Here is a 57,671-nt window from a genome sequence, read left to right on the forward strand (position 1 = left end):
CGGGACGACGAACTGTGCAGGTCCGTGGGAGCGGGCACACGGCTGCCCGGCTGGGAGCAGGACCCGTCCGTGGGCCCGGGAACGATCAGCGAGCTCCGGCGGATGTCCGGTCTTCCGGTGCTGGTCAAGGGCGTCATGCGGGCGGACGACGCCGAGGCCTGCGTGGCCGCGGGTGCCGCCGGCGTGATCGTCTCCAACCACGGCGGCCGCCAGCTCGACCGGGCGGCCGCGACGGCCGACGTACTGCCTTCGGTGGTGCGGGCCGTCGGCGACCGGGTGCCCGTCCTCGTCGACGGCGGCATCCGCACCGGTACGGACGTCCTGGTCGCCCTGGCCCTCGGGGCACGCGCTGTCCTGACGGGCCGTCCGGTGCTCTGGGCCCTCGCGGTGGACGGCGCTGAGGGAGTGAGCGGGCTGCTGGACTCCTACCGCCGCCAGCTCTCCACCGCCATGGCCCTGGCAGGCGCCGCCCGCCTCAGCGAGGTCGGACCGGATCTGCTGCACTCATGAGACGCCAGGACGCAGGGCCGCGCCCGCCTCGCGTCCCGGCCGCCTCGCGGGGGGCGTCGTGTACCGCGGCCGGTGTACGAAGGCGGCGGCGCGTACTACTTCAGGAGGCGCACCGGTTCCACCCGGCGGCAGCCGACGGCGCGCCGCCGTGCGCTTAGGGTTTCCACCATGGAGATCCGACTTCCCCGGCTGCGGGGCCGATGGTTCGCGGGCGTCGCCGCCTTCGCCGTCCTCGCCGGCGCCGGTACGTGGACCGCCGTCGCCGACGACGCCGCGCCCGCCGTGCACCGCGAGGACCGGGTGCACAGCATGCCCGGGGCGAAGATCGACACCTCGTACTTCACCGGCGGCGGCGACGAGCGGCGGCCCGCCGTCCTGCTCGGGCACGGCTTCGGCGGCAGCAAGGAGGACGTCCGCGCGCAGGCCGAGCAACTGGCCCGCGACGGATATGCCGTACTGACCTGGTCGGCCCGCGGCTTCGGCCGCTCCACCGGGCAGATCGGGCTCAACGACCCCGACCGCGAGGTCAAGGACGTCTCCCGGCTGATCGACTGGCTGGCGAAGCGGCCGGAGGTGACGCTGGACGCCGACGGCGACCCGCGCGTCGGCATGAGCGGCTCCTCGTACGGCGGCGCGATCTCCCTGCTCGGCGCGGCCTACGACCGCCGGGTCGACGCGATCGCCCCCCAGATCACGTACTGGAACCTCGCGGACGCCCTGTTCCCCGACGGCGTCTTCAAGAAGCTGTGGGCAGGGATCTTCTTCTCGACCGGCTCCGCCGCCTCACTCGACACGGCCCCGGGAAACGGGCAGGTCCGGCCCGGGACCCCCGAGGACCCGCCCGCGGGCGATGCCCCCGCCGGACGGGACCAGGCGGCCGCCGCATCCGGAGGGACCGCCGCACCCGCCCCCCGGAACCCCGCCGGATGCGGGCCGTTCGAGCCAGCCCTGTGCGCGATGTACGAGCGGGTCGCCGTGGCGGGCAAGCCCGACGCCGAGGCCCGCGAGCTCCTCGAGAGCCGCAGCCCCTCGGCGGTCGGGGACCGTATCAGGACACCCGCGCTGATCGTGCAGGGCCGGTCCGACTCGCTGTTCCCGCTCTCGCACGCCGACGCCATGGCGAGGACGATCCGCGCCAACGGCGCGCCCGTGTCCGTCGACTGGATCGCCGGCGGTCACGACGGCGGCGACCGGGAGAGCGGCCGTGTCGAGGGCCGCATCGGCGACTGGTTCGACCGGTACCTGAAGCAGGACAAGAGCGTGGACACCGGTCCCGCCTTCCGCGTCAGCCGCACCGGCGGCGTCGACTCCACCGACGGCCAGGCGCTGCTGCGCGGAGCGACCGGCCCCGCCTACCCCGGCCTGACCGACGGCACCCGGCAGTTCGCGCTCGCCGGACGCGAGCAGCGGTTCTCCAACCCGGCGGGCGGCACCCCGCCCGCCATCTCCGCCGTTCCCGGCCTCAGCGGCGGCGCCGGCGCGCTGTCCTCCCTGGGCGTCGGCCTGTCCCTGGACTTCCCCGGCCAGTTCGCGAGCTTCGCGTCGAAGCCGCTGGACACCTCCGTCCGGATCACCGGCTCGCCCACCGTCACGGTGAAGGTGGCCTCGGACAGCGGCGACGCCGTCCTGTTCGGCAAGGTCTACGACGTCGGACCGGACGGCAGACAGCAGGTACTGCCCTCCCAGCTCGTCGCCCCCGTACGGGTCGAGGACGCGAAGGCCGGCAAGGAGGTCCGGCTGACCCTGCCGGCCGTCGACCACGAGGTCGACGCCGGGCACCGGCTGCGTCTCGTGCTGTCGGCGACCGACCTCGGCTACGCGTCCCCGGCCGCCCCCGCCACGTACACCGTCTCCCTCGCCGGGCAGCTCGCGGTGCCCACCGCTCCCGCCGTGAAGAGCCAGGCGGCCGGCCTGCCGTGGTGGGTGTGGGCGATGCCCGCCGCTGGCGCGGTCGTGGCGGCGGCCCTGCTGCTCACCGCTCGTCGCCGCACCCTCGCACCGCCCCCCGACGCGGAACGCGCCGACGTGCCGCTGGAGATCACCGGCCTTTCCAAGAAGTACTCCCGCTCCTCCGACCGGTACGCGGTGCGGGACCTTTCCTTCCGTGTCGAGAAGGGCCAGGTGCTCGGCCTCCTCGGCCCCAACGGCGCCGGCAAGACCACCACACTGCGGATGCTCATGGGCCTGATCCGGCCCGACGCGGGCGAGATCAGGGTCTTCGGCCACGCGATCAGGCCCGGCGCGCCCGTCCTCTCACGGGTCGGCGCGTTCGTCGAGGGCGCCGGATTCCTGCCGCACCTGTCGGGGCGCGACAACCTGGAGCTGTACTGGCAGGCCACCGGCCGTCCCGCGGCCGACGCGCACATCGAGGAGGCCCTGGAGATCGCCGGCCTCGGCGACGCGCTGGCCCGCGCGGTGCGCACCTACTCCCACGGCATGCGCCAGCGGCTCGCCATCGCCCAGGCCATGCTCGGCATGCCTGACCTGCTCATCCTCGACGAGCCGACCAACGGACTCGACCCGCCGCAGATCCGTGAGATGCGGGACGTGATGATCCGCTACGCCGAGGGCGGCCGGACCGTCATCGTCTCCAGCCACCTCCTCTCCGAGGTCGAGCAGTCCTGCACCCACCTGGTGGTCATGGACCGCGGCCGGCTCGTACAGGCCGGGCCGGTCGCGGAGATCACCGGCGAGAGCGACACCCTGCTCGTCACCACCGACGGCGAGGTGCCGGAGCAGCTCGTCGAGAAGATCGCCGCTCTGCCCGGGATCGGTTCCGCGGTCCGCGCCGGCGACGGACTGCTCGTACGGCTCGACGGAGCGACCGCCACCGAGATGATCACCGAACTGGTGCGCCTGGACGTGCCCTTGACGGGCGTGGGCCCGCACCGCCGCCTGGAGGACGCGTTCCTCACCCTGATCGGAGGTTCCGCATGAGCGCGCCCGTGGAGACCGGCACGACGAGGCCCGTGCTCGTCGGATCCGCGCCCGGCTATCGTGCCCGCCGCACGCTGCCGCTGCGGGTGGAGGCGATGCGGCAGCTGAAGCGCCGCCGGACGCTGGTGATGGCCGGGGTGCTGGGCGCGCTGCCGCTCGTCCTGATCGCGGCCTTCGCGATCGGCGGCACCCCGGACGGCCGGGACAACGGCCGGATCACGCTGATGGACACCGCCACGGCGTCCGGCGCGAACTTCGCGGCCACCTGCCTGTTCGTGTCGGCCGGCTTCCTTCTCGTCGTGCCGGTGGCGCTGTTCCACGGCGACACGGTCGCGTCGGAGGCCAACTGGTCCTCCCTGCGCTATCTGCTGGCCGCACCGGTACCGCGCACCAGACTGCTGTGGTCCAAGCTGGCGGTGGCACTGGGCTTCAGCGCGGCGGCGATGCTGCTGCTGCCGCTCGTGGGCCTGGTCTCCGGAACGATCGCCTACGGCTGGGGGCCGCTGGAGCTGCCCACCGGCGGCTCGCTGGCGGCCGCCGACACCCTGGCGCGGATCGGCCTGGTCGTGGCGTTCGTGTTCGTCTCCCAACTGGTGACCGCCGGGCTGGCGTTCTGGCTCTCCACGAAGACCGACGCGCCGCTGGGCGCGGTGGGCGGAGCCGTGGGCCTGACGATCGTCGGCAATGTGCTCGACGCCGTCACCGCGCTGGGTGGCTGGCGCGAGGTCCTGCCCGCCCACTGGCAGTTCGCCTGGATCGACGCCCTCCAGCCGCAGTTGGAGTGGGGCGGCATGCTCAAGGGCTCCGCGGTCTCCGTCACGTACGCGCTGGTCCTGTTCGCGCTCGCGTTCCGCAACTTCGCCCGCAAGGACATCGTCTCGTAGGGAGATGCGGGGCGTAACGGGCAAAACGCCGAGCCTGTTGCCGCATTGAGACTCTTCCGCAACTCTGCCGACTGCTCCCGATCGGCCCTCTCGAACGTCACAGTCACAAGTGCCGACGACACGAGGGGGAGTCCGGATGACATTCCGAACAGCGACGCGTACGAGGTTGGGCAAGGCGGTGGTGGCGGCCGCCCTGGCCGGCGGTGTGCTCATCACCGCGGGCTGCGGCGGCTCGGAGAACTCGGCGACCGACTCCTCCGAGGGGTACCGGCCGGCACCGGACGTCGCACCGGCGCCCGTCGTACCGGACGGGGGCAAGGGCGGGCCGGACCGGGACGCGTCGGGTGAGGAGAAGCGGGACTTCGCGCCGCCCGCCGACTACCTCTCGACGTTCGCGCTCGACGTGGACACCGCCTCGTACGACTACACGCGCCGCCTGCTCAAGGAGGGCGGGGCGCCGGGCCGGCACCAGGTGCGGCCTGAGGAGTTCATCAACAGCTTCCGGCAGGACTATCCCCGGCCCCAGGGCGACGGGTTCACCGTGACGGTCGACGGAGCCCGGCCGGGCGACGGCGCCGGCGGCGGTGCGGGCGAGATCAAGCCGCAGACCCAGGACGCCGAGGGATACGAGGACGGCAACTGGTCCCTGGTCCGTGTGGGACTCGCCACCCGGCCCGCCGGCCGCGAGGCCGACCGGCCCCCCGCCGCGCTCACCTTCGTGATCGACATCTCCGGCTCCATGGCGGAGACGGGCCGGCTCGACCTCGTGAAGAAGTCGCTCGGCACCCTCACCGACCAGCTGCGTGACGACGACTCCATCGCCGTCGTCACCTTCAGCGGCGAGGCGGAGACCCGGCTGCCCATGACCCGCCTCGACGGCAACCGCGACCGCATCCGCTCCATCGTGGACGAGCTGGAGCCGACCGATTCCACCAACGTCGAGGCGGGCGTCACGACCGGCTACGACGAGGCCGTGGAGGGCCGCCGCAAGGGCGCCACCAACCGTGTGGTGCTGCTCTCCGACGCCCTCGCCAACACCGGCGAGACGGAGGCGGAGGCGATCCTCGAGCGCATCGACGACGCCCGCCGCGAGCACGGCATCACCCTGTTCGGCGTGGGCGTCGGCAGCGACTACGGCGACGACCTGATGGAACGCCTCGCCGACAAGGGCGACGGCCACACCACCTACGTCTCCACCGACGAGGAGGCACGCAAGGTCTTCGTCGAACAGCTGCCCCGCCACGTCGAACTGCGGGCGCGGGACGCCAAGGCGCAGGTCGCGTTCGACCCGCAGACCGTCCAGCAGTTCCGGCTCATCGGCTACGAGAACCGGGAGGTCGCGGACGACGACTTCCGCGACGACCGCGTGGACGGCGGAGAAGTGGGCCCCGGCCACACCGTGACGGCGCTCTACGCGGTACGCCTGCGGGACGGCGCGCGCGGCCACGTTGCCACCGCGACCGTACGCTGGCTCGACCCCAGGACGCGGGCGCCGCACGAGGAGAGCGGCACTGTGGAGACCGACGCGATCGACGGGGCCCTGTGGGACGCACCGTCGAAGCGGCTCCAGATCACGGCGGTCGCGGCGTACTTCGCCGAGTCGTTGCGCGGAGGCTCCGTGCCGGGCGCGCCGGGCCTCGGCGCACTGGAGGACCGGGCACGGGCGCTCGCGAGGTCCACGGAGGACAGCGCCGTGGAGGAACTGGCCGACGCGATCGAGCGGGCGCAGCGGTCGGGGCGGTACTGACCCCCGGCGAGGGCGAGGGCGAGGGCGAGGGCTAGGGCACGGACGGGACAGGGGCGTTGGGGCGGCCCCGCGGCCGGCAGGGCGTGGCGCGGGGCGTCTGACCGGCCGTCGGCGGGTTCCGCTCGCGGACGGTTCGCAAGCGGATCGCGATCGGTTCGAGGATGGTTCGAGGCCGGTGGGAAACCGGCCTCGAACCGCCCCACGCCGACCGAAAACACGGCGCGCCGCCCACCGTGTCAGGCCATCATGAACGGCATGGCCACCCTTCTCCTCGCCCTTGCCGTCGTGTCCACCGGTCTGTACGCCGGCTTCTTCGTGATCTTCCAGACGGGCATCATGCCCGCGCTCGCGACCCTGTCCGACGAACAGTTCGTGCCCGCCATGCGCCGCATCAACGAGAAGGTGCCACGCGGCTCGTTCATGCTGGCCTTCCTCGGCAGCCTGGGGTTCCCCGTCGCGGTGCTCTTCGTCCCCGTCGACGGCCGTACCGCCACCGACCGCTGGCTGGTCATCGCCGCCCTCGTCTGCGCGTTCGTCGGCCACGTCATCACCAGCGCCGGGAACGTCCCGCTGAACAACGCCCTCGCGGCGGCCGAGAACTCGCCACGGCCCGCCCGTGAGGTCCGGGCCGCGTTCGAGGGCAAGTGGAACGCCCTGCACCTGGTCCGCACCCTGTTCGCCCTCGCCGCGTTCGTGCTCATGGTGTGTGCCGCGACGGCTTGAGACGCGGTGACGCGGTGACGCGGTGGCCCGTGGATGCGGGACCTGGTGATGCGGGACCCGGTGATGCGGTGGGTCCGTGGTGCGAGTCGCCGCGCCCGTCAGAAGCTGCCGGGCGCCGCCTCGAGCCGCAGGAACGGGATCGACTCGCCCACCCGGCGGTAGCCGGCCTCGCTGCCGTCGACCTCGTACCCCATGAACCGGCAGAGCCACCGGGCGGCGAGCGGATGGCGGGGCGCGTAGCGGGCCATGAGCCGGCCGCCCTCCTCCGGACTGACCGGCTGCGCCGTCACCGGGTAGTAGCGGCGGCCGACCTGGATGGTGGCCTGCGGGGTGTGGAGGAGGTTGCGGTACCACTGGGCCCGCGGTCCGAAGCCCGATGCCACCGTCCAGGATCCGCCGGTCCGGTCGGACTCCACCACCTCGATGACCGTCTTGCGGGTGAGCCCCGACGTACGGCCGGTGTGGATCAGCAGCAGCAGACGCCGCCCGAACAGGGGTCCCAGGCCGATCCGGTAGAGGTGGACCGGCAGCCTGGCCACGAAGCGCTCGACACCGACGGGGAGCTGGGGACGCTGCGGCTCGGGGTGCGGAGAAGTCACGTACCTGCCTCTCGTGAGCAGTGCGGAGGGGGTGGGGGCCTTGGCGGCGACCGGGGGCTGAGAGTTCTCTGAGAGCGGCTTCGATTCGGTAACGGGGGCGGACCAGGACGATTCGACTGTGCAACCTTTGCATAGTCTAAAAGTGCTGCGAGGCCGATGGGGGCGACGCGCCGCTCTTCCGCGCGCACGGCTGCCGCGTGGCCGTGTCGCCGACGGAGACCGATTCCCGCCAGCCGATCAACCGCGGAGTCCGACTTGGCCGAGCAGATCCCGTCGCACTCCCGACTGCTGTCCGCCCTCCCGTTCGTGGTGATGGGCATAGTCGCCCTGGTCGACGTGACAGCCGGGTCCAGCGTGGGATTTCTCGCCCTCGTCTCGCTCGGTCCCGCCTTCGCCGGACTCGTGGGCGGATGGCGGCGTACGGCACTGATCGGCGTCCTGTCGCTGGGCTTCTGCTTCGGTCTGGGGATCTACGACGGGGTGCTCGGCGAACGCCGCTGGTACTCGGCCATGGCCTCGGTGGCCGGGGTGACCGGAGCGGGTGTGGCGGCCGCGGTGATGCGGCAGCGGCGGGAGGCCGAGCTCGCCAGCATGCGTTCCATCGCGGAGGTCGCGCAGCGCGTCCTGCTGCGGCCCGTGCCGCGCACGGCGGGCCATCTGCGGGTGGCCGTCTCCTACACCTCGGCGGTCGCGGAAGCCCGTATCGGCGGCGACCTGTACGAGGTGGTCACCTCACCGGGAGGCGTGCGGGTCATCGTCGGCGACGTCCAGGGCAAGGGGCTCGAGGCGGTCGAGACGGCAGCCGTCGTCCTCGGCGCCTTCCGGGAGGCGGCGCACGAGGAAGGGGACCTGGCAGGCGTCGGAGAGCGGCTCGAGCGGGCCCTCGAACGGGAGCTTCAGGGCGGGGAGAAGTTCGTCACGGCGGTGCTCGCGGAACTGCAGCCGGGCAAGGGCGTGACCCTGCTCAACTACGGGCATCCCGCGCCGATGGTGGTGCGCAGCGAGGGAACGGTCTCCTTCGTGGAGCCGCCCAAGCGTGCGCTGCCGCTCGGGCTCGGACTCCATGGGACCTCCGGCCCCGAGCCGTTCACCGCCGACTTCGCGCCGGGCGACCAGATGTTCCTCTACACGGACGGGGTCACCGAGACCCGCGACCGGGGCGGACGGTTCTACCCCCTCGGTGAGCGGGGCCATCTGCTGAGGACCCAGGATCCGGAGGCGGCGCTGGCGGAACTCCGCGCGGACCTGGAGCAGTACGCACAGGCGCCGCCGCACGACGACGCCGCGATGCTGCTGATCCGCCACCGCCGGGAGTGACGGGGGCGCGGCGCGCGGCGGGTCGTCGGCATGTCGGTCCCGGTTCCTCGCCGTCCGCCGCTGCGGACCGAAAGACGGGTGGGCGGGGGGCGGGGCGGCGCCCGGCCGGGGAACCTGGCGCGAGGCCGCCGCACGGCAGCGGGGCGGCGCGCGGTACAAAGAAGAAATGACCGAACCAGCGCACTCCTCGTACTCCTCGCGGGGGATGGACGACGTCGACGCCGTGACCCGTGCGGTGCTGACCGCGTCCCGGCTGCTCGTCGCCCTCTCGGCCCGCTCGCTCGCCGCGGTCGAGGACCGGGTGACGTTGCCGCAGTTCCGGCTGCTGGTCGTGCTGTCGCTGGAGGGGCCGGCCAAGCTGGTCGTACTCGCCGACCGGCTCGGTGTGAACCCGTCGACGGCCATGCGCATGATGGACCGGCTGATCGCGGCGGGCCTGGCCGACCGGCAGGTCAACCCTGACAACCGGCGTGAGACGGTGCTGCGGCTGACGACGGCGGGCCGGCGCATCGTCGAGGACGTCACGGCCCAGCGCCGTAAGGAGATCGCGGCCATCGTCGAACGGCTCGACCCGTCGCAGCGGGCCGCGCTCATCGGCGCCCTGGCCGCCTTCACGGAGGCCGGTGGCGAACCGGCGGTGCCCGAAGAGGACGGCGAGCTGTACCCGCTGGGCTGGTCGGACACGGGGCCGCGGCCCGGCCGCTGACACCCGCGGCCGCGGCCCCGCCGCTGACGCCGCTGAACGGCTGGCGGGGAGGACCCGGTCGACATCGCCGGCGTGCGGTGGTCGAGCTGCGTCACCGTGCCAGTGCCGCTCCCGGGCAGAGGCCGGCGAGCAGCCGGGTCCTCCACCACGAGAAGCATTGCACAGTGCAAGGGATTTTACTTCCCCTTGGCAGGCCCGGGTCCGCCGGACTCCACCGAGGCGGTGCGCCGGGTCACTTCGGCGCGACCGCCGCCTCGACCTCCGCGAAGGTCGCGGCGTCGACGAGCCCGGTGTCCTCGAGGACCTCCATGTGGTCCAGCACCGTCTGGTTCGCCTGACGGGCGTGACGGCGGATCAGGTCGTTCTGCGTGGCGGCCCTGACCTCGGCGATCGTGGCGAAGATCTTGCCGTGCGAGGAACGCAGCAGGTTCGCGAAGATCCGGTCGAACTCGGCGCCCTGGGCGTTCTCCAACTGTGTCACGAAGCCCTGCTGCTCCTCGGTGGCCTCGTTGGGCAGCTGCACCCCGAGGATCTTGGCGTCCTCGCGCACGAGCTGGTCGAGCTTGCTGTGACCGTCGAGAAGATGCAGCCCGGCGCGCTTCACGGCCTCACTGGAGGCGTGCGTCTGGGCCAGCCGCCCCGCGGGGATCTCCCAGAGCCCCGCCTGCCGCACCTTCACCAGGAACGTCCGGTCGACCTCGGTCACCTTCTGCGGCCCCTGCGCCTCCGCGGCCGTCGCCCCCGAGAATCCCGCGCCCGCGTGACCGGCGCCGTGCTGGGCGGCCCCGCCCGTCGCGGTGGTCCCCGCGGTCGCCTCCCCGCTCCCCGTCTGCAGCGACACGACCACCAGCGCGGCCGCGGCGACTGCGGCGGTGACCATCGCGACGACCCGCACGGAAACTTTGGAGCGTGCTGCACGTCGGTTCGAATGCATTGATGCCTCCCGGCTCGGCATTGAGAAAAATGGCAGATGGCATTCGGGAGCTGTTGTGGCGGCTGGCACGGCACGCAGAGGTCAGTACGGACGCGCGAGCCGGGATGTTCAACGCGCGCCGTACGTAAGGGCCGTACGGGGTGTGACGAGAGGTGAGGTCCGAGGGCGTGTGACGGGCGTCTGCGGCGAGGGTGAGGGGGCGCCCGGTGGCGCCCCCTGCCTGATCGGTCCGGGTGTCGCTCCGTGTCAGTCCGCGACATCCACTCCGTAGCTGCGGGCGAGCGCCGCCAGCCCATGGTCGTAGCCCTGGCCCACGGCTCGGAAGCGCCACAGCGGTCCGCGGCGGTAGAGCTCGGCCAGCAGCAGCGTCCGCTCCGTGGTGGCGGCGTCCAGGGCGGCCTGTGCGAGCGGAGCGGCGCTCCCGCCGGGGCCGGTGGTGACCTGCACGGCGCCGACATCGCCGAACGTGGGCGTGCCGTCGATCGCCGCCGCGACGACGACCCGCCTGACCGCCGGCGGCAGCGCGCCCAGATCGGCGGTGACGGTCTGCTCCGTCGGGCCGTCGGTCAGCAGCCGCACGGCTCCGTCCGGGCTTTCCGGCGCTCCGTAGAACACGAAGTGCTCGTCGCAGGACACCTGGTCGTCCTCGTCGACGAGGAACGCGACGAGGTCGATCTCGCAGGTCGTCTGCTGCGCCCACGTGGCGCTGACGCTCCACAGGGACCCGGCGCGGCGGTCGGGCAGGTCGACCACACCGCCCCTCGGCAGCACTTGTGGGCCCGGCCGCCGCTCGCTCCACGCGGGAACGGGGGCGACGACGGGCGCGTCCAGCCACGCTTCCTCGTACGCCGGGATCTGGAGCGTCGCGATCCGCCGCATCCGGCGGTCGGCCTCCGCGCCGGCCAGCAGGACGACGTCGGTGACACCGGAGGACAGGTTGATCGCCGCGGCGCCTCCGAGCTCGACGACACGGACGCGGGCGGACGCCGCCTCGGGGTGCGTCCCGCCGAGCACCAGCACCCGCCGTCCGCGCAGCGGCCTGCCCGGATCGGCCGCCCGCGCGGCGGCTACGGGCGCTGCCGGTTCGGGCTTGCGGGTCGCGGGGAGGGACGACGTGGGGGCGGGCGAGGTGGGTTTGGGCGAGGTGGGGACGGTCGTGTCGGCGGTGGGCTCGCCGGGGCCGGAGTCGCGTGCGGCGGGTACGGGTGCGGGCGGCACGGGAAGGGCGTTCACGGGCGGGGCGGGGGTGGGAACGGCCGGCACGGGAACGGCGTTCACGGAGGCGGCGCTCTCGGGGGCGGGAGCGGTCTGGGGCGACGCCTCGTGCGCCGTGCCCGGCCGTACGTCTTCGAGCAGCCTGAGGAACTCCTGCTCGTCGATGACGGGCACACCCTCGGCTACGGCCCGCCGCGCCTTCGCCGAACCGGAGGACCGGTCGTTCGTGACCAGAACGCCCGTGTGCCGGCTGACGGAACCCATCACATTGAGTCCGGCGGCCACGGCCCTGGCCACCAACTCGGCGCGGGCCGTTGCCGTGGCGCCCGTGACAGCGATCTTCATGCCCTGCACGAGCGGTCCGCCCACGGCCATCCGGCCGGGGTTGCGGAAGGCGCAGGGCGTCTTCGGCGGGCTCGGGGTGAACCGCGCGTCCTGCCGGGGCGGACAGGCGACGAACGGCAGCGGCAGGTCCAGCCGCGCGGCCTCCCGGAGGGATGCGCGCAGCACGCCGGCCAGCACGCGCGTGTCGTCGAGGGCGTCGTGCGCCTGCAGTTGGCGCACGCCGTAGTGGGCGGCCAGTGTCCCGAGCCGTAGATCCTGCGTGGGCGGGTCGACCCGCCGGTTCAGCGCCAGCGTGCACAGCCGCCTCGCGACCGGCAGCAGCACCCCGGCGCGGGCGAACTCGTGGGCGAGGAAGTCGTAGTCGAACTGCGCGTTGTGAGCGACGAGCACGCGGCCCTCGAGCATGCCCGCGATCCGCTGGGCGACCTCCTCGAACGCCGGAGCACCGTGCAGCCGTTCGGCCGTCAGTCCATGGACGTGGACCGGGCCCGGGTCACATCCCGGGTCCAGCAGCGTGGAGAACTCCCCGGTCCGCTCCCCGTCCGGCCCGACCGTCACCACCGCCACGGACAACACCCGGTCCCGCCGCGCCACGAGACCGGAGGTCTCCACGTCGACGAGCGCCCAATCGTGGGCGTAGGCGGGCAGGTTGGACACATCGAGGTCCGCGGCGGCGAGAGTCATGGCGGAAGGATGGTCCGACCTTCACAATTTCTTCAACCTGGATGATGATTTCTCCCGTTATGCGGAGCGTGCGGATGCCCTATTCCGAAATCTCCGACCCCGTGTGCGCCCCCTGGTCGATCAGCCAGGCGACGACGTCCCCGGCTCCCCGCGCCTGTTGCTCGTCCTGTGCACGGGCGATGTCGAAGGGCGTCATGCCGCCGTGGCCCACCTGATCGATGTGCGCGCCGCGCGCCAGCAGGTACTGGGCGGTGGCCAGTTGCCCGCCGTGGCAGGCGCCCCAGAAGGCGCGGGTGATCTCGTCGGGCGCCGGCGTGGCCGGGCCGGAGACGTAGTCCTCGACACGGTCGAGCAGCCCGAGGGTGGCCGCCTCCTCGAACGTCGTACGTGCCCCGAGCTCGACGAGCCGGTACGCGGCCTCCCACTGCCCGAACCCGCAGGCGTCGGCGAGCGGCGTACCGCCTCCGAGGACGGCCCCGTCGGCCTCGATGTCGGCACCGGCCGCCACGAGCGCGTCCAGCACGCCGACATCGTTGCTGGACGCCGCCCAGTGCAGCGGCGTCTCGGCGTGCGCGCCGCTGAACCGCGCCCCGGGATCGGCGCCGGCGGCGACCAGGGCCGCGACCGTCCGCGGCCCTTCCGGACAGTGCCCGGGCCAGTCCGCGACGACATGCAGCAGACTCCGCCCACCCGGCCCGCACCCCTCCCGCGCCTCGACGATCCGGGCCCGGGCGAGCCCGGGATGCTCGTCGAGCAGCCGCCCCAGCGTCATGAGATCACCGCCCCGGACGGCCCCGGTGACGGCGAGAGCGAGCGGTTCCTGCGAGTCGAGGGTCAGCATGGGAACAGGGTCGCTGACGCGAGGGCGGGGCGGGGGTCGAAGTGACGGAGGCGGCATCGGACGAACGCTTACGTGTCCGATACGTCCGCCGGTCCATGGTGCGTGCCGACGACGAAAAGGCCCTCCGGGTCGGAGGGCCTCGAGGTGGTGCGCGTTGTGCGCCCCCGGCAGGACTCGAACCTGCGGCCAAGCGCTTAGAAGGCGCCTGCTCTATCCACTGAGCTACGGGGGCCGGTGGTGGCCTCGGTGGCCTGGAGCCCCCCTCGGGTGGTCCGTGACCTTGCCGGGCACAAGGATAGGGCTCCGATCGCCTTGACCCGGTTGCTTCGCCTGCGTGGCACGATGTGGAGGTTCGGTGAAGCGAACCGATAATCGCAGGCAGGTGCGATTCGTGCACCGCTTTTGACGTCTCACGTCCCGGGTGTTGTGCACTCGTTATGCCTGCGTCCCACTCGTCCCGTGTGTCCCATCTGTCTGATCGGCGCGCAGAGATCGTCATACGCTTCAAAAAGTCACCAAAATTGGGCATTCTTCGCATGTGGTGACCTTGGATGCACGGCCTCAGCTGATCGACGCACTTTCCGCCCTGCGCGACCGTGTCGCCGCCGTGCGTCTTCCACTTCCCCTCGCGGGCGCGCCCCGGGCCCGGCAGACGCGGGCCGAGCTGCTCGCCCAGCTCGACGACTATCTGGTGCCCCGTCTCAAAGATCCCGAAGCACCCTTGCTCGCTGTCATCGGCGGGTCAACCGGCGCCGGGAAGTCCACGCTCGTCAACTCGCTTGTGGGGCGACGGGTCAGCGAGGCGGGGGTGCTGCGGCCGACGACCCGTACGCCCGTGCTGGTGTGCCACCCGGACGACCACCACTGGTTCGCCGGGATGCGGGTGCTGCCGCAGCTCACCCGGGTCTGGATGCCTCCTCAGGAGGACGCCGAGGAGGAGCACCTGCTGCCCGCCAGGGCAGGCGGCCGCAACGGCGGCGGGCGGGCCGGCGGCGGGCGGGCGGCGGAGGAGAAGGCGCTGCGGATCGAGACGGCCTCCCTGCTCCCGCGTGGCCTGGCACTGCTCGACGCTCCCGACATCGACTCGCTGGTCGTCGAGAACCGGCTGCTGGCTGGGGAGTTGCTCTGCGCGGCCGACGTGTGGGTGATGGTGACGACGGCCTCGCGCTACGCCGACGCCGTCCCGTGGCACCTGCTGCGCACGGCGAAGGAGTACAACGCCACCCTGGTGACCGTGCTCGACCGGGTGCCGCACCAGGTGGTCGAGGAGGTGTCGCGCCAGTACGCGGCGCTGCTGACGAAGGCGGGCCTCGGTGACGTACCCCGGTTCACGATCCCGGAGCTGCCCGAGTCGGCCGGCGGCGCGAACGGGCTGCTGCCCAACACCGCCGTCGCCGGACTGTTCTCCTGGCTCGCCCACCGGGCGCAGGACCCCGCCGCGCGCCAGCAGGCCATCAGCCGTACGGCAGGGGGCGTGATCGACTCGCTCAACATGCGGATGCCGGAGCTGGCGAGCGCGGTCGCGGCACAGTACGCGGCGGCCGTACGGCTGACGAGCGCGGTCGAGGAGGCGTACGAGGCGGAGCGCGACCGGGTCCGCAGGCAACTGCGGGCCGGCGCCGTATTGGCCGGTGACGCCCGCACACGCTGGCGCGGCTACCCCCGCGACAGCTCGGCCGCCGAGCTGCTGGACTCCCTCGTCGCCAGTCTGTCCGCGCTGCTGCAGTGCGCCGTCGCCGCCGCCGACGAACAGGTCGAGAACGCCTGGCGGCGGGAGCCCGCGGCCGCCGGCGTCGCCCGCAGCGGCCGGCGCGACCTGGAGGCGGGGGAGCGGATCGGGATGGCCGTGCGGCGCTGGCGCCGTGTCCTGGAGGAGCTCGCCGAGGAAGAGGTGCGGGGGATGGAGCGCAACGCCGCACCCGACCCCGAGATGGTGGCCGCGCTGCTCGCGACGTCGCTGCTGGGCGGGCGGCGGGCGCGCAGCGCGGGTGAGCGGCTCGCCGAGCGGATCGGCGCACAGAGCGCGCTGCGCCTGCGCGACAAGGGCGGCGAGCTGGCGACGACGTACATCGACGACGTACTGAACAGCGAGCGGGAGCGGCGGCTGGCGCCCCTCGACGCGCTCGAGGTGAGCCCGGAGCCCCAGGCCGAGCTGATCGCCGCGCTGTCCCTACTGCAGAAGGAGAGGTGACCGCGGGTGACCGCCATCACCGACGACGAGAACGAGACCGGCGGCCGCTGGGACGACGGCCTGATCGCCCGCCGGGTCGGTCAGCGGAACGAGGACGGCACGGGTCACGACGGCGGCACGGGTCACGACGGCGGCACCGGTCAGGACGGCGTGGGCGGAGAGGGGGAAGGAGACCAGATCGGCGACGAGCAGCTGCCCGTCGGAGGCACGTACGGCGGCCCTCTGCGCGCCCGGCTCAGCGCCCTGCGCGAGCTGCTCGGGCTGTCCCAGACCCGACTGGACGGAAAGACCCTCGCGGAGGCCGGCCGGGTCCTCGACGAGGCCGCCGCGCGCCAGCGGCTCTCCTCGCGCCACACCGTCGTGGCCATCGCCGGCGCGACGGGAAGCGGCAAGTCCACGCTGTTCAACGCGCTCGCCGGAGTGCGCATCGCGGAGACCGGGCTGCGCAGGCCCACCACGTCCGCGCCCATCGCCTGCACCTGGTCGGAGGGGGCGGCGGGGCTCCTCGACCGCCTCGCCATCCCCGGGAGACTGCGGCGCAAGCCCCTCGCGGGCGGTGACGGCGACGAGACGCTGCAAGGGCTGGTGCTGGTGGACCTGCCCGACCACGACTCGGCCGTCGTACGGCACCGCGAGCAGGTGGACCGGATCCTGGCGCTGGTCGACGCGGTGATCTGGGTCGTGGATCCGGAGAAGTACGCCGACGCGGCGCTGCACGAGCGCTATCTGCGGCCACTGGCCGGTCATGCCGAGATCACCTTCGTCGTGCTCAACCAGATCGATCGGCTGCCCGGCGAGGCCGCCGACCAGGTCCTGGACGATCTGCGCAGGCTGCTCGACGAGGACGGCATGGCGGTGGGGGAGCACGGCGAACCGGGCGCGACCGTCCTCGCGCTCTCCGCCCTCACGGGGGAGGGGGTGGGCGAACTGCGCGAGATGGTCGGCGCGTTCGTGCAGGACCGCGGTGCGGCGGCGCGCAGACTGTCGGCCGATGTCGACGCGGCGGCGGCGAAGTTGCGGCCCGTCTACGTCGCCGACGGCCGGACAGGGCTGGACGAGCGGGCCCGTGAGGACTTCTCGGCACGGCTCGCGGAGGCGATCGGCGCGACGGCGGCGGGCGAGGCCGCGGAGCGCGAATGGCGCAGGAACGCGGGACGCGCGTGCGGGACGCCGTGGCTGCGGCTGTGGCGCTGGTACGAGCGCAAGCGCATGCCCGGGGCGGCGGCCGTCGAGCCGGCGGTTCCCGTGGAGGAGGAGCCGACCGCGCGGCAGCGGGTCGAGCAGGCGGTCCGCACGGTCGCCGACGAGGCCGCGCACGGGCTGCCCGCGCCATGGAGCCAGGCGGTACGCGAAGCGGCCGTGCGGGGCGCACAGGGGCTTCCTGAGGCGCTGGACGAACTGGCGGCGCGTGAGGCGGCGGAGACCAAGGGGCGGCCGCTGCGCCCCGCGTGGTGGCCGGCCGCGGTGCTCGCGCAGGCGTCGATGACGCTGCTGCAGATCTTCGGCGGCCTGTGGCTGGTGGGCCAGATCGTGGGCGTACTGGAGCCGGGGCTGGTTCCGCCGGTGCTGGTGATGCTCGCCGGCATCGTGGGCGGACCGCTGGTCGAATGGGCATGCGCGGCCGCGACGAAGGGCCCCGCGCGGCGGTACGGGCAGGATGCGCGGCGCCGCCTCCAGGAGGCGGCGGCCGGCTGCGGGCGCGCGAAGGTGCTCGATCCGGTGGCGGCGGAGCTGATGCGGTACCGGGAGGTGCGGGAGCAGTACGCGACGGTGTCGGGATCCGCGAGGTCGGCGTCGTCCGGGCCGGGCCCGCTGCGGGGGCGGGTGCGTTCCCGGATCGGGTGACGGAGTTGTCCACAGCGGGGCGTCCGTCCACAGGCGTCGGCGGGATCTTTCCGTCCGGTCCAGCATGGAGACCGGTCCACAGCGATCGGGCAAATGCAACCGGACGGGGAGGTGACCGTCATGAACGACACCATGGTGACGGTGGTGGGGAATGTCGCCACGAATGTGGAGTACCGGGAAACGGCCACGGGCGGGATGGCGCGATTCCGTTTCGCCGTTCCTTCGCGGCGCTGGGATCGCCGGGGCGGTAACTGGACGGACGGGCCGACAAGCTTCTACACCGTCTTCGCCTGGCGCTCGCTCGCACAGAATCTGGCCGGTTCCGTTTCGGTGGGGGAACCGCTTCTCGTGCACGGCCGCCTGAAGGTGCGTGAGGAGGAGTCGGACGGCAGGCGGCGGACGTTCGTGGACATCGACGCGCTGGCGGTGGGGCACGACCTGACCCGCGGGACCTCGGCGTTCCGGCGGGTGGTGAAGAGCCGGGTCCCTGACGAGAGGTCCGCGACGGCCATGGGGACGGCGCCGCCGGGGACGGCCGCGGGGGTCGACAGGACGGCGCCGCAGGGGGCGGACGAGGCGAAGGCCGTGGCGCGTGGAGCGCCCGTTGTCGCCGTTTCTTGACGGGAGTTGAGGCAGAACGGTCCGACTGCTCAGGGGGTGCGGGTGGGCGGAAAAGGGCGATCGGGGGACGATCAGGGGGTGAACTCACCGACAGGGGTAACGATTTCGAGTCGGAATGGTTATCTGACGGCATGACCGGGCATCGCGCTGCGCGCCGTCCATAGGATTCCCGGGTACTCACGGGGCACTTGAGTCTGCTGGCGAGACACTCCCCCCACGCGTCGCACGCCTCGCACGCGTCGCACGCGAAAAGGTCTCGCCCGGAGGGGAATTCTGCTGTGTTTGCTGTGTTCTCTACGTCTGCCGTACGCAGGCGGCGCGCCGCTCGCCGTCTGGCCGCCGCGGCGGTGGTGTCCGGCCTGATGGCCGCCGGATCCATCGCCGGCGCCGGCGCGGCAGCCGCCGACGATGCCGTCCAGCATCAGGGCGGTGCGGTCGCCACGCTCGACGGGCTGCAGACGTACGACCAGGCGGTGCTGCACACCAACGGCAAGGACCAGGAGATCCTCGCGGGTCTCTTCGAGATGACGGTCGACGGCGGCGGCCAGCTGCAGACGTACTGCATCGACATCCACAACCCGACCCAGGACCAGGCCAAGTACCTGGAGACCCCCTGGAACCAGACGTCGCTGGGCGCCAACGAGAACGCCGGCAAGATCCGCTGGATCCTGCAGCACTCGTTCCCCCAGGTCAACGATCTGGCGGCACTGGCCAGGAGCGCCGGGCTCGACGGACAGCTGACGGACAAGACCGCCGCAGCCGGCACCCAGGTCGCCATCTGGCGGTTCTCGGACGGCGCGGACGTCACGGCGGCCGACCCGCAGGCGGAGAAGCTCGCCGACTGGCTTCAGGAGTCCGCGGCGGACGTCGAGGAGCCCAAGGCCTCGCTGAGCCTCGAGCCGAACGCGGTCTCCGGCAAGCCCGGCAGCCGGCTCGGCCCGGTGACGGTGCGCACCGACGCCGGCCAGGTCGCCGTGGCGCCCCCCGCCGACGCGGCCTCCAGCGGCATCAAGATCACCGACGAGGCCGGTAAGCCGGTGACGTCCGCGGTCGACGGCAGCAAGCTGTACTTCGACGTTCCCGAGGACGCCGCGGACGGAACGGCCACCCTGAGCGTCCAGGCGAGCATGTCGGTGCCGGTGGGACGGGCCTTCGCCAGTGCCACCAAGAGCCAGACGCAGATCCTGGCCGGATCCAGCCGGTCCACCGTCTCGGCACAGGCCGCCGCGACCTGGGCGAAGGCGGGGGCGATCCCCTCCCTGTCGGCGAAGAAGAACTGCGCCAAGGGCGGCGTGGACATCACGGCCGGCAACAAGGGTGACGCTCCGTTCACCTTCTCGCTGGCCGGTTTCAAGCACACGATCAAGGCCGGGGAGTCCCGGACGGTGACGGTGCCGGTGGCCGAGGACCAGGCCTACGACTTCACGATCACCGGTCCCGGTGGGTTCGAGAAGAACTTCAAGGGCGTGCTCGACTGCAAGACCGCGAGCGCCCCTGCCCAGCCCGGCACGGAGACCCCGTCGTCCCAGCCCAGCCCCGCGTCGGCGGGCGGCACGTCCGCGGGACTCGAGGGTGACCTCGCCGCGACGGGCGGCTCCAGCGCCACGCCGGTGATCGCGGGCATCGCGATCGTGCTGGTGCTGGCCGGCGGCGGCGCGGTCTTCTTCCTCCGTAAGAAGAAGTCGGCCGGCGGAGAGTGACCAGGCCGCCGCGCACTGTGGCGCCGTAGGTGAACTGATCGCAGGAGGGGCCCGGCACGGGGACGTGCCGGGCCCCTCCTGTTCGGTCCAGGCGCCGGGTCCGTCGGTCCAGGCGCCGGTCCCGTCGGTCCACGCTCCGGTCCTGTCGGTCCACGCGCCGGCCGCTCGACGTGGGCCTGTCCGGGTTGTCCGGTTCGCGGCGTCGGCCGTCCGATTCGGGAGCGAACGGGCGGGGCCGGGTCGCCGGGCCGCCCGGGGCACACGCAGGCGTACGGACGCGGTTTCCGTCCGGGGGGCGCCGTACGGCAAGATGGGTGTATCTGCCCACCCACTTCCTGCCGGACGGTTTCTCTTGGCTGAGTACATCTACACGATGCGCAAGACGCGCAAGGCGCACGGCGACAAGGTCATCCTCGATGACGTGACGCTGAGCTTCCTGCCCGGTGCGAAGATCGGTGTGGTCGGCCCCAACGGCGCCGGTAAGTCCACGGTGCTGAAGATCATGGCCGGTCTGGAGCAGCCGTCCAACGGCGATGCCTTCCTCTCTCCCGGCTACAGCGTCGGCATCCTCATGCAGGAGCCGAAGCTGGACGAGTCGAAGACGGTCCTGGAGAACGTCCAGGACGGCGCCGCGGAAATCATGGGCAAGCTCAAGCGCTTCAACGAGGTCGCCGAGCTCATGGCGACCGACTACACGGACGCGCTCATGGAGGAGATGGGCAAGCTCCAGGAGGACCTGGACCACGCCAACGCGTGGGACCTGGACGCCCAGCTGGAGCAGGCCATGGACGCCCTGGGCTGCCCGCCCGGCGACTGGCCCGTCGTCAACCTCTCCGGTGGTGAGAAGCGCCGCGTCGCGCTGTGCAAGCTGCTGATCGAGGCCCCGGACCTGCTGCTCCTCGACGAGCCCACCAACCACCTCGACGCCGAGTCGGTGAACTGGCTCGAGCAGCACCTGTCGAAGTACGCGGGCGCCGTCGTCGCCGTCACTCACGACCGGTACTTCCTGAACAACGTCGCCGAGTGGATCCTCGAGCTCGACCGCGGCCGTGCGCTGCCCTACGAGGGCAACTACTCCACGTACCTCGACAAGAAGGCCGCCCGCCTGAAGGTCGAGGGCCGCAAGGACGAGAAGCGCGCCAAGCGGCTCAAGGAAGAGCTCGAGTGGGTCCGGTCCAACGCCAAGGGCCGGCAGAGCAAGTCCAAGGCCCGTCTCGCCCGCTACGAGGAGATGGCCGCCGAGGCGGACAAGATGCGGAAGCTGGACTTCGAGGAGATCCAGATCCCGCCGGGCCCGCGTCTGGGCTCCGTCGTGGTCGAGGTCGAGAACCTCTCGAAGTCCTTCGGTGACAAGGTCCTCGTCGACGACCTGTCCTTCACGCTGCCGCGTAACGGCATCGTCGGCATCATCGGTCCGAACGGCGCCGGCAAGACCACGCTGTTCAAGATGATCCAGGGCCTGGAGCAGCCGGACTCCGGCACGATCAAGATCGGTGACACGGTCAAGATCTCCTACGTCGACCAGACCCGCGCCAACATCGACCCCAAGAAGACCCTCTGGGCGGTCGTGTCGGACGAGCTGGACTACATCAACGTCGGCCAGGTCGAGATGCCGTCCCGCGCGTACGTGAGCGCCTTCGGCTTCAAGGGCCCGGACCAGCAGAAGCCGGCCGGTGTCCTCTCCGGTGGTGAGCGCAACCGCCTCAACCTGGCGCTGACGCTCAAGGAGGGCGGCAACCTGCTGCTCCTCGACGAGCCCACCAACGACCTCGACGTCGAGACGCTCTCGTCCCTCGAGAACGCTCTGCTCGAGTTCCCCGGCGCGGCCGTGGTCATCTCCCACGACCGGTGGTTCCTCGACCGGGTCGCCACGCACATCCTGGCGTACGAGGGCAACTCCAAGTGGTACTGGTTCGAGGGCAACTTCGAGTCGTACGAGAAGAACAAGGTCGACCGTCTCGGCCCGGACGCGGCTCGCCCGCACCGCGCCACGTACAAGAAGCTCACCCGGGGCTGATGCGGCGCATGGCCCGTCACATCTACCGCTGCCCTCTGCGCTGGTCGGACATGGACGCCTTCGGGCACGTCAACAACGTGGTCTTCCTCAGGTATCTGGAAGAGGCGCGGATCGACTTCATGTTCCGGCTGGCGCCGGGGGACGGTTCGCCCTCCTTCTCCGGCGGCTCGGTGGTCGCGCGCCACGAGATCGACTACGTGCGGCCGCTGGTCCACCGGCACGAGCCGGTGATCATCGAGTCGTGGGTGACGAAGATCAGCGCCGCCTCCCTGACCATCGCGTACGAGGTCAAGGAGGAGGACGATCCGGCCACGGTCTATGTGCGGGCCTCGACGGTCGTCGTGCCGTACAACCTCGAGTCGCAGCGGCCGCGCCGGATCAGCGCCGAGGAGAAGTCGTTCCTCGAGAAGTACCTCGACAAGGCCGCCCTCGCCGCATGAGCGTTCCCATGTCCGTGCCCGTGCAGAGTCTGCGTCTCGCCGACGTGAGGGAGGCGGAGGACCTCTCCGCCTTCCTCGGCCGGCTGATCCACTACGACCGCGCCGCCGCGGTCAGACTCCAGGCCGGGCGCGGGGCACTCGCGGTGTTCGGGCGGCCGCCGTCCTTCGAGGTGCTCGCCATCCGTACGGCGCGGCTCGCGGAGTCCGTCGAGCTGGACGTCACCGTCTCCGCGGGGGAACTGCTGGAGTCGCTCGAGGGGGCGGAGTTCGCCGTGCCCGCGGCGGTCACCGGTCCTCCCTGGGCGGGTGTGCTTCCGCCGCGCGGCGGCTGGCGGGAACTGCCGGGGCTGCCGGACGTGTCCGCGATGCGGGCGGCCGTGGCCGCTGCCGTGACCGAGTTCCGCGGGCGTGACGAGGCGCTCCCGGCGGAGCGGCGCACCCGTGCGGAACGGGACCGAATCGGCCGCGAGATCTGGTCGCGCACGGTCGGCGCGACGGCCCTTCCCCTGCGCGCCGTGCACGCCGCGCAGTCGCTCGGCTTCCTGCGACCCGGCATGCCCGTGGCGCTCCTGTCCGCGGGGACGTGGCTGCGGCTGCGTACGCCCTTCGGGTCGATCGCCCTGCGTACCAACGGCGTGGGCGGCCTGACGGTCACCCCGGCGTAGCCCGCCACGCTGGACGCCTCGCCGGTCACCCCGGCGTAGCCCGCCACGCGGAGAGGGGCACGTCCCCGGGCGCCCCGCCCCGAAACGCCGCCGCGTTCAGCGTTCCGCCGCGTCGTCCGGCCAGATCCCGATGTGGTCCTGCTCGAGCTCCAGCATCACGCGGTGCTCCATGCCGAGCGCCGCCGTGTAGTCGGCCGGCAGCTGAAGGCGCCCCGCCCGGTCCAGCATCGCGTACTCGCGTGCCACCACCGACTCCTGTCCCTCCGCGTCGATCTCGGTACGCCGCAGCACCTCGGACGACGTGCGGCCGTCGCGGATGGCGACCGTGCGGCGGACCTCGCCCGCGACGGCCTGGTCGTGCGTGACGATCACGATCGTCGTGCCCAGCTCCTCGTTGGCCCGGCGGAACGCCGCGAAGACCTGCTCGCCGGTCGCCGAGTCCAGTTCGCCGGTCGGCTCGTCGGCGAGCAGCACCGCGGGCGAATTGGCGAGGGCGACGGCGATCGCCGTGCGCTGCTGCTGCCCGCCGGACATCTGGTGCGGACGCCGGTCGCGGCAGTCGTCGACGCCGAGCATCGACAGCAGTTCCTGTACGCGCTCCGCCTTCTGCTTCTTGCCGCGGCTGCCGCCGCGCAACTGCATGGGCAGGGCCACGTTCTGGGCCGCGGTGAGATACGGCAGCAGGTTGCGGGCGGTCTGCTGCCACACGAAGCCGACGACCTCGCGGCGGTAGCGCAGCCGCGCCTTGGCGTCCATCGCGAGCAGGTCGCATCCGGCGACCCGGGCCGCGCCGGCGGACGGCACGTCCAGCCCGGCCAGGATGTTCATCAGGGTCGACTTCCCGCTGCCGGACGCGCCGACCAGGGCCATCAACTCGCCCTCCTTGACCAGCAGATCGAGTCCTTGCAGCGCCTGGACCTCCACCCCGTCCGAGGCGAAGATCCGCACCAGCCGGTCGCAGGTGATCAGCGCGTCGTGCCCGTAGGAGGGCCGGTCGCGGTGGGCAGCGGCGCGTTCCTCCAGCTGCTCCAGGGTGGTGTCGGTCATCGCGTGTCTCCTGCCCTGAGTTCGGTGATCGATCCGCGGCGCCCCGCCCACCACGCCTGCACGGCGGCCACGGTCCCCGCCAGGACCACCACGGCGGCCGCGGGCAGCGCCAGCGACCACGGGTCGGCCCGCAGGGACGCACTGTCCAGGGGCGCGGAGCCGGGCGCGGCCGCCAGCGCGAGGCGCACCAGGTCCACTCCGGGCGCGAGGAGCCTGATCGTGGCCCAGCCGACGAGGATGCCGCCGACGGCGGCGAGCAGTGCCTGGGGGAGTGCTTCGAGGCCGAGGAGCTGCCGGCCCTGACGGGTGGTGAGGCCCATGGTGCGCAGCCTGGCCAGCAGGGTGGCCCGTTCCGGCGCGGCCTGCATGAGCGAGAGCAGCAGGGCGAGCACGGCGTAGCCGGCGCCGGCGGCGATGGCGGCCGCGTAGATCCGTTCCGCGCCCGCCTGGAGCGGCGAGTCGGTGAAGGTCGCCCGCGCCTCGTCGCGCAGCCGCACGGTGAGGTCGTCGTCCATGCCGTGGACGGCCGCGCGCAGTGCCGTGCCGTCGATGCCGGTGCCCGTGGCCAGCAGCGCGGTCGGCGCGCGATGGGTGAGCCGTGAGCCGTCGACGACGAGGAACTCCGCGGACGACACGGCGGGCGTCCGGGACCGTACGGCGGTGACCTTGACGGTGAAGGGGCCGGCCGCCGAGTTGATCCGGTGCGTTCCCTCGCCGAGCTGTTCGGCGACGCGCGGGGAGGCGACGGCGTGCAGAACGGGCTCCCCGGAAGGGTCACCCGCGGCCGGTGAGGTCCTGAGCGCGTCCGCGGGGAAGGCGCCGAGATCGGCGTGCCGGGCGAGCTTCGCGTACGCGCCGGGATCGGCGCCGACGAGGGAGACGGGCAGCGGCTCGGACCGCTCGGCCTGGTTCCGGGCGGGCAGGGTCAGCGCGTGCTCGACCTGCACGGCCGTCACCTCCCGGACGCCGGGCACGTCCCGCACGGCCCGCTCCGCCCCCTTCGGGAGCGCCAGCACGTCGCCGGGGCCCGAGACGCGTGCGTCCGCGCCCGTCGCCAGCAGCGCTGCCCTGTCCCGCGCGTCCGCGACGCCCGCCAGGACCGACCCGCCGAACGCGGCCGTCGTGAGCGCGACCAGCAGAGCCAGCAGCGGCAGGGCTCCCGCGGCCGAGGAACGACCGGTACGGGCGAGCGAGAGGAATCCGACCGCGCCGCGCAGCCGGCCGGCGGGACGCGCCGCCCAGCGCAGCGGCAGCGGATAGAGCCGCACGAGGACGAGCGCGGCGATCAGGCCGACCAGCACGGGCGCGGCGCTGACGAGATGGTCGGCGCCGTCGGAGGTGCCGCGCCGCCGCAGTGCGACGACGGCGCCCACGGCCAGGACCAGGAGGGTGAGTTCGGCGACGGTACGGCGCCGGGACGGCCGGGCGAGCACCACGTCGTCGCGTTCCCCGGGCACACGGGGCCTGCGGTGCTGCGTCACCGCACGCACCGGCAGCGCGGCGCAGGCCATGACCGCCACGGCAGCCGTCCCGATCACGGCGGGCAGCAGTCTCGCGTCGTCGACGACGAGGACCGCGAGGAGCAGACCGGCGGCCGCGGTGGGCAGGGCGACGACGGCGGTCTCGGCGAGCAGCCTGCCGCCGATGCCGCGCAACGAACCCCCGCGGGAACGCAGCAGCGCCAGTTCGGCCCGGCGCCGCGCCGCGAACAGCCCGCCCGTCATCGCCACCACGACGGCGGCGACGGTGCCGATCCCGAAGGCGGCCACGGCGACGACCGGCGTGATGGCGTCCCGCATCGTGGTGTAGGAGGCGAGGATGCCGTCCATGTCCGTGGTGAGCAGGGCGTTCTCGTCGACGGCACCCTTGATCCCGAGCAGCCCCGGGCCGCCTTCCAGGGACGCGATCCGGTCGGTGAGGGCGGGCACGTCCTGTGCGGTGAGGTGGCCGGTGAGCGGGGCGAAGCGCCAGTACGGCTGGGGCTCGCCGAGGGTGCCGAGCAGCGCCGGGGCGGCGTCCGGGGCGATCAGCAGCGAGGCGTTCCAGTAGGCCACCGGTGGACTGCTCCCGGGCGCGACGAGGAGCCCGGGGGCGCGCAGCCGCGGGTCGGCGGACCAGTAACTGCCCTGCGGATCGCGCGGGTCCACGATGCCGGTGATCCGTACGGACAGCGCCGTTTCCCCGGGGTCGCCCAGGTGCAGTACGGAGCCGGTCCTGATGCCCAGGGTCTGCGCGGTCTCCGCGGTGACCGCGGCCTCCAGCTCCTTGGTGGCGGACGTGACCCGTCCGTCCGTCTTCGGCAGCCGGCCCTCACGCACGGTGGAGTGCGTCCGGAGCCCGCTCTGCGCCACGACGGAGAACTCCGGCGACGCGCCCTCGGGGCGCGGCAGCCAACGGTCCGTGCCCTCCAGGGGCTTGGCGGTCTCCACGCCGTACGCGGACTGTGCGGTGTCCACGCGCAGCGGCTCCGGCAGCAGCCCGGCCACGGCCCGGTGGGCCTCGGCGAGGCGTTCGGGGAGCAGCGACTTCTCCCGGGCCGGTTCCGGTATTTCGAGCGGCGGCTGCGGTGTGCTCACCTCCAGCACACTGCGGGACGGCTGGGCGTCGCTCAGGTCGTGCCGCAGGCCGTGGTTCTCGTACGAGTCGACGGCACGCGGGAACGCGGCGGCGAGGAACGCGGTGAGCAGCACGAGCACACCGAACGCCAGGGCGGCCCCCGGGGCGGTGCGCAGCCGGGTCCTGACCCACGGGGCGACCGTGCGCCGGGCGTGGCCCTCGTGCTTGCCGGAGCGCGGATTCATGTCAGTTGTCCCCCCTGTGGCGCAGAGTCACCGCGGGGTCCGCGCGACGCAGGGCGATGACGGCGACGATCAGAAGCGGCAGCGCGGCGACACCCGCGAGGAGCAGTCCCACTTGGCCCACGGGCAGTTCGATCAGCACATCCGGAACGGGTTTGGTGGCCTGCCCGGTCAGGACGATCAGTGGCACGACGGCCCGGGTCAGTACGGCACCCAGGCCGATGCCCACCAGCAGCGCGATGCCGATCAGCAGGGTCTGCTCTGCCGCGACCAGCCGCGCGAGCTGGCGGCGCGGAGCGCCGAGGGCGCGGAGTACGGCGAGTTCGGCGGATCGTTCCCGCAGCGAACCCGCCGCGCTGACGGCGAAACCGACCGCGGCGAGCGCCGCCGCCGCCAGCGCCACCGCCATCAACGCGGAGCGTGGTCCGGCGCCGAGCGGGTCACCGAGCAGTTCGTCCGCGGCCTCGTCGCGTACGAGCACCTGGCCGGGGTCGGCGGCGGGGCGGTCGCGCAGCGCCTTCGCGACCTCGCCGGCCTTGCCGGGCTCGGTGCTCAGCCACCATTCGGTGGGTGTGAGCGATGACCCTCCCCGGGCGGCGATCTCGGTGTTGACCGTGGGCAGGTCCAGCAACAGGGCTCCGCCGTCGGCGTCCTGCCGGCCGGTGGCCGCTCCTTCCCCGGCGTCGGCCACGGCCGCGGCGGTGGCGCCCGGTCCGGTCGTCGGGAGGGCCCGTGCCGTCCCGGCGATCTCCACCCGCAGCGATTCGCCCGACAGCATCACATCGATGACGTCGCCACGCTTCGCTCCGGCCGCGCGCAGGAACTCGTCCGTGGCGACGGCGGCGATCTGCCCGGGCCGGGCCGGCCGGGCGGCGGCGACGAGGATGCTGAACTCGGAGCGGACGGGCCGGCCCCACGAGTCCACGGCCTTCGGGTCCGGTCCGACGCCGAAGCCGAGGTCCAGGGGACGGGAACCGGAGGCGGCGGGGCGGAGCGGCCTCGGCGTGCCGGGCTCGCCTGCCTGGATCTCGGTGTAACCGCCCTCCCAGCGCGGGTCCTGATCCGCCGCGACGGGCCGCGAGGTCCCGTCGGCGCCGGTGGTGCTCAGCCCTTCGACGCTCAGGCGGTGCGCCGTGGCGGGGCCGTCCGGGATCGCGCCGTCGAGCCGCAGCCCGGTCAGGGCCAGCGGGCCGGCCGGGGCGGTGCGTCCTCCGGAGGAGGACTCGTCGAGGTCGAGGGTCAGCGGACGGACGCGGCCGTCGGCGGCCACCCGGCCGGCGGGCATGCGGTAGGCCAGGCCGTAGCGGTCCTCGACGATGACGGTGACCTGCGGCGCGAGCCGGGAGGGCGACGCACCCGCGGGGGCCTTCTCCTCGGTGATCCGCAGGTCGAGAGTGAGCCGGCGGGTGTCGTCGGGCAGCAGCACGCCGGGGCGGGCCCGCTTCGCGGCGGTGGCCGTTCCGAGCAGCGTGCCGGGCGGCTCGTCCGCGAGATCGTCCCGCAGCAGGAGCCGCTCGTCGGCGCGGGCCGTGTCGATCGCGAGCACGGTCGCGGTCCGGTTGCCGGAGAGCCCGAGGGGAGCGCGGTGGGCGGGCGCGGCTTCGCGCACGCCGGGGAGGGACGCGTACAGGCCGATGTCGCCCGGCCGGCCCGCCCCGCTGTCCGTCACCCGCACCGACGCTCCGGCCCCGAAGTCGGCCTGGTCGCTCTGGGACCGGTCCCACGAGGCACTCTGCCCGATCGCCAGCATGCCCATCGCCACGGCGAGCACCAGCAGCAGCACCGGTCCGGCGCCGCGCAGCGGCCGGCGGCTGAACTGCCAGCCCGCGAGGGCGGCGGGCAGGCCCCGGCCGCCGGCGGCGCGGCGTTCGGCGAGCCGGGCCGCGGGCGGCAGCAGACGCAGCGTCAGGACGGTGCCGGCCAGCAGGGCCAAGGCGGGTGCGGCGACCAGGAGGGGATCGATGCCCAGATCTCCCTCCCGGTCACCGCTGATCGCCCCACCGCCGGAGGAACCGGTCTGCCGGTCCAACTGCCAGTAGGCGACCGCCGCGACGGCCAGCAGCCCCACGTCCGCGCCGGCCCGGACCGGAGCGGGCAGCGTGCCGCTTCGGCCACGCCGCAGCCGCAGCGCCCCGGACGTCGCGGCCAGCGCGGGCGCCACGACGGCCGCCGCGCAGCACACCGCGACCCCCGCTGCGACCAGCCACACCTGCGCCGTGGGCGCCTCGCCGAGCCGCAGTCCGCTCCTGGCGAGCGTGGAGTGCTCGGCCAGCAGGCGTGTCAACGGCCCCGACAGCAGGGGCGCGCAGAGCGCGGCCGGGAGTGCGAGCAGCAGGGCCTCGACGGCGGCGAGCGAGATGATGCGCCGGCGTGAGGCGCCGCGGGCGCGCAGCAGATCGGTCTCGCCGGTCCGCTCCGTACTGAGCAGCCGGGCCACCAGCAGCAGGGCGTACGCGGCGAGAAGCACCAGCTGCACGGCGACGATCATCAGGGTGGAGCGGGCGACCAGCAGGGCCCGCTCGCTCTGGGCCAGCACGGTCGGCAGGGCGGTGCGCACCGTCGCGCCGGACGCGAACGCCGGGTCCTTGGCCAGCGAACGGGGGCCGCTCGTGGCCGTGGCGCGCAACGCGCCGATGCGGTCGGTGGTGACGGTGCGGAAGTCGGCGGTGGCCAGCCAGGCCGCGTCCCCGGCGGCGACACCGTCGGAGGCGAGGACCGAGGGGTGGGCGAGGAGCGGACCGTACGTGGTGAAGACCAGGGACCGGACGCCGCGGCCGCCGAGGCTGTCGAGCTGCCAGTAGGGATCGTTGCCGTCCGCCGGCCGGTAGAGGCCGGTCAGATGGACGGTGATCGGCTTGTCGGAGAGCCGGTCGGTGAGGGTGAGGCGGGCGCCGGGCTTCAGGTCGAGCCGCTTCGCGGCGACTTCCGGCAGCGCGACCGGCACGACCCCGGCGTCGGCGGGGCCCGGGCGGGTACCGGACACCATCGTGATCCGGCTCTCGTCGAGAGCGGCGAAGTGGGTGAGGTCGGGCTCGCCCTTGCGCGCCTCCGGGTCCTGGAGGGACTGCGGGAGTGCGTACGTCCCCGAGCGTTCGAGCCTGTGCACCGTCACGGGCAGTCCGTCGAAGGACCGCTCGGCCCCTCGGACGACGGCCTCCTCCGCCGCCTCGCGGCGCTCCGGCGGGATCTTGGCGGTGACGGTCAGCGCGGCGGCGGCCGCGTCCCGCCCGTCCAGGGTCTGCCGCAGCGCGGCGTCCCCTACGGAACCGGAGAAGGCGGCGAGCGAGGCGAGCACGCAGGTCGTGAGCAGAACCGCCAGGAGTGCCGCGGCAAGCAGCAGCCGGTGCGCCCTGACGCGCAGTAGTACGAACCCCGTCACCCGTCCCCCACCCCACAGCCGGTACGTGTCGGCGCCCCCGCCGCCCCCCGTCCATGGATGCTTTCAGAGCACACGGGTCCGTGGAAACCGCTTGCACCACGACCTTCATCTGATCGTGACCGTTATCCGGCGACGGAGTCCCGGATTCGGTTCAGAGGCCGTTGCGTAGGAGGCCGGAGGGACAGCCTGGTGCGACCGGCGGGACAGGCCGATGTGAGGGGACCGGCCCGGCGGGGGGACCGCCGGGGAATCCGTCAGTCCGGGGTGTTCACCATCGAGGCGGCGGCGTACGTCAGGTAGTCCCACAGCTGCCGCTCGTGCTCCTCGGCGAGGCCCAGCTCGTCCAGCGCCGTACGCATGTGCTTGAGCCAGGCGTCGTGGGCCGCCCTGTCGACGGTGAACGGCACATGCCGCATCCGCAGCCGGGGGTGGCCGCGGTTGTCGCTGTAGGTGCGCGGCCCGCCCCAGTACTGGATCAGGAAGAGCGTCAGCCGCTCCTCGGCCGGCCCGAGGTCCTCCTCCGGGTACATCGGCCGCAGCAGCGGGTCCTCGGCAACGCCCTCGTAGAAGCGGTGCACGAGGCGCCGGAAGGTCTCCTCGCCGCCGACCTGCTCGTAGAAGGTCTGCTCCTGAAGCGTCCCGCGCCGAATCTCATTCACGCCCCCCATGCTCTCAGACCGACCCGCCCAGGGCCGAGGCCCTTGTGGCCCCTGAGACTCCGTGCGGCGCCCGGCATGGAGGCTCGCCTCATGTGCGTCTACGCAGCAAAGTGAACATATGGGTCAGAACCGGGATCGATTCGCCGAGGCCGCCACCGAAGCGAGGCGGGCGATGGTGCGCGAGATCGTTGCCGACGGCGGGCTGACCGATCCGGCCTGGCGGGCGGCGTTCGAAGAGGTGCCGCGGCATCTTTTCGTGCCGTACTACTTCACACCCCGGGCGGGAGCGTGGGAACGCCTGTGGCGCGAGGACCCCGACCCCGGCCGGCGTGCCGGCTGGCTGCGCGGCGCCTACACGGACGAGCCGCTGGCCACCCGCCTGCGCGACGGGGAGCTGCTGTCGTCGAGCAGCCAGCCCTCCCTCATGGCCCTGATGCTGGACGCGCTCCGGGTCACCGACGGGAACCGGGTCCTCGAGATCGGGGCGGGCACCGGATACAACGCCGCGCTGCTGGCACACCGGCTGGGCGACGCCGCCGTGACGACGATCGACCTCGACCCGGAGGTCACCGAGTCCGCCCGCGCGCATCTGTCGGCCGCCGGGCACCGCCCCACGGTCGTCACCGGCGACGGCGCCCGCGGCTGCCCGGAGCGCGCCCCGTTCGACCGCGTCATCGCCACCTGCACCCTGCCGGCGGTGCCCTACGCCTGGCCCGCCCAGTGCACCGACGGCGCACGGATCGTCGCGCCGCTGTCCACCGGGATCATCGCCCTGCGGGTCCGTCACGACGCGGGCGGCCGCACGGCGGAGGGCCGCTTCCTGCGGACCTCGGCATACTTCGTGCCGCTGCGCGGTACGGCCGTGCCCGAGGAACCGGGGACCGGCGGACTGTCCGGGAGCGCGGTCGAGAACGACCTGTTCCGCTTCATGCTGAGCCTGACCGCGGGAAGCCTCGACCCGGAAGAGGCGCTCGCCCTGTGGTACGGGGAGCACCGCCCGGAGCGCAGCCGTTTCGGGGTCACCGTCGGCGCGGGCCGGCAGTGGGCCTGGCTGGACGATCCCGAGGGGCCCTACGTCTGGCCCCTCGGACCGTCCGGCGACTGACGCGCCTGCCGTGGCCGCCGACGGCCCGTGGGCCGTCGGCGGCGCTCCCCACACTCCCGTGCCGCGGTTGAACGCTCGCGCCCGGCACCACGTATTCATGGCTGTCGGCAGGATCGCCGTCCGTCGCGGTGAGGCTCCCCGTTCGGGTCGCTCAGCCGCGGCGGACGGTGATCGTCGTCCAGGCGCCGACGTGCACGCGGTCGCCGTCGTTCAGCGGGACAGGGACGTACGGCTGGATCGGGTCCTCCGCTCCGTTGAGCGTGGTGCCGTTGGTCGAGTTCTGGTCGACGACCGCCCAGGACCCGTCCGGCTGCTGCACCAGCACCGCGTGCTGGTGCGAGACGCCCGGGTCCTCCGGCGGCACCGACAGGTCGATGTCCGGCGACTCGCCCGTCGACTGCCGGCGGCGGCCGATCGTGATCTGGCCCCCTGTGAGCGGCAGGTGCTGCTCGGGGGAGTAGGCCGGCAGATTGAGACCGGTCGCCTCCGGGCCGCTGCGCTGCATCATCGCCATGAAGTACTCACGGTCCGGGCCGACCACCGCCGTCCAGCCCGCCGGGGCGGCCTGCTGCTGCGGAGGCTGCTGCTGACCCGGGTGCATGCCCTGCATGCCGGGGCCCTGCTGATGCTGCTGGTGCTGCGGCGGCATGGACTGCTGCGGGAACGGCGGCGGACCCTGATGGCTCTGCTGACCCTGGTGTCCCTGCGGCCCTTGCGGTCCCTGGTGCCCCGGCGGAGGCGGGGGCGACTGGGTCCGGGAGGGCGGCGGCAGCATCCAGTCGTCGCCGCCACCGGTCTGCTGCGGCTGCGGCGGTGCGGGCGGACCAGGCTGCTGCTGGAACGCGGGCGGTGCGGGCGGGCCAGGCTGCTGCTGGAACGCGGGCGGCGCCGGGGGACCGGGCTGCTGCTGGAACGGCGACGGCGGGGGCGGCGGACCGCCCTGCTGCTGGAAGGCCCCCGGCTGCTGCTGCTGCGGTTGCTGCTGATGGTGGCCCGGGGACTCCTGCCCCAGCGGCTCGGCCGGCCGGTTCACCTGCGAGGGCCGCGAGCTCTGGTACTCGAACGGGTCACGCTGCTGCTGCTGCTGCTGCGGGGGCGGCGGCGGAGGCCCGTGCTGCGCCGGCGGCCCGGGAGGACCCGGCTGCGACTGGAAACCGGGCGGGAGGTTCAGGCCACCCTGCTGCTGATGCGGCGGCGGTGCCACGGGCGTGTACGACGTCGCCGTGTGCGTGAGGAAGTTGTAGCGGCACTCCTCGCAGAACGGGGCCATGGCCTCGCGCGGGGTGCGGCACTGCGGGCAGAGCTCGGCCTGGGCCGTGGCGTTCGGATCTGCCGGGCCGGGATAGCCGTAGCCGGGCGGTGGCGGTGGAGGCGGCGGTACGGCACCCGCGGGAGCACCGGGAGGAGCCATGCGGTGGCCGCAGACCTCGCACCAGTCGTCGGAACCCGACTGGTGTCCGTTCGGGCAGGTCGGCATGTCGGCGCGTCCCCCTCTCCTCATCCGGCCCGAGGGCCGTTCACTCGTGTTCGTACGTGCTTACTTCTTGACGCGAACCGTCTTCGTGGAGCGCGTTTCGAGTGTCATCTCGTCCGCGTCCGCGACCTTCGCCTTCAGTCGCACAGTACCTGTCGCCGCATCGACGACGTCCACCACCTTCGAAAGCAGCTTCGCGGTGTCCTCGTTCCCGGAACGCGCCGCGAGCTGCACCGCGCGGCCCAGTTTCGCGGTCGCCCCGCCGAGATCACCCGCCTTGCGGGCCTCGAGTCCCTGCTGGATGACCTGCGCCAGTTCCGCCTGGCCCGTGTAGTGCGCCACCTGCGGATTGATCGACGTGGACGCTGCCATGTCGTCCGTCCAGACCGCCCGCACGAGCCCGTGCGACAGCACGGCGGGAGCGCCGCCGTCGGCCGCCGGGACGATCAGCGAGACCCGCGTCGCCAGCATCTCCTGGCCGATCGCGGCCTCCGGAACCTGCACACATATGTGGTAGTCACGGGACTCGTCGCCCCATGATCCGGTCGGATAGTCGCCCGCACGGGGGCCGGCCTCCGTGCGCCGCCCGGTGAGGTCCTCCACGGTCGGAGCGACCTGCTTGACGAACTTGATCTCCACGCCGACCGGGGTCCAGAGCCGCAGCGACACGTCCGCGACCTCCTTGCCCATCGCGTTCTCCATCATCTTCGTGAAGTCCGCGGACAGGCCGCCGGGGTCGGCGACGATGTCGGCCGTGCCGAGGAGCGCCGACGCGATGCCGGTGACCTCCTTGACCTCCCAGTCCGTGCCGACTCCCCGGGCGTCACAGGTGAAGCGGCCCGCGCAGGCGTCCAGGGCGGCCCGCAGGTCCTCCGGCGACTCGTGCTCGTTGCGTCCGTCGGTGAGCAGGATGCCGTGCCGTATCGCCGCGTCGGAGGAGGACAGCAGGCGGTCGGCCAGCCGCAGCCAGGTCCCGATCGCGGTGCCGCCGCCGGCCGTCAGGGTCCGCAGCGCCTCCTTCGCCTGCGCGCGGGTGGCCGGATCGGCGACGGCCAGCCGGCCGCCGCCCGGATAGACCTCGAGCGCCTTGTGCGTACCGGCGACCACCGCGAACGCGACGCCGTCACGGAGCGTGTCGACGGCCGCGGCCGTCGCCTCCCGCGCGTTGCGCAGTTTCGTCGCCGGGTACTCCATCGAGCCGGAGCAGTCGACCATGATCACGACACCGGCGGCGGGGACCTGGTCGGGCACGGCGGCAGCGGAGGCTGACGCTCCGCGCAGCGGGGCGCCCCCGGTGGTGCCGCCCCCGGTCGAGGTGACCGTGACGATCGCGTTGACCTCTCGGCCGCCCTCGGGAAGATATTCGTTCTGGTACACGTCCACCGAGAACTGCGGCACCTGGGACTTGGAGAAAACAGCCATCTGATCGGCTCCTTGTGGGCTCCGCACGGCGCTCCGCCCGGCTGCGGCGGAGCGGCAGCGCGGGCGGCGGGTCGGTCGAGGCGGCAGGGACAGCGGACGGTTGCGGGTCGAGGCCTCCGCCGGGAGGCCGGCCGGGGCCGCCGGCGGGAGCGGCGGCCGCGAAGGGGTCGTATCAGGCCATGTCCTCAGCCGATCCTGCCCCTTGACGCGGAACGGCGAACGGCAGGACCGCCACTGTTACGTTGTCGTGGCCGCCGCCGTCGAGTGCGTGACCGACGAGCATCTGGGCGCTGTGCAGCGGGCGTGCCGCCGCGTCCACGGGGACGGCGCGGGCCATCTCCTCAGCGCCCTCCGCGTAGTTCCACAGGCCGTCGGTGCAGACCACGACCACGCCGGAACGGTCCGGCTTGAACGCGGCGGTGTGCGGCTCGAGTTCGTAGGCGTCGGCGCCGAGCCAGCCCGTGATCGCGTGGGCGCGCTCGTCCGCGTAGGCCTCCGCCTCGTTCATCAGGCCGGCCGCCACCATCTGCGCCGCCCAGGAGTCGTCCTCGGTGAGCCGGGCAGGCGGGCCCGAACGGTCGTCGGGGACCCAGTAGGCGCGGCTGTCACCGACCCAGCCGACGACCAGCAGGCCTCCGGCGGCCACGGCTCCGACGATCGTGCAGGCGGGCGCGTTCTGGTGGCGGTGCTCCTCGCCGGGGGCATGTTCGGGCTGTTCGGCCAGGGAGTTGACCGCCTCGGAGGCCGCCACGATCGCCTCGTGCATGGCCTGCTGCGGGTGCGTGCCCAGGGGCAGTGCGGCCAGCAGCCGCTCGTTGGCGGCGCTCGCGGCGGCGGCCGACGCCTCGTCGGGGCGGGTCGCCGACGAGACACCGTCGCAGACGACCGCGACGACGGCCGGTGAGCCGTCCGGCAGGGCGGTGGCGGAGACGGCGAACGAGTCCTCGTTGCGGTGGTGCCGCAGTCCCCGGTCGCTGACCGCGGCGACCGGACCGAGCTCCTGCTCCATGTGGTCGCGTTCACGGGGCTGGGCGTGGCCGCAGTTCTCGCAGTAGCCGTCGGTGTCGACCCGGCCGGCCCGGCAGGCCACGCAGAGCTTGGCGCCGGACGGTACGGCGGCGGCCGGCGGTGCGGCCGGCGCACGGGGGTCGGGTGCGGCACCCGGCGCGGGTGCGGCGAGCTCGAAGTCGCCGGACGGCGGGTCGTCGAACCGCACCGGAGAGGCGGGCTGCCCCGCTCCGGTGACCGGGTCCGCGGCGCCCGCGCCGGGCGTGGCCGTCCCGTGGCCATGGGCGGCCTGGCCGGCGGTCCCGGTGCCGGGACGCTCATGGCCGTGATCCCCGGCGTCCGCACGGGGTTCGGCGGCCGGGGCCGGGGCCGGGGCCGGGGCGGGCGAGGGCACGGGCGAGCCGGGCGCACCGGCGTCCGTGCCGTGCGCGGGCTGCGACGGTACGGCGACACCCGGCGCGGCGGCACCTGGTGCGACGGCACCCGGAACGCCGGTGCCGCGGGCGGCGGCCTCGGGGGCCGGGTCGCCGGGCGTGCCCGTCGGCGGCAGTTCGCCGCCGTCGGAGTCGGTGCCCGGCACGTCCGCGGCGCGCTGTGTCGGTGTCGGGGTGCCCATCGTGTCGGTGCCGGTGGCCGCCGGCCATTCGACGGGGGTGCCGATGGCCACGGTGGGGCGGTCCTGCGGCACGGCGGGCACGGCCGACAGGTCGTAGCCGCACGCCCCGCAGAACCGGTCACCCGGCTCCAGGGGTTCGTCGCAGCCGGGGCAGGTCGATCCGGCAGCCGGCCGGTGCTTCTGCGCCATCAATCACACCCACGTCCGGGGGCGGTAGCGGTTCGCCCGCTCCACCAGCTCTATCCGCTCCTCGCCGCGCTGGGCGAGCCGGGCGAGCACCCGGTAGGAGCGTTCCAGCCCGAAGCGCAGACCGCGTTCGTCCAGCGTGCTGCCGAGCAGTGCGCTCGGTGCGTGCGGAACGGACGGCCCGCTTCCGGGACTTCCGGAGAGTACCCAGTCCAGCGCCGTGCCGAGTACCTCTGTGGACAACCGCTCGCGCCGCACGGCGTCCAGACCGAAGCCCGCGAGGGCGGCGACCTGCGAGGCAGCCGCCGACAGGTCGTCCAGCAGCGGTTCTTGCGCGGCGCGCCGACGAAGTCTCGCCCGGACGGCGGCCACCCGTGCGGCCGTGTAGTGGATCGATGCCTCCGGCACCGACTCCAGCGTCCGTACGGCTGCGCTGCGGTCGCCCGCCGCGAGTTGGACCCTGGCCAGCCCGAACGCCGCGCTCACATGGCTCGGGTCGGTCGTCCACACGAGACGGTAGTACTCCGCCGCGTTGTCCAGCTGACCGAGCACCTCCGCGCACAGCCCGAGGGCCAGCTTCGGCGCCGGCTCGCCCGGGAACGCGTCGTAGACCGCGTCGAAGGACAGCGCCGCCGCCTGGTGGTCGCCGGTCACCAGCGAGGTGACACCCCGGTACCAGACCACCCGCCAGTCGTCGGGCTGCTGCTGCTCCATCGTGGCGAGCGCCGTCGTCGCGGCCGTCAGGTCGCCCATCTCCAGACGGGCACGCAGTTCACGCAGGCGCGTCTCCGGCGAACCGGCCGCCGCCGTGTGCAGTGCGGCGATCAGCTCGGCGGGGGCGGAGGCCATCAGCCCGGCGAGGAAACCCGCGTTCGGGTCGTTCGGGTCGACGCGGGGCACCGGCAGCGCCAGCGAAGCCGCCCTGGTGTCGAGCACGGCGAGATGCGGCGCGAGGCCCGTGTCCGGCGCTGCCTGGCCCGCCGGTGCCGCGGCGCCCGGCAGCGGTCCGCCCGGCGCACGGGGTGCCGGAACCGCCGCGTACGGGGCAGGGGCGGCGGCATACCCCGCGGGGCCCGCGGGGGGCGGCGGTTGCGCGGGTGCCCCGGCCGCGCCCGCCGCCGCTCGCACGCCGCGCTTCGCGTCGCGCGCGCCCAGCCTGGACACGTCCTCGGTCTGCTCGACGAACAACTCCGTGTCCGTGACGCGCAGTTCCGGGCCGAACAGCGTCGACACGGCCGGGCGGGGGCGGCCCGTCTGCATCGCGACGACCTCCCTGAGCACCCCCGTCAGCTGCTCGGCCATCTCCTGCGCGGACGCGAACCGCCGCCCCGGGTCCGGGTCCGTGGCCCGCACCAGCAGCCGGTAGAAGGACTCGTACGTCCGGAAGACCTCGATGTTGTCCGGGTCCGGCAGGCAGTCCACGAACACGTTCGTGTAGCCCTGGAAGTCGAAGGTCAGCACGGCCAGCGTCCGCGCCACCGTGTACAGGTCGGAGGCCACCGACGGGCCGACCTCCGCGACCTCCGGCGCCTGGTAGCCGACGGTGCCGTAGATGGCGGACTCGTCGTCGTCCATCCTGCGGACCGCGCCCATGTCGATCAGTTTGAGCTGGTCCTGCTGCTGGATGGCGTTGTCGACCTTGAAGTCGCAGTACAGAAGGTTTCTGCTGTGCAGATGCCCGAGCGCCTCCAGCGCCTCGATGCCGTAGGCGCACGCCTGCTCCACCGGCAGCGGGTCGCGCCGCCCGTCAGGGCCGCGCCGCTCGTTGGCGATCTCCTTGAGGGACTTGCCGCCCACGTACTCCATCACGATGTAGCCGTCGAGGGAGCCGGTGCGCTGGTCGAGGTGCTCGACGAAGTTGTAGATCCGGACGATGTTGGAGTGCTCGATCTCGGCGAGGAAGCGCCGCTCCGAGATCGCGGCCGCCATGGCGTCCTGGTCACCGGTGTCGAGCAGGCCCTTGAGCACCACCCAGCGGTCCGAGACGGCCCGGTCCACGGCCAGATACACCCAGCCGAGGCCGCCGTGCGCGAGGCAGCCCACGACCTCGTACTGGCCGTGCACGATGTCGCCGCCGGTCAGCTTCGGCACGAACGAGTACGGGTGGCCGCACTTTGTGCAGAAGCCCTCGGTGCGTCCCGGCCGGTCGCCACGGGCTCGCCCCACGGGAGCGCCGCAGTCGGAGCGCGAGCAGAACCGCTTGCGCTCCGGCACCTCCGGGTTCGCCATGACGGCGCCGCGCGGGTCGGGCCGCGGGACGTCCGGCACGGACACCAGTCCCGCGCCCAGCCGGTTGCGCGCGGACGACGCCGCCGACGCGCCGGAACTGCGGACGGAGACCGAACGGGCCGAGGACTGCCCGGTCAGGGAGAGCGACAGCCGTCCGGAGACCGAACGCCGCGACGACGACGAGCGCGAGGAGGCACGGGAGGAACGGGAACTGCCGCGCGCCGACGAGGAGTCCCGGCCGCCGCCGGCGATACCGGTGGCGGGCGAGGACACCATGCCGGTGGGCGACACGACCGGGGCCAGCCCGCAGGTGTCGCAGTACAGCTCGCCGCCGCCCATGTCCTCGTAGGAGCCCGCGCAACCGGGGCGCTGGCAGTTGTCGTTCCCGCTCATGAATCCCCCCTGCGGTCGGTGGGCCCCGACTCCGGTCCGTCCTGTCGCTGCGCCAGGGCCTCCGCCGCCGCGTGCTGGTAGCGCAGCACCGCCTGCTCCGCGGCGCGCAGATCGCACGGCGCGCTCCACAGCATGCGGCGTGCCGCGTCGTACCGCTCGATGAGCATCGGGTCCTCGGCCGAGCCCTGTCGTGCGACCTTTGCCTTGTACGCGTCGAGACGGCCGCGCAGCTCCGCCCGCACCGCGAGCGGCGCCGTGACGGCGGTCAACGACTCGCGTGCGCGCATCAGTTCCTCCTCCGCCTCGCGCTCCAGCGACTCGAGCAGCGGGGAGAGACGGTGCCACCGGGCGTGCCTGCGGTGCTCAGCGGCCGTGGCGAGGCGTTCCTGGAGCGCGGTCGGCGGGCCGCTGACCGCGGGCACCTCGGACGCGGCGATCTTCGCCAGCACCTCGCCGCGCGCCGCCCGTGCCTCGGTCAGCGTCCGGTCGGCGCGGGAGAGCACGTCGCGCAGCCGCATCAGCCGCTCCTCCGAGTCCTGACGGACCTGGAGCACCGCCTCGATCTCACGGCGCACGTCCTCGAGGGCGCGGGCCGCCCGGTCGTAGCGGTCGGTGTCGGGCCGGCCGCCACCGGGTGCCGCGCTGCCCGGCCCGGGCCGCCAGAAGGCGAGCGGGTCGGACACCACCTGGGCTCGCAGTGTGGACAGCTCCTCGGTGATGGACTCGAGCTCGTCACCGGAGGGGTGCTCCCCGGGCCGCACACCCACGGAGTGCGCGAGTGAACGGGTGCGCCGCAGCTCCGCGGAGAGCAGGTCGATGCGGGCGGGCAGCGCCGACCAGACCGCGTCGGCCGTCACCACCACGTCCAGTGACGCCGCGTAGAGGTCGTTCATCCTGGCGACGAGTTCCTCGAGGGTGAACTCCTCGGACAGCCTGGCCGGTCCGGTGATCCCGGGGGCGGTGTGGGCGGCCTGGCTCGCCACGGTGACGCTGCGGCCGCGCAGCCGCTCGGTCAGTTCCGCGAGGTCCTCGCGACTGGACCAGCGTCTGCGGGATCGGAGCTCACGGATGCCGTTCAGCGCGGCGGTGTAGGCGTCGAAGTAGCCCCAGAGGAGCGTGATCTGCTGCTCGGCGGTCGCCCAGCGGTCCTTGGTCACACCCGTCAGCTCCGCGCCTTCGAGCAGCCTGCGGCCCGCGTGGTCCTGCAGCGCCAGCAGCGAGGTCTCCACCGCCTCGTGCTCGGCGCCGAGCCGTGCCAGAGCACGGTCCACCTCGTCCCGGTCCATCACCGGCCCGTGCGGTCGCCCCGCAGGGCCGGGGAAGGGTTCCGCGACGCCCATCGATCACCTCTCCGTTCTTGCCCGCTGCCTGTGGTGCCTGTCGTTCCTGCGGTGCCTGTCGTTCCTGCGGTGCGCGCCGGCCGTGCCCGCGCTCCCGGTGGGCCTACCCGGCCCGGTACTTGGGCTGCGGCGGTCCGGTGATGCCCGGCAGGTCGGCCGCGAGCCACTTGTCGTACGCCTTCTTCCAGGGGCCCTTGCGGTACTCGACCAGGACCTGGTTCACCCGGCGCACCAGGTCGTCGTTGCCGAGCTTGGTGGCCACTCCGTAGTACTCGGTGGTGAAGGGAGCGTCGCCCTTGAGCTCCACGGCCGGATCCTGGGCCGCCTGGCCCGCCGCCAGCGCGTTGTCGGTGACGATCGCGTCGACCAGGCCCTGCTGGAGTCTGACCAGGCAGTCCAGCTGGTTGGGCACCGTGTAGAGGTCCTCGTCCGCGGGCTGCCCGTCGTGCTCGTCCTTGAACGTCGCGCCGAAGCTGTCGCGCTCCAGCGCCTCGTACGCCGTCGAGCCCTCCGCGGAGCAGACCCGCTTGCCCGCCAGCGACTTGTCGTAGCCGGTGATCGACGAGCTCTTGGACGCCAGCACCTGCTGGCCCGCCTGGAAGTAGGCGGTGGAGAAGGCGACCTGCTTGATACGGCTGCAGCTGATGGTCATCGTGCGCACCACGATGTCCACGGTGCCGTTCTCCAGCGCGGCGATGCGCTGGTTGGTGGGTATGGCGCGGAAGATGACGGCGTCCGGGCTGCCGACGATGTCGTCGGCGATGGCACGGGCGAGATCGATGTCGAAGCCCTCGAGCCCGCCGCCGACCGGATTGCGGTAGCCCCAGCGGTAGCTGTTCTGGTCGACGCCGACGATCAGCTTGCCCCGCTCCTTGATCGCGGCGATCGTGGGGCCGTCGGCGCCCGACGGGGTGAGCGAGGCCTCGGGGTCCTCGCAGGTGTCGTCCTTCACCGGCAGGGCGGACGCCACGCCCTGGCCGGTGCCCTGGGTCAGGACGTCACCGTGGGACAGCGGCAGCAGGGTGACGGCGGCGGTCAGCGCGCAGGCCGCCGCCATCCCCGCGACGCCGCCCCAGCCGCGCAGAGTGCGCCGGCGTGCCGGGCGTGCTTCCGAGTCCGTCATCGCTCCCCCTCTCACCGGTACTCCGAAAGCCTGCGGTTGATGCCGAGCACGGCGCCCGCCGCGCCGAGGACACCGAGTACGGCCGCCCCGAGGGGCAGGCCCGACAGTGCTCCGCGTGCGTCCTTCGCCGCGGCCGTGAACTCGCGCTGCTCGTGCGCCAGCGCCTTCTCCAGCGCCGCGTCCACCTTGTCGAAGGACTCACCCGTGGAGCCCTTGGCGCCGATGACCTTGCGGACCACGCCGTCGTAGTCACCGGCCCGGTCGGTCCTGGTGACGTCCTTGTGGCGCTCCTGCCACTCGGACACGGCCCTGACCGCGGCATCGACCGGGTCGCGGCCGGCACTGTCGTCGGCCAGCCGCTGGGCCAGGTGCAGCTGTTCGCCGAGCCGGTTCATGCCGGCGGTGTAGTCCGTCTCGTACTTGTCGCTCTTGCCGTCGTCCGTGAGCACGGCGCCCCGCGCCACCACCGTCAGGTTCTCGTTGGCCCGGGCCTTCAGGGAGTTGATCCGGGCGTCGCCCAGCACCTTGAGGGACTGCTGGCCGTGCCGGTCGGCGTCGGTCAGCTGGGCGCGCGCCACGGTGTGTCCCACCGCGAGCCACAGCAGCAGCACCGTGGACGCCGCCGTCGCGACCAGCAGACCGTGGTTGAACACCCGGTTCGTACGACGGTAGTTGCGCCGCTGCGCCCACAGGAGGGCGCCGATCGCCACCACACCGGCCGCCGTGGACAGCACGGGCCAGAACCGGGCGTCGTCGTCGTCCTGCTGGAGCCGCGCCGTCTCCGCGTCGTACAGCTTCTGGGCGGCCGGCAGCAGGTCCCTCGACATCTGCTCGTTGGCGAATCGGAGGTACGCGCCGCCCAGCGGCCGGCCCAGCCGGTTGTTGGCCCGGGCGGTCTCTATCAGGGCGGTGTAGCGCGGCAGCGCCTCGTTCAGCTCGGCTATCTGCTGCCCGGACTCGCTGGAACTTCCCGCGTTCGTCGCGGCCTTGACGAGCAGACGGGAGGCGAGCGCGATGTCCCTGTCGTACCGCTCGGCCACGGCACGCGGCTCCTCGGCGCCGGCCAGGAAGCCGCTGGACGCCGCGGTGTCCGCGTCGGCGAGCGAACGGTAGATCGAGGCGGCGTCGGCGGTGAGCGGCTGACTGCGGGTCACCACGTCGTCCGTGGCGGTGGCGCGCGAGGAGATCTCCAGCACCGTGACCGCGCCGAACGCCACGACCAGCGCTGCCAGTACGGCACCGATGATCTGAAGCCGCCCCGGCTCCGTCGTCGCCGCTGCGCGCAGCCGCCGGCGGCCCTCCGCCCAGGCACCCCGCCCCGCCGGCCCGCCGGGCACGTGCGCGGGCGGGAGTACGGGCGCATGGGCCGGAGCCGGCTGAGGCGCTGTGCGCACATTCGGCGGGTGTGTCACGTGACCTCCCCCTTGGTCGCTGACGTCGGCCCGCTCCCCGGCGGGTCTGGGACTACTCCCGGCCAGCAGTATGGCCGCAGGGGACCGCCTCACACCACAATTGACCCGATCTTGATACCGGCGCGGACGCCGGACAACCCGTCAGCGTGACCTCCCCCGTGATGTCCCCACCATGAATACGCTTCCCGGCCTTGATCGGTTCCCTCCCGCCGCCGCCAGAAGGCCACATGAGGCGCCGCCCGCGCGCCTCGCCTCACAAGGCGCCGCCCGCGTACCACGGGTACACGAGTCGCGCCCCCGCAGCGGGCAGGCAGCCTGCCCGGCACCGGGGCACACGCCGCGCGCCCGCACGGCGGCTCACGAAGCGCCGGCCACGCACCACCGCGTGACATCAACCGCGCCCGGCACCCACGGCTCACGAAGAACCACCCACGCACCACCGCATGACATCAAGCCCGCCCGCACAGCAGGCAAGCAGGCCGGCCCGGCACCAGGGCACCCCGAGCGCCGCCCGCACCCCCCCGCCGCACCAAGCGAGCGCCGCCCGCCCCCCGCCGCACCAAGCGAACGCCGCCCGCACCCCGCGAGGGTGCGAGCGGCGTCGTGTGCCGGGCGGCGGGCTACGCGTAGTGGGCGCGCAGCGCCGCCCGAGCCCCGGCGGAGGCCCCGATGTGGTCCAGTCCCAGCAGCGCCGCCCCCAGTACCGGCGCCGCCGTCACCACCTCGACGACGGCCTTCGGCGCCCTGTCCGCGAGCAGTTCGCGGATGCGTCCGTCGAGTTCGGGGTGGCGGGCGGCGAGGACGCTGCCGCCGAGGAGCACCGGCACCTCCTCGTCGAGCAGCCCGAGGCGGTCCAGGGCCACCACCGCCATCGCCACCACCTCCTCCGCCTGCCGGTGCACCAGCGACCTGGCCACCGGGTCGCCGGCGGCGCTCGTCGCGAAGAGCACCGGCGCCAGTTCGTGCTTGCGCACGGCGGCGACCTCGCCCAGGTGCAGCGCCTCGATCAGGGCGTACACCGAGTCCAGCCCGAAGTGCGCGGGCAGGGTGGCGGCGAGCGCCGTCGGCCCGCCGCGGCCGTCCTCCGCCCGTGCCGCGCACCACAGCGCCTCTTCCGCGAGACCCGCGCCGCCGCCCCAGTCGCCGGAGATCTTCCCGAGCGCGGGGAAGCGCGCGGTGCGGCCGTCGGGCAGCATGCCCACGCAGTTGATGCCCGCCCCGCAGACGACGGCCACACCCCGGGGCTCGTCCACCCCCGCCCGCAGGATCGCGAAGGTGTCGTTGCGGACCTGGGTGCTGCGCCCCCAGCCGCGCCCGTCCAGTGCCGCGGTCAACTCCCGTTCCTCGACCGGCAGATCGGCGTTGGCCAGGCAGGCCGACACATGCTCGACCTCCCCGGTGACGCCGCCCGTGGCCCTGGCCTGCTCGACCGTGGCCGCCAGGGCTTCGATCGCGGCCCTGACGCCGACCTTCGGCGGCTGGAAGCCGGGACCGCGGCCGGAGGCGAGCACCGTGCCGTCGGCGCCGACGAAGGCCACGTCGGTCTTGCTGTTCCCCGCGTCGATGGCGAGGACGGTCCCGGCGGGTCCGGCAGTGGGTCTCCGCCCGGAGAGATCGGTCACGCCCACGCGAGGTGCTCCCGGTTGTGCGCGATCAGCTGCTCGGTGAGCTGCTGCGCGTACTCGTACTGGCCGACGAGCGGGTGCGACAGCAGCGCCTTGAAGACCCGGTCGCGCCCGCCGCGCAGCGCGGCCTCCAGCGCCAGGTCCTCGTACGCCGTCACGTTGGCGGTCAGCCCCGTGTACAGCGGGTCGAGTTCCCCGACCGCCAGTGGTGTCGCCCCCTGGGTGCCGACCGCTGCCTGCACCTCGATCACGGCGTCGTCCGGCAGGAAGGGGAGCGTGCCGTTGTTGTACGTGTTCACCACCTGGTAGGGCGAGCCGGCGCCGCCGAGCAGCGAGGCGGCGAGATCGACGGCCGCCTCCGAGTAGAAGGCGCCGCCCCGCTTGGCGAGCAGTTCCGGCTTCTCGTCCAGTTGCGGGTCGCCGTACATCTCGAGGAGCCGCTTCTCCATCTGCGCGACCTCCGCGGCCCGTGACGGCTTCGTCCGCAGTTCCCGTACGACCTCGTCGTGGCCGTAGTAGTAGCGCAGGTAGTACGAGGGCACGACGCCGAGGCGGTCGATCAGTTCGCGCGGCACGCGCAGATCGGCCGCCACCGCGTCACCGTGCTCGGCGAGCAGTCGCGGCAGCACGTTCTCGCCCTCAGGACCGCCGAGCCGGACGGCGGTCTCCCAGGTGAGGTGGTTGAGCCCGACGTGGTCCAGGTGGATGTCGGCGGGAGCGACGCCCAGCAGCCCGGCGAACTTGCGCTGGAAGCCGATGGCCACGTTGCACAGTCCGACGGCCTTGTGCCCCGCCTGAAGCAGCGCTCGGGTGACGATGCCGACCGGGTTGGTGAAGTCGATGATCCACGCCTCGGGGTTGGTGCGGCGCACCCGCTCGGCGATGTCGAGGACGACGGGGACGGTGCGGAGCGCCTTGGCGAGGCCGCCCGCGCCGGTGGTCTCCTGGCCGACGCAGCCGCATTCCAGCGGCCAGGTCTCGTCCTGCTGACGGGCGGCCTGCCCGCCCACCCGCAGTTGGAGCAGTACGGCGTCGGCGCCGTCGACGCCCGTGTCGACGTCGGAGGTGGTGACGATCTTTCCGGGGTGGTCCTGCTTGGCGAAGATCCGCCGGGCGAGACCGCCGACCAGTTCGAGGCGGTCGGCCGCGGGGTCGATCAGTACGAGTTCCTCGATCGGCAGGGTGTCGCGCATCCGCGCGAAACCGTCGATGAGTTCGGGGGTGTAGGTGGAACCGCCCCCTACTACAGCGAGCTTCATGAACGGGCCCTTCTCGGTCCGGACAGGGCCTAGCCCTTCACTCCGGTCAGTGTGACGCCTTCGATGAAGGCCTTTTGCGCGAAGAAGAAGACGACGATCACCGGCGCCATGATCATGACCGTGGCGGCCATGGTGAGGTTCCAGTCGGTCTGGTGGGCGCCCTTGAAGGACTCCAGGCCGTAGCTCAGGGTCCAGGCGGCCGGGTTCTCCGATGCGTAGATCTGGGGGCCGAAGTAGTCGTTCCAGCAGTAGAAGAAGTGGAACAGGGCCACCGCGGCGATGGCCGGCTTCGCCATCGGCAGCACGATCCGCACCATCGTGCGGAACTCGCCGCAGCCGTCGATCCTGGCCGCCTCCGTGTACTCCTTCGGGATGGTCAGCAGGAACTGCCGCAGCAGGAAGATGGTGAACGCGTTGCCGAAGGCGAAGGGGATGATCAGCGGCCACAGGGTGCCCGCGAGGTCCAGCTGCTTCGCCCAGAAGAGGTACATCGGTACGACGACGACCTGCGGCGGCAGCATCATCATCGCGATCACCAGCATCATCGCCAGATTGCGGCCGCGGAAACGGAACTTGGCGAGCGCGTAGGCCACCGGGATGCTCGACGCCACGGCGAGCACCGTACCGAGGCCCGCGTACAGCAGGGTGTTGCGCCACCAGGTCAGGAAACCGGGGGTGTTCCAGACGGTGGCGAAGTTGCCCCACTCCCAGGTGTGCGGCCACAGGTCGCGGGTGAGCGCCTGGTCGTCGCTCATCACGGCGGTCAGGAACACGAAGACGAACGGGAGCAGGAAGAACAACGCGGCGGCGATCGCCAGCGCGTGGACGGCGATCCATTCCAGTGCCGCGCGGCGCCGTGCGGACCGCCGGGCGGCGGTGCCTCCCCGGCCGGGGGCGGTCGGCCGGTACGCGGCCCGGGCAGGGGTCGGGGTCATGGTGGTCATCGTTCAGTCCTCCGCCGACATGAAGCCGGAGCGCCGCCGCATAAGGATCGCCGTGAAGGCCATGGCCAGGGCGAACAGCACCAGGGCGACCACGCAGGCCGCGCCGGTGTCGAAGCGCTGGAAGCCGAGGTTGTAGATCGTCTGAGGGACGGTCAGCGTGGTCTTGTCCGGATAGCCGGGCTCGAACTGCTGCCCCGAGCCGCCGATCACCCCGCTCGCCACCTTCGCCGCCACCAGCGGCTCCGTGTAGTACTGCATGGTGGCGATCACTCCGGTGATCACGGCGAACAGCACGATGGGCGAGATGTTGGGGAAGGTGACGTAGCGGAACCGCTGCCAGGCGCGGGCGCCGTCCAGTTCCGCCGCCTCGTACTGCTCCTTGGGGACGTCGAGCAGCGCCGCCATGAAGATCACCATCAGGTCGCCGATGCCCCACAGGGCCAGGACCGTCAGCGACGGCTTCGACCAGGCGGGGTCGGTGAACCAGCCGGGCGCGGGCAGCCCCACGGACTCGAGGACGGTGTTGACGGGTCCCGTACCGGGGTTGAGCAGGAAGACGAACGACATGGTCGCGGCGACCGGCGGAGCCAGGTACGGCAGGTAGAAGAGCGTCCTGTAGACCCCGGCACCCGTCTTGATCTTCGTGATCAGCAGTCCGATGCCGATCCCGAACAGCACCCGCAGCGACACCATCACGGCGACCAGCCACAGGGTGTTGCGCAGGGCCGGCCAGAAGAGGGCGTAGTCGTTGAAGACGTACGACCAGTTCTTGAGGCCCACCCACACCGGCGGGGCGAACCCGTCGTACTCCATGAAGGAGAAGTAGACGGTCGAGACCAGCGGGTAGGCGAAGAAGACCGCGAACCCGATCAGCCAGGGGGACAGGAAGCCCAGCGTGCGCAGCGCCGACCTTCGTCGCTTGGCCCGCAGCGCGCGGCTCGCCGGCGGATGGAGGGTGGTGGCTGCCATCAGCGTGCCTGCTCGTTGTCCTTGTCGACCTGGGCGTCGGTCTTCTTCAGGCCGGCGTCGAGATCCTTCTCCCGGCCGGCCTCGTAGCGCACGCCGAGGTCCTGGGCGGTCAGCAGGAACGCGCCGCCGTTGACGGACGACGGGGCGTGGGAGCTCTTCGGGTGCTGCGCGATGTCCACGAACGTGCGGTACAGCGGGTCGTCGTTCAGCTTCGGGGACTTCAGCGCCGCCACGGTGGAGGGCACGTTGTGGATGGCGTTGGCGAAGGAGACGACCGCGTCGGTGTCGGTGGAGAGGTACTTCACCAGCTCCCAGGCCGCGTTCTGCTTCTTGCTCACGCCCGCGATGCCGAGGATCGTGCCGGACAGGTAGCCCTTGCCGTAGTCGGCGGCCTGGTCGTCCGGGACGGGGAAGGGGGCCGCGCCGATCTCGAAGTCCAGGTCGGCGTCCTGGGCCATCTTGCCGCGCCACTCGCCGTCGAGCTGCATGGCGACCTGCCCGGTGTGGAAGGGGTGCTTGGGTCCCCACTCGTCGCCGAGGCCGGTGCGGAACTTCTCCAGCTTCTTGTAGCCGCCGAGCTTGTCGGCCAGGTTCTTCTGCCAGGTGAACAGGGCCTTGGCGGCGGGGTCCCCGGCCAGGGCGGACTTGCCCTCCGCGTCGAAGTACCGGACGCCGAACTGCGACGCGTAGTGCTCGAACGTCGTCTCGTAGCCCTGGAAGTTCGGCATGAAGCCGAGCTGCCGGTAGCTGTCGCCCTTGCTCTTGGTGAGCTTCTCCGCCACCTTGTCGAACTCGGAGAGCGTCTTGGGCGGCGCGGTGATCCCGGCCTCCGCGAAAGCCTTCTTGTTGTAGTAGAGGCCGTACGCGTCGCCCAGCAGCGGCACGGCGCACCGCCTGCCCTCGTGCTCGGTGTACTTGGCCATCTGCGGCAGGAAGGTCCGCGCCGGATCGATCTTCGACTTCTCGAGGAACGGCTTCAGGTCGGCGAGCGCTTTGGTGGAGCAGAACCGGCCGACGTTGTCGGTGGTGAACGAGGAGACCACGTCGGGCGCGTTCGAACCGCCCGCCCGCAGGGCCTGGTTGAGCTTGTCGTCGGTGATGCCCTTGACGACCTTGACCTTGATGTTGGGGTGCTTCTTCTCGAACGAGTCGATGTTGGCCTCGATCGCCGCGACCTCGCTGGGCGCGGACCAGCCGTGCCAGAAGGTGAGGGTCGTCTTCGCCTTCGGGTCGTCCGTGGCGCCGCTCTCGGTGGAACCCGTACAGGCGGTGGCGAGAAGCGATATCGCGGCGGTCGCGGCGAGCGCGGCGCCCTTGGTCCTGCGGTTTCTGGGCATGACGGTGCCTCCCTGTGACAAGGACGGGGGAAGGGGACGAGCGAAGGTGTGAAGGGGCCGGCGACGGCATGGGACGAGGGGGCCCGTGGCCGGGGTCAGCGGGAGGTGTCGAACACCTCGTCGCGGGTGGTGGCCAGCGCGCTCTCCAGCGCACCGCGCAGCACCGGATGGCGGCGTACGGCCCCGAGCACGAGACGTGGCCGGGACGCGGCGAGCTCGGTCAGTTCCGACTGCACCCGCGTCCGCAGCGGTTCGCCGCCCGCGGCGATGACCTCGCCGGAGAGGACGACCAGCTCCGGGTCGAGCACGGCCACCATGGAGGCCAGACCGGTGGCCAGCCCGGTCGCGAACGCGTCGAGCAGTTCCCCGTACGGTCCGCTGTCGTTCTCGGCGGCCCTCGCCACGAGCGCGGTCGCGACCTCGGCGTGCGGGCCGCTGCCGATGTCCTCCAGACCGAGCTCCCTGGCCAGCCGGGGCAGCGCCTGGGCGCCGGCGAGTTCCTGGAAGCCACCGCTGTTCGCCTTGGTCACCTGGCGGACCAGCGGGGTGCCGGGCACGGGCAGGAAGCCGACCTCGCCGGCGCCGCCGGTGAAGCCGCGGTGCAGCCGGCCGCCGATGACGACGGCCGCGCCGAGTCCTTCCTCGTTCCACAGCAGGACGAAGTTGTCGTGGCCGTGGGCGGCGCCGAGGCGCTGCTCGGCCACGGCGGCGAGGTTGACGTCGTTCTCGTACTCGACGGGCATCGGCAGCGCGGCCGCGAGCTCGTCCAGCAGGGTGGGGGAGTGCCAGCCCGGCAGGTGGGACGCGTACCGGAGCCTGCCGGTGGACGGGTCGAAGGCGCCCGGGGTGCCGATGACGAGACGGTGGACGTCCGTGCGGGTCAGCCCGGCTTCCTTGACGGCTCCTTCGAGCGCGTCGGTCACCTGCCGTACGACGCTGTCGGCGCGCCGTCCCGGAGTGGGCAGCTCGAACTCGCCGACGGTCGCGCCGGTGATGTCGGCGACGGCGGCGCGGATCCGCTCGGGGGTGACGTCGAGTCCCGCGGCGTGGGCCACGCCGCCGTTGATCGCGTACAGCTGGGCGCTGGGGCCCGGCCGCCCCTCCGTGGTGCCGGTGACGACGACGAGCCCCGCGGCCTCCAGCCTGGCGAGCAGCTGGGAGGCGGTGGGCTTCGACAGCCCGGTGAGCTTGCCGATCCGGGTCCGGGAGAGAGGACCGTGCTCGAGCAGCAGATCGAGCGCCGCACGGTCGTTCATGGCGCGCAGTACGCGCGGGGTACCGGGCGTGGTTCCGGCCACGACGCTTGCACCTGCCTCTCGGCCCGGCCTCTCGACCTGGACTGTTAGGAAAGTTTCCTATTCCGTGGGGACGAAAGTAGGCCGCCCGCCGGGCGACGTCAATGCCAAACGCCCCCTGGGCAACCAAAGCGTTACCGAAGGGGGCGTTGTACGGGGGCTTATTGCCGGAAGTGGTCAGCGAAGCGATCACCGCGGGATCGCCGTGAGTCGGCCGGGACCACCCGTTGGATCGTGCCGGCGGCGGAGCGGCGACTACTTGGAGAGGTTCGCCGGCGGTGGTATCGGCGACGCCGCCATCGACTGCGGCGAGACCGAGGACGAGAAGGCCGACGGGGCCGCCATGCCCGCCGTCGGGTCCGGCGCGGACTCCTCCGCCTGCTGCGGCAGACCGCCGACGATGCGGATGCCCGCCTCGTCGAAGGCACGCTTGATCCGCCAGCGCACCTCGCGCTCGACGCCCAGCGCCTTGCCCGGCATCGTCTTGGCGGAGACCCGGAACGTCATCGAGTCGAGCAGCACCTCGGTGAGGCCCAGCGTCTCGAGCGGGCCCCACAGCTGCTCGTTCCACGGCTCCGCCTTCGCCAGATCGTCCGCGACCTCGCCGATGACGGACTTGACGTGGTCCAGGTCCTCGGAGGCGCGGACGGTGACGTCGACGGCGGCCGTCGCCCAGCCCTGGCTCAGGTTGCCGATCCGCTTGATCTCGCCGTTGCGCACGTACCAGATCTCGCCGTTGTCGCCGCGCAGCTTGGTGACCCGCAGTCCCACCTCGATCACCTCGCCCGATGCGACGCCCGCGTCGATCGAGTCCCCGACCCCGTACTGGTCCTCCATGATCATGAAGACGCCGGAGAGGAAGTCGGTGACGAGGTTGCGCGCGCCGAAACCGATCGCGACACCGGCCACACCCGCGGAGGCGAGCAGCGGCGCCAGATCGATCTGGAACGCGCCGAGGATCATCAGGCCGGCGGTGCCGAGGATCAGGAACGACGCGATCGAACGCAGGACCGAACCTATGGCCTCGGAGCGCTGACGGCGCCGCTCGGCGTTGACCAGCAGACCGCCCAGCGCCGTACCTTCCACGGCCTGCGCCGAGCGGTTCATCCGTGCGATGAGCTTCGTCAGCGCCCGGCGCACCAGCATCCGCAGCACCAGCGCGACGATGAGGATCAGCGTGATGCGCAATCCGGTGTTCAGCCAGGTGGACCAGTTCTCCTCCACCCAGCCGGCCGCGCTCTCGGCGCGCCTGGCGGCCTCGTCGAGCGTGACTGGACCGGGGGAGGGATCAGCGTCCATCAGTGCGGACGACCAGAAGGCGGTCACAGGAGGAACCTCCAGCTTGCGGTGGGAGACCAATAACCCTAACGGGGCATCCGGTGTGATCCGGCGCCTTTCACGGCCAAGAGACGAGGCTCACCGGGCCCCCCGAAGGGGGCGCGCGCGAGGCTCCCAGGCGGCGTGGGGGACCCGGCGCCGTCCTTGTGGCGGAAAACACCTCGAGCCCGTTACGCATACGTGGTGGCGCAGGAAGCGGCCATGAGGACAAACTGATGGCAGATCGTCCCGGCGCGAGCCACGCGCCGCCGGCGTACAAGGAGGCATCCACCGTGCCGCACGTCCTGGTCCTCAACGCGTCGTACGAGCCCCTCGGCGTCGTACCGCTCCGCCGCGCGCTCGTCCTCGTCCTGGAGAACAAGGCTCTCTGCCTCGAGGAGTCCGGCGCCTTCATGCATAGTGAGAGCCGCGTCATCGCCGCGCCCAGCGTCGTGCGTCTCAAACGGTTCGTGCGGGTCCCCTACCGGGGGCCCGTTCCTCTTACCCGCAAAGCCCTCTTCGCCCGCGACGGCGGGCGCTGTATGTACTGCGGTGGCGTCGCAACCAGCGTCGACCATGTCGTTCCGCGCAGTCGCGGGGGGCAGCACGCCTGGGACAACGTGGTCGCGGCGTGCCGCCGCTGCAACCACGTCAAGGCCGACCGCCACCTGCGGGAACTGGGCTGGCGCCTGCGCCACCAGCCCGCCCCGCCGAGCGGTCTCGCCTGGCGCATCATCGGAACCGGCCACCGCGATCCGCGCTGGCTGCCCTACCTCCAGCCGTACGGCGCGGACGACGCGATCACCCGCATCGACGGCATCTCGGCGTAGCGCCGCCCTCCTGGGCTCCGCCCGGACCCGGTACCGCCTTCGGCGGTGGCCTCGAACACCGGCCGGGCTGAATACGCCGCTGTGCGGCGGCCGGCCTGCGGCGGGGCACTCCGGCCTCGGCGGCGTTCGAGGCGCGGGGGCCCGCGGGGTGGGCACCGTCCCGAACACCGGCCCGAACACCGCCCGGGGGCGCGGCCGCTGTCCGGGCGGCGGCCGCCACTCGCCGGAGCCGTCCCCAACTTCGCCGCTGCCGGGCCATCGAGGACGCTGCCGTCGTCGGTGACGACGAGAGCGCCGGGGGCGGCATGCGGCCCGGCGGCACGGTCCACCGGCCGCCGCCTGGGCCCGGTACAGCGGGACGGGACCGGTGGGGGAAACGCCGCGCGGCGGCTACTCCCCGCCCTCCACCACCGCGTACGCCTCGACCGAGAAGAGCGAGTAGCCGAACTCCGTCGCCCGCTCGTCGCCCTGCACCCGCACGAACCGGGCCCCCTGCGCGTCCATCCGGACCGACTCGCGGCCGCCCCTGCCGTCCGTGACCGTCGCCGCGGTGCGCCAGACCTTGCCGTCCGCGGAGACCTGTATCCGGTACCTCGTCGCATACGCGTCCTGCCAGTGCAGCGTCACCTGGCCGACCCGGGCCGGCCGGGCCAGCTCCACCTGCCACCATGCGCTCGGTCCGGCCGGGGAGGACCAGCGGGTTCCGGTGTCGCCGTCGATCGCGGCGGCGGCCGGGAAGTCGGTGGTCTCGTCGCCGGACGAGGACGCCGTCGCGCCCGCCTCGCGTGTCAGGTCGCCGCCGCCGGTGGGCGGGAAGGCGCGCACGGTGAGCGTGCGCTCCTGTCCGGCGAAGGACAGCGGCACCCGGTACTCGCCCGCGGGGGTGTCCTTGGGGACGGTCACCTCGACCGGCACCGTGGTGCGCACGCCGCGTGGCACGGTGGTCTGCTTCGGGACGGTCACCTTGATGCCCGCCGGTGCCTTCGCGGTGAGCGTGCCGCGCACCTCACCGGGGCGCTGCGCGGTCAGCCGGACGTCGGCGCGCTGCGGCCCGCCGCCGATCTCGGCGCTGGTCGTCTCGCGTACGAGGTCGAGACCGGCCGCGGGTTCGTCCGCGAACCAGGGCACCAGGGAGCGTACGGCCGGGCTGTCACCGCCGCCGGTCGTGACGCGTACGGCGTCCACCCGCAGTCCCGCCGCGTCGGCCTGGGTCCAGCCACCCGCGGACAACGGGCCCAGTCGGCGCCAGCCCTCGCCCGGGACGTGCACCTCGAGCCGGCCGGCGGACTCGGCGGAGCGCGGCGAGCCGTTCGCGGGCGCTGTCATCGCGGTCACGGCCGTGAGGGGCCGGGGCCGTGCCAGCCGCACGACGTCCTGGCCCGGCCGGCCGGCCGAGGCCTGGTCGGCTCCCGTCCAGGCGCGTGACTCCTTCACGGCCCGGTCCAGGAAGGGCGTGAGGACACCCTTGCCGACCGTGGCCCGGCTCGCGGCCACGTCCGTGCGCAGCGGTTCGAGCGCCAGTGAGGCGCGCCACGCGGCCTCGCCGTCGCCTCGGCCCTGTGCCTGGAGCATGTCGACCGCCAGCTCGCCGGCCTTCCCGTACCGGGCCAACTGGTCGAGCCAGGGCCGGACCTCGGGCACGAGCCGGCCGTCGGCGGTGCCCGCGAGCCGTTCCGGCGCCCGGCGCATCACCGTGAAGGCGGCGCGCAGCGCGGCCGCGGCACGGTCCCTGGCCCCGGTGTCCGCCGTGGTGCGGGAACGCCAGAACTCGTCCAGCAGCGGCCGCAGGTAGGCCGACTCGTCGTCGGGGTCCAGGATCGAGGACGCGTCGTTCCCCGCGAGGGCGCGCAGCGCCTCACGTGCACCGGCGTCGCCGCCGGCCAGGTCGTCGAGCGCGGCCTGCCAGGACTGCTCGGGCCGGTAACCCTTCGGGTTCCAGGCGTAGTCGGCGGCGGTGAACAGCGGGACGCGGGAGGCGGTGGCCTGTTCCATCGCGTTGGCGAGCAGCGCGGCGGACCCGGTCGCCACGGCAGGCTCACGGCCGGTGTAGGGGCCGAGGAACAGCCGGTCCTGCGCGTAGTCGTTGACCGGGTAGTTGTCCATGGTGACCAGGGGGTGGCCGAAGGCGTCCCGGGCGCCCGCCAGTTCGCGGCCGGTGATGGTGCGCGGCACCACGCCGACCCCGGTCCACGCCACCCGTACCGTGCCGTCCAGCCGATCCGCGAGTGCCCGCCGGTAGTCGGTCGTGCCCTCCTGGTAGAACTCGGTGGGCATCACGGACAGCTCCGCCCCCGGGTGACGCTCCGCCAGGTGCCGTGCCACCTCGCCCGCGACCCGGGCGTGCGCCTCCGCCGCCGCGCGGGGCCCGGAACCGAAGGTGTCCGCGTCCTTCGAGCAGTGCCATTCGCTGTAGCTGACGTCCTGGAACTGCAGCTGGAACGCCCGGAACCCCAGCGCCCACATCGCGTCGACCTTGCGGGTCAGCGCCTTCACGTCGGCCTCGTCGGCCAGGCACATCGACTGGGCGGGCGCGACGGCCCAGGCCAGGGTGACGTGGTTGCGCCGCGCCCGCTCCGCCAGTTCACGCAGCTCCGCACGCTGGGCGGCCGGGTACGGGTCGCGCCAGCGGGTCTGCCGGAACGGGTCGTCGCCGGGGGCGTAGAGATAGCGGTTCTGCTTGGTGCGCCCCATGAAGTCGAGCTGCGCCAGGCGCTGCTCACGGTCCCAGGGGCGTCCGTAGAAGCCCTCCGTCGTGCCGCGCACGGCGGTTCCCGGCCAGTCGCGCACGACGACTCCGGCGACCGTTCCCCCGTCGACCAGTTGGCGCAGGGTCTGCACGCCGTGGAAGAGGCCGTCCTCGCCGACGCCGTCGAGCGCGACCGTGTCACGGTCGGCGACCCGACCCACGGCGAGCCGGTAGCCCCCGGACGGCAGGTCGGTACGCTCCGGCGCGCGCAGGGCGCGCAGCGCCGACAGGGCGTCGCCGCCCCCGAGGTGGACCACGGGCCCACGACCGGGCAGCCGGGTGTGCAGGGTGCGGACGCCGGACTCGCGGAGCAACTCCTCGACGAGCTCGACCGCGTACGGGTCGGCGGACGGGTCCGCGACGAGCGTCACCTCGTCGCCCAGCCGGACGGCCTCTCCCCGGGCGCGCAGGGACTGCGGGCGCGGCCACACGGAAGGGGTCGCGGCGGTGTCCTTGGGATCCTGCGCGGTACCGGCGGGGGAGCCGGGCTCCTGCGGTTGCGCGGTCGCGCCGTGCGCGGTTCCCGCGCCGCCGAGCAGACCACCGATGACGGCGACCGCGACGGCTGCCGCGGTACGTCTCCTGGCCCCGAGCCGCACGGCTGTCTCCCCTCGTCCGACCCCTGCCATTCCGGTCGGTTTCGAGCCCACCACCACCACCGTCGGAGTGTCAATGTGCGTGGCCGTTGTGCGCCTTTTGCCTGGCGTGGTGAATGATCGGGGCAAGTGACAAAGGGGGAACGGAATGTGACACGGAACACGTTGACCGAACGGGCACGTCTGCCGTCGCGCGCGCTGGGTAGGGCTGCTGTGACCCCTCACGTCCCATTGGAGTGATGACCGTGGCCGCATCCGCGCACCTGCTGCTCTCCGCCTTGTCCAAACAGGTCCCGGGCCAGGTTCCGGGACCGTCGAAACCGGCCCCGACCGCCTGCCCGCTCGCCCACGAGGCCCAGCTGACCGGTGAGCCGCCGCTCGCCTACGACGTCCCCCTCACCAGCGAGCCGCCGCTCGCTCACGCCGCCCCGCTCACCAGCGAGCCACCGCTCGCCGACATCGCGCCCCTGACGAGCGAGCCGACCGCCCACGGCACGGCGGGCGGTACGGAGTCGCCGGGGGTCTGAAGGAGTCCGCATGGGCCTTGCCCGGCTCGCCGAGCTGCACGGAGTCGCCACCACCTTCTCGCCCGCCAAGGGCGTCACCGTCGCAGTCCCGGACGCCACCGTCGTGGCCGTACTCGCCGCGCTGGACATCGACGCCTCCACGGCGGAGGCGGTACGCGCCGCGCTGGACCGCGCAGAGCGGGCTGCGGCGAGCCGGCTGCTGCCCCGCACGGTGGTCGTATGGCAAGGCGCCGACGGCGAGCGGGCCGGTGTCCCGCCGGCCCTGACCGCCCTCCCCGCCGGCACGACCCTCCGGGTGACCACGGAAGAGGGCCGCGAGCTCAGCTGGACCACCCCGCGGAACACGGACGCACAGACCGTGGCCGCGGGGACCCCGGGCGGCGGCACGCCGCAAGGCACCGGCCCGGCCCCCGCGCACGGCGCCAAAGGCCCGGAGAGCGCCGCCAGGGTCTGGCAGCAACTGCCGCCCGGTGTGCACCGGCTGCACGCCGCCGCGCCGGACGGCCGCGGCACCGACGCCGGCCTGGTCGTCGCTCCGGCACGGGTGCCCGGCCCGGACGGGCGCTCCCACGGCTTCCTCGTCCAGCTCTACTCCCTCCTCTCCGCGCGTTCCTGGGGGATGGGCGACCTCGGTGACCTTGCCGAGCTGGCCACTTGGTCGGGACGGTCGCTCGGCGCGTCCTTCGTCCAGGTGAATCCGTTGCACGCCGCCGTACCGGGCGCCCCCACCGACCCCTCCCCGTACCGCCCTTCCTCCCGTCGCTTCCCCGACCCCGTCCACCTGCGCATCGAGGACGTGCCGGAGTACGCGTACGCGGACCCGGCGGACCGGCGGCGGCTGGAGGAGCTGCGCGACCGGGCTGCGGAGCTTCGTGAATCGGTGCTCGACAAAGGCGCGTTGATCGACCGGGACGCCGTCTGGGAGCTCAAGGCCCAGGCGTTGGAGATCATCCACGGCATCCCCCTCGGCCCCGGACGCCGCGCCGCCTACGTCGACTTCGTCGCGGAACAGGGCCAGGCGCTGGAGGACCACGCCACCTGGTGCGCCCTCGCCGAGGTGTACGGCTCCGAGTGGCACGACTGGCCCGCCGCGCTGCGCGACCCCCGCTCGCCG

The 57,671-nt window shown here is 73.0% G+C and carries 41 protein-coding genes and 1 tRNA gene (2 of these 42 cut by a window edge); 18 read left to right on the forward strand and 24 right to left on the reverse strand.

Annotated elements, in window-relative coordinates; translation table 11 throughout:
• The 5 genes from AB0K36_RS05495 to AB0K36_RS05515 form a co-directional block, all read left to right on the forward strand.
• Nucleotides 1–510, forward strand: partial view of an alpha-hydroxy acid oxidase gene (locus AB0K36_RS05495; protein ID WP_364588673.1) — the 3' end only. 672 nt of this gene lie to the left of the window's left edge; 510 of the gene's 1,182 nt are visible here — the last part of the coding sequence; its start codon lies beyond the left edge, outside the window; the stop codon is at nt 508–510.
• A 168-nt stretch (nt 511–678) separates the two neighbouring features.
• Nucleotides 679–3,447, forward strand: coding sequence for an alpha/beta fold hydrolase (locus AB0K36_RS05500; protein WP_364588676.1), 2,769 nt, complete (start codon nt 679–681; stop codon nt 3,445–3,447).
• On the forward strand, nt 3,444–4,331 hold the full coding sequence (locus AB0K36_RS05505) for an ABC transporter permease (protein WP_364588679.1): 888 nt from the start codon (nt 3,444–3,446) through the stop codon (nt 4,329–4,331). Before AB0K36_RS05500 ends, AB0K36_RS05505 begins: the two co-directional genes overlap by 4 nt.
• Before the next feature lie 136 nt (nt 4,332–4,467).
• Nucleotides 4,468–6,078 carry a vWA domain-containing protein gene (locus AB0K36_RS05510; protein WP_364588681.1) on the forward strand — a complete coding sequence of 537 codons (1,611 nt, stop codon included), beginning with the start codon at nt 4,468–4,470 and terminating at the stop codon, nt 6,076–6,078.
• Nucleotides 6,079–6,333: 255 nt separating this feature from the next.
• Entirely contained in the window at nt 6,334–6,801 is a 468-nt protein-coding gene (locus tag AB0K36_RS05515) for an anthrone oxygenase family protein (protein ID WP_364588684.1), read from the forward strand.
• Between the two features lie 98 nt (nt 6,802–6,899).
• On the opposite strand, the gene AB0K36_RS05520 is transcribed toward AB0K36_RS05515, so the two are convergent.
• Nucleotides 6,900–7,400 carry a nitroreductase family deazaflavin-dependent oxidoreductase gene (locus AB0K36_RS05520; RefSeq protein ID WP_364588687.1) on the reverse strand — a complete coding sequence of 167 codons (501 nt, stop codon included), beginning with the start codon at nt 7,398–7,400 and terminating at the stop codon, nt 6,900–6,902.
• Nucleotides 7,401–7,712: 312 nt separating this feature from the next.
• On the opposite strand from AB0K36_RS05520, the gene AB0K36_RS05525 reads away from it, so the two are divergent.
• Together AB0K36_RS05525 and AB0K36_RS05530 are read left to right on the forward strand one after the other, a co-directional pair.
• Nucleotides 7,713–8,717, forward strand: coding sequence for a PP2C family protein-serine/threonine phosphatase (locus AB0K36_RS05525; RefSeq protein WP_364588866.1), 1,005 nt, complete (start codon nt 7,713–7,715; stop codon nt 8,715–8,717).
• Nucleotides 8,718–8,922: 205 nt separating this feature from the next.
• Nucleotides 8,923–9,423: a MarR family winged helix-turn-helix transcriptional regulator gene (locus AB0K36_RS05530; protein WP_364588869.1), complete on the forward strand. Its 501-nt coding sequence runs from the start codon at nt 8,923–8,925 to the stop codon at nt 9,421–9,423.
• 232 nt (nt 9,424–9,655) lie between these two features.
• On the opposite strand, the gene AB0K36_RS05535 is transcribed toward AB0K36_RS05530, so the two are convergent.
• The 4 genes from AB0K36_RS05535 to AB0K36_RS05550 all read right to left on the reverse strand — a co-directional run bounded on the left by AB0K36_RS05535 (nt 9,656) and on the right by AB0K36_RS05550 (nt 13,674).
• Nucleotides 9,656–10,318 carry a DUF4142 domain-containing protein gene (locus AB0K36_RS05535; RefSeq protein WP_364588690.1) on the reverse strand — a complete coding sequence of 221 codons (663 nt, stop codon included), beginning with the start codon at nt 10,316–10,318 and terminating at the stop codon, nt 9,656–9,658.
• A gap of 285 nt (nt 10,319–10,603) precedes the next feature.
• Nucleotides 10,604–12,601 carry a TerD family protein gene (locus AB0K36_RS05540; protein WP_364588693.1) on the reverse strand — a complete coding sequence of 666 codons (1,998 nt, stop codon included), beginning with the start codon at nt 12,599–12,601 and terminating at the stop codon, nt 10,604–10,606.
• A gap of 79 nt (nt 12,602–12,680) precedes the next feature.
• On the reverse strand, nt 12,681–13,442 hold the full coding sequence (locus AB0K36_RS05545; protein ID WP_364588696.1) for an ankyrin repeat domain-containing protein: 762 nt from the start codon (nt 13,440–13,442) through the stop codon (nt 12,681–12,683).
• A gap of 159 nt (nt 13,443–13,601) precedes the next feature.
• Nucleotides 13,602–13,674 (reverse strand) — tRNA-Arg (locus AB0K36_RS05550).
• A 315-nt stretch (nt 13,675–13,989) separates the two neighbouring features.
• Between AB0K36_RS05550 and AB0K36_RS05555 the strand changes: the two genes are divergently transcribed.
• From AB0K36_RS05555 to AB0K36_RS05585, 7 genes are all read left to right on the forward strand, one after another.
• On the forward strand, nt 13,990–15,633 hold the full coding sequence (locus AB0K36_RS05555; protein WP_364588871.1) for a dynamin family protein: 1,644 nt from the start codon (nt 13,990–13,992) through the stop codon (nt 15,631–15,633).
• A 6-nt stretch (nt 15,634–15,639) separates the two neighbouring features.
• On the forward strand, nt 15,640–17,478 hold the full coding sequence (locus tag AB0K36_RS05560; protein WP_364588699.1) for a GTPase: 1,839 nt from the start codon (nt 15,640–15,642) through the stop codon (nt 17,476–17,478).
• Nucleotides 17,479–17,598: 120 nt separating this feature from the next.
• Complete coding sequence (locus tag AB0K36_RS05565) at nt 17,599–18,099, forward strand: single-stranded DNA-binding protein (protein ID WP_364588702.1); 501 nt, start codon at nt 17,599–17,601, stop codon at nt 18,097–18,099.
• 287 nt (nt 18,100–18,386) lie between these two features.
• Nucleotides 18,387–19,799, forward strand: coding sequence for a Cys-Gln thioester bond-forming surface protein (locus AB0K36_RS05570; RefSeq protein WP_364588705.1), 1,413 nt, complete (start codon nt 18,387–18,389; stop codon nt 19,797–19,799).
• Between the two features lie 352 nt (nt 19,800–20,151).
• Nucleotides 20,152–21,816 (forward strand): energy-dependent translational throttle protein EttA, encoded by a 1,665-nt coding sequence (ettA, locus tag AB0K36_RS05575; protein WP_053557287.1) that lies wholly within the window; start codon nt 20,152–20,154, stop codon nt 21,814–21,816.
• 8 nt (nt 21,817–21,824) lie between these two features.
• A complete protein-coding gene (locus AB0K36_RS05580) occupies nt 21,825–22,256 on the forward strand; it encodes an acyl-CoA thioesterase (protein WP_364588708.1) in 432 nt (143 codons plus the stop codon).
• 8 nt (nt 22,257–22,264) lie between these two features.
• The gene (locus AB0K36_RS05585) at nt 22,265–22,921 is read left to right on the forward strand and encodes a DUF8010 domain-containing protein (protein WP_364588874.1); all 657 of its coding nucleotides are present in this window, start codon (nt 22,265–22,267) and stop codon (nt 22,919–22,921) included.
• 96 nt (nt 22,922–23,017) lie between these two features.
• Here the strand turns inward: AB0K36_RS05585 and AB0K36_RS05590 are convergent, their stop codons facing one another.
• From AB0K36_RS05590 to AB0K36_RS05605, 4 genes are all read right to left on the reverse strand, one after another.
• Nucleotides 23,018–23,968: an ABC transporter ATP-binding protein gene (locus AB0K36_RS05590; protein ID WP_364588711.1), complete on the reverse strand. Its 951-nt coding sequence runs from the start codon at nt 23,966–23,968 to the stop codon at nt 23,018–23,020.
• Complete coding sequence (locus tag AB0K36_RS05595) at nt 23,965–26,769, reverse strand: FtsX-like permease family protein (RefSeq protein ID WP_364588714.1); 2,805 nt, start codon at nt 26,767–26,769, stop codon at nt 23,965–23,967. The genes AB0K36_RS05590 and AB0K36_RS05595 overlap by 4 nt, the downstream gene beginning before the upstream one ends.
• A 1-nt stretch (nt 26,770) precedes the next feature.
• Nucleotides 26,771–30,145 carry an ABC transporter permease gene (locus AB0K36_RS05600; protein WP_364588717.1) on the reverse strand — a complete coding sequence of 1,125 codons (3,375 nt, stop codon included), beginning with the start codon at nt 30,143–30,145 and terminating at the stop codon, nt 26,771–26,773.
• Between the two features lie 254 nt (nt 30,146–30,399).
• The gene (locus tag AB0K36_RS05605; protein WP_307706465.1) at nt 30,400–30,813 is read right to left on the reverse strand and encodes a globin; all 414 of its coding nucleotides are present in this window, start codon (nt 30,811–30,813) and stop codon (nt 30,400–30,402) included.
• Nucleotides 30,814–30,922: 109 nt separating this feature from the next.
• Between AB0K36_RS05605 and AB0K36_RS05610 the strand changes: the two genes are divergently transcribed.
• Entirely contained in the window at nt 30,923–31,909 is a 987-nt protein-coding gene (locus tag AB0K36_RS05610; protein ID WP_364588720.1) for a methyltransferase domain-containing protein, read from the forward strand.
• A 151-nt stretch (nt 31,910–32,060) separates the two neighbouring features.
• Here the strand turns inward: AB0K36_RS05610 and AB0K36_RS05615 are convergent, their stop codons facing one another.
• The 14 genes from AB0K36_RS05615 to AB0K36_RS05680 all read right to left on the reverse strand — a co-directional run bounded on the left by AB0K36_RS05615 (nt 32,061) and on the right by AB0K36_RS05680 (nt 51,840).
• Complete coding sequence (locus AB0K36_RS05615) at nt 32,061–33,386, reverse strand: FHA domain-containing protein (protein WP_364588723.1); 1,326 nt, start codon at nt 33,384–33,386, stop codon at nt 32,061–32,063.
• Nucleotides 33,387–33,446: 60 nt separating this feature from the next.
• Nucleotides 33,447–34,805: a vWA domain-containing protein gene (locus AB0K36_RS05620; protein WP_364588726.1), complete on the reverse strand. Its 1,359-nt coding sequence runs from the start codon at nt 34,803–34,805 to the stop codon at nt 33,447–33,449.
• Nucleotides 34,806–34,977: 172 nt separating this feature from the next.
• Nucleotides 34,978–36,618 (reverse strand): PP2C family protein-serine/threonine phosphatase, encoded by a 1,641-nt coding sequence (locus AB0K36_RS05625; protein ID WP_364588729.1) that lies wholly within the window; start codon nt 36,616–36,618, stop codon nt 34,978–34,980.
• Nucleotides 36,619–36,621: 3 nt separating this feature from the next.
• Entirely contained in the window at nt 36,622–39,237 is a 2,616-nt protein-coding gene (locus AB0K36_RS05630; protein ID WP_364588732.1) for a serine/threonine-protein kinase, read from the reverse strand.
• Nucleotides 39,234–40,577, reverse strand: a complete 1,344-nt coding sequence (locus AB0K36_RS05635; protein ID WP_364588735.1) for a hypothetical protein — start codon at nt 40,575–40,577, stop codon at nt 39,234–39,236. Before AB0K36_RS05635 ends, AB0K36_RS05630 begins: the two co-directional genes overlap by 4 nt.
• A 103-nt stretch (nt 40,578–40,680) precedes the next feature.
• Nucleotides 40,681–41,700: a glutamate ABC transporter substrate-binding protein gene (locus AB0K36_RS05640; protein ID WP_364588738.1), complete on the reverse strand. Its 1,020-nt coding sequence runs from the start codon at nt 41,698–41,700 to the stop codon at nt 40,681–40,683.
• Between the two features lie 11 nt (nt 41,701–41,711).
• A complete protein-coding gene (locus AB0K36_RS05645) occupies nt 41,712–43,112 on the reverse strand; it encodes a GlnX family signal transduction membrane protein (protein WP_435877783.1) in 1,401 nt (466 codons plus the stop codon).
• 620 nt (nt 43,113–43,732) lie between these two features.
• Entirely contained in the window at nt 43,733–44,740 is a 1,008-nt protein-coding gene (locus AB0K36_RS05650) for an N-acetylglucosamine kinase (RefSeq protein ID WP_435877784.1), read from the reverse strand.
• A complete protein-coding gene (locus tag AB0K36_RS05655) occupies nt 44,731–45,996 on the reverse strand; it encodes a 6-phospho-beta-glucosidase (protein ID WP_364588741.1) in 1,266 nt (421 codons plus the stop codon). Before AB0K36_RS05655 ends, AB0K36_RS05650 begins: the two co-directional genes overlap by 10 nt.
• A 29-nt stretch (nt 45,997–46,025) precedes the next feature.
• Entirely contained in the window at nt 46,026–46,931 is a 906-nt protein-coding gene (locus AB0K36_RS05660) for a carbohydrate ABC transporter permease (RefSeq protein WP_364588883.1), read from the reverse strand.
• Between the two features lie 12 nt (nt 46,932–46,943).
• The gene (locus tag AB0K36_RS05665; protein ID WP_364588744.1) at nt 46,944–47,909 is read right to left on the reverse strand and encodes a carbohydrate ABC transporter permease; all 966 of its coding nucleotides are present in this window, start codon (nt 47,907–47,909) and stop codon (nt 46,944–46,946) included.
• Entirely contained in the window at nt 47,909–49,246 is a 1,338-nt protein-coding gene (locus tag AB0K36_RS05670) for an ABC transporter substrate-binding protein (RefSeq protein WP_364588747.1), read from the reverse strand. The genes AB0K36_RS05665 and AB0K36_RS05670 overlap by 1 nt, the downstream gene beginning before the upstream one ends.
• A 95-nt stretch (nt 49,247–49,341) precedes the next feature.
• Entirely contained in the window at nt 49,342–50,544 is a 1,203-nt protein-coding gene (locus AB0K36_RS05675) for an ROK family transcriptional regulator (RefSeq protein WP_364588750.1), read from the reverse strand.
• Nucleotides 50,545–50,796: 252 nt separating this feature from the next.
• Nucleotides 50,797–51,840 carry a mechanosensitive ion channel family protein gene (locus AB0K36_RS05680; RefSeq protein ID WP_364588886.1) on the reverse strand — a complete coding sequence of 348 codons (1,044 nt, stop codon included), beginning with the start codon at nt 51,838–51,840 and terminating at the stop codon, nt 50,797–50,799.
• A gap of 311 nt (nt 51,841–52,151) precedes the next feature.
• On the opposite strand from AB0K36_RS05680, the gene AB0K36_RS05685 reads away from it, so the two are divergent.
• Complete coding sequence (locus AB0K36_RS05685; RefSeq protein ID WP_159695201.1) at nt 52,152–52,688, forward strand: HNH endonuclease; 537 nt, start codon at nt 52,152–52,154, stop codon at nt 52,686–52,688.
• A gap of 390 nt (nt 52,689–53,078) precedes the next feature.
• On the opposite strand, the gene AB0K36_RS05690 is transcribed toward AB0K36_RS05685, so the two are convergent.
• The gene (locus tag AB0K36_RS05690) at nt 53,079–56,033 is read right to left on the reverse strand and encodes a glycoside hydrolase family 84 protein (RefSeq protein WP_364588753.1); all 2,955 of its coding nucleotides are present in this window, start codon (nt 56,031–56,033) and stop codon (nt 53,079–53,081) included.
• 242 nt (nt 56,034–56,275) lie between these two features.
• On the opposite strand from AB0K36_RS05690, the gene AB0K36_RS05695 reads away from it, so the two are divergent.
• On the forward strand, nt 56,276–56,557 hold the full coding sequence (locus AB0K36_RS05695; RefSeq protein WP_364588889.1) for a hypothetical protein: 282 nt from the start codon (nt 56,276–56,278) through the stop codon (nt 56,555–56,557).
• A 10-nt stretch (nt 56,558–56,567) separates the two neighbouring features.
• Nucleotides 56,568–57,671: the 5' portion of a 4-alpha-glucanotransferase gene (gene malQ / locus AB0K36_RS05700; protein ID WP_364588756.1), read on the forward strand. The gene runs 1,101 nt beyond the window's last position; 1,104 of the gene's 2,205 nt are visible here — the first part of the coding sequence; its start codon is at nt 56,568–56,570; its stop codon lies beyond the right edge, outside the window.

This window comes from Streptomyces kurssanovii, assembly GCF_040677245.1.
In the GTDB taxonomy this organism is placed as follows: domain Bacteria; phylum Actinomycetota; class Actinomycetes; order Streptomycetales; family Streptomycetaceae; genus Streptomyces; species Streptomyces kurssanovii.

Coding starts and splice junctions, on each gene's coding strand:
- AB0K36_RS05500 (WP_364588676.1), top strand. CDS start 679: ATGGAGATCCGACTTCCCCGGCTGCGGGGCCGATGGTTCGCGGGCGTC.
- AB0K36_RS05505 (WP_364588679.1), top strand. CDS start 3,444: ATGAGCGCGCCCGTGGAGACCGGCACGACGAGGCCCGTGCTCGTCGGA.
- AB0K36_RS05510 (WP_364588681.1), top strand. CDS start 4,468: ATGACATTCCGAACAGCGACGCGTACGAGGTTGGGCAAGGCGGTGGTG.
- AB0K36_RS05515 (WP_364588684.1), top strand. CDS start 6,334: ATGGCCACCCTTCTCCTCGCCCTTGCCGTCGTGTCCACCGGTCTGTAC.
- AB0K36_RS05525 (WP_364588866.1), top strand. CDS start 7,713: ATGGGCATAGTCGCCCTGGTCGACGTGACAGCCGGGTCCAGCGTGGGA.
- AB0K36_RS05530 (WP_364588869.1), top strand. CDS start 8,923: ATGGACGACGTCGACGCCGTGACCCGTGCGGTGCTGACCGCGTCCCGG.
- AB0K36_RS05540 (WP_364588693.1), bottom strand. CDS start 12,601: ATGACTCTCGCCGCCGCGGACCTCGATGTGTCCAACCTGCCCGCCTAC.
- AB0K36_RS05545 (WP_364588696.1), bottom strand. CDS start 13,442: ATGCTGACCCTCGACTCGCAGGAACCGCTCGCTCTCGCCGTCACCGGG.
- AB0K36_RS05565 (WP_364588702.1), top strand. CDS start 17,599: ATGAACGACACCATGGTGACGGTGGTGGGGAATGTCGCCACGAATGTG.
- AB0K36_RS05580 (WP_364588708.1), top strand. CDS start 21,825: ATGGCCCGTCACATCTACCGCTGCCCTCTGCGCTGGTCGGACATGGAC.
- AB0K36_RS05585 (WP_364588874.1), top strand. CDS start 22,265: ATGTCCGTGCCCGTGCAGAGTCTGCGTCTCGCCGACGTGAGGGAGGCG.
- AB0K36_RS05590 (WP_364588711.1), bottom strand. CDS start 23,968: ATGACCGACACCACCCTGGAGCAGCTGGAGGAACGCGCCGCTGCCCAC.
- AB0K36_RS05595 (WP_364588714.1), bottom strand. CDS start 26,769: ATGAATCCGCGCTCCGGCAAGCACGAGGGCCACGCCCGGCGCACGGTC.
- AB0K36_RS05605 (WP_307706465.1), bottom strand. CDS start 30,813: ATGGGGGGCGTGAATGAGATTCGGCGCGGGACGCTTCAGGAGCAGACC.
- AB0K36_RS05610 (WP_364588720.1), top strand. CDS start 30,923: ATGGGTCAGAACCGGGATCGATTCGCCGAGGCCGCCACCGAAGCGAGG.
- AB0K36_RS05615 (WP_364588723.1), bottom strand. CDS start 33,386: ATGCCGACCTGCCCGAACGGACACCAGTCGGGTTCCGACGACTGGTGC.
- AB0K36_RS05620 (WP_364588726.1), bottom strand. CDS start 34,805: ATGGCTGTTTTCTCCAAGTCCCAGGTGCCGCAGTTCTCGGTGGACGTG.
- AB0K36_RS05625 (WP_364588729.1), bottom strand. CDS start 36,618: ATGGCGCAGAAGCACCGGCCGGCTGCCGGATCGACCTGCCCCGGCTGC.
- AB0K36_RS05630 (WP_364588732.1), bottom strand. CDS start 39,237: ATGAGCGGGAACGACAACTGCCAGCGCCCCGGTTGCGCGGGCTCCTAC.
- AB0K36_RS05635 (WP_364588735.1), bottom strand. CDS start 40,577: ATGGGCGTCGCGGAACCCTTCCCCGGCCCTGCGGGGCGACCGCACGGG.
- AB0K36_RS05640 (WP_364588738.1), bottom strand. CDS start 41,700: ATGACGGACTCGGAAGCACGCCCGGCACGCCGGCGCACTCTGCGCGGC.
- AB0K36_RS05655 (WP_364588741.1), bottom strand. CDS start 45,996: ATGAAGCTCGCTGTAGTAGGGGGCGGTTCCACCTACACCCCCGAACTC.
- AB0K36_RS05660 (WP_364588883.1), bottom strand. CDS start 46,931: ATGACCCCGACCCCTGCCCGGGCCGCGTACCGGCCGACCGCCCCCGGC.
- AB0K36_RS05665 (WP_364588744.1), bottom strand. CDS start 47,909: ATGGCAGCCACCACCCTCCATCCGCCGGCGAGCCGCGCGCTGCGGGCC.
- AB0K36_RS05670 (WP_364588747.1), bottom strand. CDS start 49,246: ATGCCCAGAAACCGCAGGACCAAGGGCGCCGCGCTCGCCGCGACCGCC.
- AB0K36_RS05680 (WP_364588886.1), bottom strand. CDS start 51,840: ATGGACGCTGATCCCTCCCCCGGTCCAGTCACGCTCGACGAGGCCGCC.